The following is a 57,671-nucleotide window of genomic DNA, read 5'->3' as shown; positions in this document are numbered from 1 at the left end:
GGTCATCCGCGTGATGAGCGAGAAACACCTGGCCCGCTCCGGCCTCCCGGGCCACGGCGGCCAGAGCCTGGTAGCGCAGGCGGCGGGCGTTGGCCTCCACGCCTCGATTCTCCCCCTTCGGGGTCTGTCCGACCTGCACGCGGCGCACCCGGCACGCCACGCCCCAGTCGGCGCACGTGCGTTGCACCAGCTCCAGGTCCGCATCGGCCGCAGCTCGCAGCCCGTGATGGACGTGCACCGCCATCACCGGCCGGCCCACCTTGGCGGCCGCCCGGCGCAGCCCGTCAAGCAGCACCATCGAATCGACCCCGCCCGAGACGGCTGCCACCACCGGCCCTTGTCCATCCTCGAGCCAGCCGGCCAACTCCCGCTGCAGCCGTTCCCGATAGTTGCTGCCCATGCGTGATGACGCCTCCTGCCCGCCTTTCTTGCTGCATATCATACCAGAGCCGGTGCGGCAGACCAAAGCCCGGATGGGTCACGCCCATGGAAGGTAGGAGACCCAAGCCGCCGCGGTCACCGCGACGGCCAGTGTGATGGACCCCCACATCACCCGCTCGCTCCAGTCCAAGCGCCTGGCCGCCGGTCTCGTGGGCGTCCCACCTTGGCGGACGCTCCCCGGTTGAGCCGCCTGCCATGCGTTCGCGAAGCCGCGGGCGCTCGTCCATCCCCCGCGCACAGCCTCCGCCAGCACCCGACCTTTGGCCGAGCGCTGCATTTGCGCCAGCTCCTTCTCCAGGTACCGGCGGCGGGCGGCCGGCGGATGGGCCTGAATATTCGCCGGAGGACCGCCCGTCCAGGCAAACCAGACCAGCAACGCCAGCGCGAACAAATCATACCGGGCATCGGCTCGACGGTCGCCAAACCCCCAGAAGGCGCGGTCATAGGTGGGCGTGAATTGCCGGACGGATCGGCCAAAGGGTGTGACGCCGCCTACATCGACAAAACGCGCGGTCAGGGACAATTTGCGGTCAATCAGGATGTTTTGCGGCTTGACGTCGCAATACGCATGCCCGCCTTGGTGCAGACCGGCCAACCCGCGCAGCAGCTGCAGCACCAGCTCGTCCCAGTCGCTTCCGCCGAGTCGGCTGGCGCAGCGACTGAGAGGTTGGCCGGGAACCCACTCCATCACATAGAAGAAGCACGCAGGCACACCCGCGGCGTCATCAATAAAAAACCCGCGCGGGAAAGCGCCTCCGCGCATCTGTTCCAAAACCGCCCACTCCAGCGCGGTGTCTTGCGAGGAAGGGCAGACCTTCATCGCGGCCTGCCCCCTACCCTCAGTGCGCACCAGGTAGACGCGTCCGTTGGCGCCCTCTCCGAGCACCCTCTCGACGGCAATCCGGCGCCGCGTCCACCTGCCGACAACCGCCGTGCCCGGACTCAGTGTCAATCCGCGTCACGCTCCGGCCGCCGGTTCTCCCGGCCAGGCGCTGTCCCCCGGTTCTCTGCCGCCCCCTCGCCACGAGGCCAGGAGGTCCGTGGCGTAGGCGATGGCCGGCCCGGTCGGGGTACCCCCGCGCGCCACCAGCATCGTCTCCAGTTTGTCCGTGTCCACCCCGTTCGCAAACGGCTGCACCGTGCGCACCATCTCGGTGGCCGACCCGGGGAACATGGTCACCGCCACCTGGGACGGCCCTGTGCGCGCCTGCAGGGACAGACTGAGGTCCCGTATGGCCTCCTGGACGGTCGGCATCTTCTCGCGCATGCTCGCGCTGGTGTCCACCGCGACGACCAGCACCAGGCAGGATTCCTCCTCCATGGTCTCCATCACGCGCGCCACCTTGACCCGCTCGCTCGGCGGCAAATCCTCCACCGTCTTGCCGAGCGCCTGCATCAGCTCCTGGTTGACCACCTGCTGCAGCGTCATCTGCACCGTCTGGTGGGTGAGCATCTGCGCCGTGGCCGACAGCTCCTGCGGCTCGACAATGCGGCACAGGCCGCCACCGGCGTCGGCGATAGACATCGCCTCCTCACGCCCCTGACGGCCCATGTCCCCTTTATCCACGACACCGATGACGTTGATGGCAATCCCCTGCCGGCGCGCCCGTTCCGCCGCGGCCACCGGGTCTTCGCCGACGTTGGAACAGCCGTCGGTGATGACCAGGATCTGTTTGAGCGTCGCTTGCGTCTCTGCCAACTCTCGCACCCCCATACCTTTTCGTGCATGCTGACTCTAGCAGTATGGACGAACTTGGCGAGAGTCATTCCATGCCCGCGGCGGACCCTGCAACCGCAATCCGGTGCCCGCGGCGAATCTTGGCTAGGCCCCGCGCCGGCGCAGTTCGCCCAGGCCCACCACCCCCTGGGCCGGAATCGTCGCCCATTCCGGCTCGTGCGGCTCCAACACGGCCACCAGGACCGTCATGTCGTCGAGGATCTGCCCGTGGTTGATGCGTACAGCCGCCTCCAGCAGAGTGTCCGCGATGGCTTGCGGATCGTCCGTTTGCAGGTGCTCAATCTGCCTTTTCAACCAGTCCTCCTTATCGTAGAGATTCTGCGCGGCGTCATAGACGCCGTCGGAGACGAAGACCAGGATGTCCCCGGGGGACAGCTGTTCATCGACGGTCTGCACGTCGATATCCTGCAGAATGCCTATCGGCACGTTGGCCGCGGTGAGGGTCCGCACCTCGCCGCCCCGGCGCAGGAAGCTGGGCGCGGAGCCAATCTTCAAGAACTCGGCGTGCGCCGAGTAGAGGTCTATCAAGGCCATATCGAGCGTCGTGAACATCTCCTCGCGCGACCGCAAGAGCAAGGTCGAGTTGACCGTCTTGATGGCCATTTGCTCGTCGAACCCGGCCTTCAGCAGTTTTTTCAGCAGCTCGGTGGCATCGCGGGATTCCCGCCGCGCCCGCTCGCCGTTGCCCATGCCGTCGCTGACCACTATGGCGAAGCGGCCGTTGCCCAGGTCCAGCGCGCTGTAGGTGTCTCCCGAGACAAGCCGGCCGTCGCGGGCGGCGGCGGCGACCGCGGTGCGGACGTTGTACATGCGCGCGGAGGTGAACACGGCCGTGCACGGGCCAGGTCCATCTGATCTCACCTCACTCACGGAGATGTGTTCGCCCAGAATGCCCGATAACAGCGGCGCAATCATGCGCACCGAGTTTTCATAGGCGCCCTGGGAGGGCTGCGTGACCTCGATTTCCACCTTGCCCGATTCCAGGCTGACGATGTGCACGTGATTCACGTACAGACCCAGCTGCTCAAGCGCCGCCATGATGCGCTCCTCGCCTCCCAATGACGCCTCGTTCTCGGTCTCCATCCGATCCGCCACCTGGCGTACGACGGCGGCCACCCCGGCCATCTGGGCGGAGACCAGGCGCGACTGCTCGTGCAGCTTGGCCAGCCACTTGGCGTCGCGGTCAATCAGCTCCACGTTGTAGCGCAGCACCCCCATCATCGAGTCGAGGCGGATGCAGCGTTGGCGCAGCTCTTCCGGGGGGATGGTGCCGGGCCCGCGGGCCGCTTCAAGCTTGGCGACCGTGCGGACAATCGCCTGGTAGGTCTGATACCCCTCCTGCTCCCAACACTTGGCGCGGCGCGGGCAGCCGCTGCACACCGACTTGGCCGCCCGACCGACCGCTTCGTCGAGCAACTGGCGGGCCGAGACGTATTCGCCGCCGCCCGGATCGGCGAAGGTGACGGAAAGCTCGTCAAACACCTGGCCCACGGTGTTCATCTTTTCTGACAGCAGCGCGCGCACGCGGCGGACATGGGCCTGCTCCGACCTTTGGTGCTCGGTCGTGCCCGGCACGTAGCTGGCAATCCGCCCGCGCAGGCTGGCGGGCGAGAGCAGGTACAGCACAGCGGCCACGCCGGCGGCCGCCACAGTGGCCAGGAACGCGGACGGCCGGTCCGCGAAGGTGAGGCTGAGCAGGCTGACGCTGCCGACAAAAGCGACGGCGCCCCAGATGCGACCGGTGCTCCTCAAGGTGCCGGCCAGGAGTCCGGCAAAGGCGAGGACCGCGACCTGGGCCAGGGTCTGGGCGTGATCCAGCATGGCGAGCACGCCGACCACCACCGCTGTGGCGGGACCGAGCCCAATGCCGCCGGCCCCGGCGAGGGTGAGCACCACCCAATCGACGGCGACGCTGACCAGGCTGATGCCGCCCAGGCTGATGCCGCTCATGCCGGTGATGACAGAACCGACCAGTATCGCCAGGCTGACCACTTGGTCCTGGCGCAGTTTGTGGCTGCCCGAGCCCGCGTGGGACCAGAGGACAGGCAGCGACTGGAGAAAGATGAGGGAGAGGATGACCACCAGCGCCCCTTCGGCGAAGGCGAGGAACACGTCGTACCGGTTCCAGACGCCGCCGGTGGCGGCCAGGCGCACGGCGGTGTCGACGAAGCCGGCGATAAACGGGAGCCAATGCAGGTCGGGCTGGCGACGGGCGTACAGAGCCTTGCGCAGGAGACGGTAGACGAGGTAGGTGAGGAATACGAGCAGGGCGTTGTTGAGGCCTGCGCCCAGATAGGCTCCCGCTATCGCGGCGTAGGCCGGGAGGCTGCGCCGGGTGCCCAGGACCTCGCTGGCGACGACGTAAAGCGCCAGTCCGAACGGATACACGGCGTGGCCGATGGACGCCCGCCCCAGCAACAAGGCCAGGCCAGTGAGAAGGGTGGCTTCCGCCAACCGCAGGGATAGTGCCCGCCATCCATCCTTGGCCGGCCTGGCTGCCGGCCTTCCTGTTGCACTGACAGACTGGTGCGACATTCCGTACTCCTCCTCCGTGTGGCGGGGAACCCGGTGGCGCCCCCACCGCGCATTCGGTTGGTAGGGTCATTATACGGACGCGCAAGCGAGCAATTTGTCAAAGCAGCGGGGGTAGTTCATAAAAAATTGCGACACTTTTCTTCGGTTTCGACACCAGGTATGAAAAGCCGCACCGGCCGGCCTCGCTGTGGACGCCTGCGCCCGGGAAGAGGCCGAAACAGGGCAGGAGAGGGAAGTTTTCGCTACAATGGGTGCAGCACCGGGCGCGGCCGGCCGCCCGCGCAGACAGCGGGACCTTAGCACAGAGTCGGACGGATCGAAGCAGGGAGGAATTTTGATGACCCAGTCGAGCTTGCAATCGACACGTTTATCCTGGGACGAGTTTTTTATGTCGCAGAGCCGCGTGATGGCGATGCGCTCGACGTGCCCGCGGCTGGCCGTGGGATGCGTCATTGTCCGGGACAAACGCATCATCGCGAGTGGATACAACGGCTCCATCAGCGGCGATGTGCATTGCACCGACGTCGGCTGCAAAGTGGTGGACGGGCACTGCGTGCGGGCCATCCACGCTGAGCAGAACGCGATTTTGCAGTGCGCACGGTTTGGCATCGAGTGTGCGGGGGCCGATTTGTACGTGACCCATCGGCCGTGCCTGTCCTGCACCAAGAGCATCATCCAGGCCGGGATTGCGCGCGTGTTCTATGAGACGGAATACCGTCCCGACGAGTACGCGGCGCATCTGTTGGCGTACGCCAACATCCCGGTGCGCCAGATTCAGAGCCGGCTGGAGCGGCTCCTGTCACAAAGCCCGCTGGGCTGAAACGAGCAGCCCCGGCTCGCCCAGGCACCGCCCAGGTCTGGTGGCGCATAGGATACAAAAAGGCTCCATGACGGCGCGTCGACCGGGGGTGAAGGCGGTGCCCGAATGGCTGTGCAGCCAATTGCGTAGAGCGTTCAAGAATCGCGACGTGAAAGCCGTCCGTATGCTCAACCAGGCGTTTTTTCGATACCGGACCATGAAATCGTGAGAAGGGGCCCAACCGGGCCCCTTCTGACCCCGCGTGGGTGGAATCAGACCTTGAGGGTGGCGGCTATCCACGTGCTGTAGCCGAAGATGATAGTGGAAAGCATGAGCAGAAACGTGCCGAAGAAGCGGCGCTCCCGGAGCAGACGAATCATGCCGAGGAGCGACAGCAAAGCGAACAGGCACAAAAAAATCGCAATGAGCCATGGGTGCAGGTAGGTTCCATTATCCATGCACGCGCTCCCTCCTGTCGCATCACGACGTCACCGCACAGATTTTCCACACTGAAAGTAGCATAAGTCTGTCGATTCCGTCAAAGGGGCTCCACCGTCGCGCGACTGCTTGGCTGACGCTGCTGCCGAGCCACAGCCGGTCCGCACCGATTGATGCATGGAGCGGCAACGCGGTCATGCGTTGAGCATGCGGCCGTGAAACTTCCCGAGGATGCGCTGCAGCACCTCATCCGTGATCGGGCCCAATTGCACTTTGTACATGTCCAGCGAGATATGGCAACCGTCCCGGTCGTTGATGTTGGGAAACGCCAACATCACCCGCCGCCCGTCCGACAGCTCGTACTCCAGATACGCGGTCTCATCCCCCGCCTCTGGGGGCATTCGCTCCTGGTCTGACACGGTTCTCACCCTTTCCGGGGTGTTGTGGACGATACAAGTTGTATCATATCACAGCCCCGGTCCCCGGCGCGCATGCGTTGCAACCTCTCGCAGGTCAGGGAGTTTCGGGCGCCACACGCGAAAAGCGGTTGCTCGTCAAAGGAACCGGAACGGGGCCGACGGCAGTTGCCGTCGGCCCCGTTGTCCTTTATATGTCACGGTTTCCTCGAATGCTTCATCGGACGATACTCAGAATCAGCCCTTCTGATGGCTCTTGTCAATCCAGATCCACTCCAAAGGATCTGTGGTCGCCTTCGGAATGTAGAACCCATGCACCCACGGCTGCACAGCCGCTGTGAACACGTCATAGTAAATCGGCACCCAGGCGGCGTCCTCCATCACCTGGTCGGTCACCTTGGCGTACAGTTGGTTGCGCTCGTTCTGGTCATTGGAGTATTGCGCCTGATTCAGCCACTTGTCCACCTGCGGGTTGCTGTAGTTTGTGCTGTTATTGACTGGCGCCTGGTTGGAATTGAACAGGGTGTTCAGGAAGTCGGACGCGTCCGGGAAGTCCTGAATCCACGCCAGCCAGAACATTGGCGCCTTGCCCGCCTCCGCGACGTTCAGGAAGGTGCCCCAGCTGCTGGTGTGCAGCTTAACTTTGATGCCCACCTTGGCCAACTGGCCCTGGACGGCCTGGTCAAACTTCACCTGGTCCGGCGAGTTCTCCGAGTACATGTCAATCGTCAGCCCGTGCGGGTAACCGGCCTGCTTGAGCAGCTGCTTCGCCTTGTTCGGGTCATAGGTGTATTGGGCCTTCGGTGACAGGTTGTTGTCATAGCCCACGACGCCCGGCGGCAGCGGCTGATTCGCCACCTTGCCGCGGCCGTTGTTCAGCTTGATGATAGCCTGCTTGTCAATCGCGTACTCTATCGCCTGGCGCACCAGCTTGTTCTTGGTCGGCCCCAGCTTCGTGTTCAAGCCGACGTATTGAACCGAGTTTTGTACCGCGCTTACGGTGAGTTTTTTCAGGTTGGGGTTGCTCATAAACTGTGGATAGGCTGAACTGGGGATTCCATCACCGCCAAAGTTCCAGCCAATCCAAGCGGTCTGCCCCTGCTGGAAGTGCAGCGCGTCCACCTGGTCGTTGTTGTTGATGTTAAACGTGATTTTGCTCAGGTACGGCAGCTTCTGCCCGTAGCTGTCCGTCCGCCAGTAGTTCGGGTTCTTCTTCAGCACGATTTGGTTGGAGTTGATGGTCTGCAGCTCGAACGGACCGCTGCCCATTGCCTGCGTCGAGTCGAAGGTCGGGTTCTTCTTGTACACCTGGTGGTTGCCGACGCTCTCGATGAACTTCTTGTCCACCGCCGAGGCAAACGGCATCGCCAGCGTCTGCAGGAAGAAGGCTTCCGGCTTGGACAGCTTGATGACCAAGGTATAGGGGTTCGGCGCCGACAGACCGGAGATCTTGTCCGTCTTGCCGGCCGCGTACTGGTCGGCCCCTTGGATAATTTCATAGAAACCCTGTCCGTTCGATCCCATCTTCGGCGAGAGCACACGGTAGAACTCGTCGATGAAGGACTGGGCGGTGACCGGATCGCCATTCCAGAACTTCATGTTCTTGCGCAAGTGGAATGTGTAGGTCAGGCCATCCTTGGAGATGTCATACTTCTCCGCGGCCATGGGAACGAGTTTCGTAGTGTCCCCTTTCCAGGTCACCAGCTGGTCGTACAACTGGGTCACGACTTCATTCGACTGTGTGTCATAGGCAAAAGCCGGGTCGAGGTCGCGGATGTTTTGAATCATGTCAAGCGTGACACTGCCGCCCTCCACCGGTTTCTGCTGCGATGCCCCTCCTTGGCCTTGCCCGCTCCCGTTGGAGCCCTGGCTGCTGTTCCCGCTGGAACTTGCGCCGCACCCCGCCAGGACCAGCGCCAGGGTGCCGACGGAGGCCGCCACTGCGGCTCCCTTCTTCCAAAATACGCTCACACTCATGTCCCCCTTTATACCAAGTTCTGCGTCCCGAAGCGGCTCTCGGAGCCGCGAGCGAAGGTAGAATTGTCCGGGCGCAAACGACGCATCGGCATTGCACCGCCTTCGCCGCGGTGCCTGCATCCCCCCTCTCGGGCCAAGCAGGTCCAGGTGCTGCGGACACCCGTTCAGCTGTAGCGGATGCGCGGGTCGATGACGCTGTATAGGATGTCCACAATCAGGTTGAACAGCACCACGGCCACGGCGACGAGCAAGACGGTGCCCATGATCACCGGCACGTCCAGGTTCTGAATCGCAGTGTAGGCCAACGAACCAAAACCGTTCCAGTTGAACGTCGCCTCGACCAGCACAACGCCCGTCAACAGATAGCTGAAATCGATGCCGGCAAACGTGACTACCGGAATCAGGGCGTTGCGGACCACGTGCCGGAAGGTCACCCTGCTCTCCCCTGCGCCCTTGGCTCGGGCGGTGCGCACGTAATCCTGCTGCATGACCTCAAGCATCGACGACTTGAGCAGGCGCGTGTAGTAGGCAGCGCCGGTGATGCCGTAGGTCAGCGACGGCAGGATGAGATACCTCAGGCCGCCAAACCCGCCGAGCGGGAAAATCGGCACCTGGTACGCCAGCCAATAGAGAAGCAGCAGACCGAGCCAGAACAGCGGCAGCGAAATTCCAATCAACGCCAGGGCGCTGACGATGTAGTCGCCCAGCCGGCGGGCGTGGCGGGCGGTGTAGATACCGAGCGGGATGCCGATGATGAGTTCGGCCAGCCAGCAGCCGAGGGCGAGTTCGGCGGTCGGCCACAGCCGCTGCACAATCATCGTCGCCACCGGCAGGTTGTAAGTGTACGACGTGCCCAGGTCCCCGTGCAGCAGCCGCCAGACGTAGTGGATATATTGCAACGGCAACGGCTGGTCGAGCCCCAGTTGGTGGCGGATTGTCAGCACGACCGACTCCGGCGCCTTGGGACCCGCAATCATGCGGGCGGGATCGGCTGGAATCGCGTAGATCAAGAGGAAGGTCACAACAGAAATCCCAAACAGCACGATGACCGCGGAGAACAGCCGGCGAAGGATGTATGCGTACACGTCTGCACCTCCAATCGTTTAATGTTGGGTGTTGCGCGGATCGAGTATGTCGCGCAAACCGTCGCCGAGCAGGTTGAATCCGAGGACGGCGATGACCAGGGCCAATCCGGGGAACCACAGGGTCCACGGCGCGACCTGGTAGGTCTGCATGCCGGCCTCAATCATGTTGCCCCAACTCGGAGTCGGCGGTTGGATGCCGATGCCGAGGAAGCTGAGCCCCGCCTCGACGAGGATGTTCTGGCCGACGTTGAGTGTCGAAAGGACGATGACCGGGCCGATGATGTTGGGCAGAATCACCCTGAACATGATGCGCGTGTTGGAGGCGCCGAGCGCCCGCTCCGCCTGCACGTACTCAAACTCTTTGACGGCCAGCACCTGACCGCGCACGACGCGCGCCATGGTGCCCCACCCGAGCACGCCGATGGCAAACAGCACGTTCCAGAGGCTGGGCCCCAACACCGCCACCAGCGCCATCGCGAACAGCAGCAGCGGGAAAGCGAGGATGATGTCGGTGACGCGCATCAGGACGTTGTCCACCCATCCCCCGAAGTAGCCGGCCACGGTGCCTACCAGGACGCCCAGAACCAGGTTGATGACGGTTGAAATGACGCCGACCAGCAACGACACCTGGGCGCCGTACAGGACGCGGGAGAGAATGTCCCGCCCCAGGTTGTCCGCGCCGAGCGGAAACTTGGCGCTGGGGCCTACCGGTATGCCGCTCTCGGTGAGGCCGTCAGAAAACTGCGTAGTCGGATTGTGCGGCGAGATGACCGGCGCCAGCACGGCCGCGAGAATCAACAGGACGATGATGAGGGCGCCCAGATAGAGCATAGGGAAGTCGCGCACGCTCTTCCAGAATTTTTTTGTAAAAGGCTTCGCCGGTGGCGCCGCCGCCGCGGGTGCCGGCGGCGTTTCAAACTGCATGGCAGCCATCCATGTCTCTCCTCTCCACCTGCATCACGCGTAAGCGTGACAGGCGACGTAGTGCTTCGGCTTGATTTCCTTCCACTGCGGCGCACGCTCGCGGCACACAGGCTTGGCGACCGGGCAGCGCGTGTGGAACGGACAGCCGCTGGGAGGGTTGGCGGGACTCGGCAAGTCCCCCTGAAGGATGATGCGCTCCCGCTTGGCGTCCGGATCAGGCACCGGGACAGCGGAGAGCAGCGCCTGCGTGTAAGGGTGGAGCGGATCTGCAAACAGTTCTTCGGCTTCCACCAGCTCCATCATCCGGCCCAGATACAGCACCAGGATGCGGTCGCTGATGTGACGGACGACTGACAGGTCGTGAGCGATGAAGATGTAGGTCAGGCCCAGCTCCTCCTGCAGGTCTTCAAGCAGGTTGAGCACCTGCGACTGGACGGAAACGTCGAGCGCGGCGACCGGCTCGTCCAGGATGATGAGCTTCGGGTCCACGGCGAGCGCGCGGGCGATGCCGATGCGCTGGCGCTGGCCGCCGGAAAACTCGTGCGGGTAGCGCCGGGCGTAGTCGGCGTCCAGGCCCACGCGTTCGAGCAGGCGCCGCACCCGGTCCAACCGCTCTTCGCGCGATCCGTACAGGTTATGGATGATCATCGGCTCCATCAGCGTCTGCGCGATGCTAAAACGCGGGTTAAGCGACGCGTACGGGTCCTGGAACACCAGTTGCATCTGCCGCCGCATGGCCTGCATCTGCCCTTTTCTCAAACGGACGATGTTGCGGCCTTCAAAGTTGACGACGCCGCTGGTGGGTTCAATCAGGCGCAGGATGCTGCGGCCCATGGTCGACTTGCCGCACCCCGACTCGCCCACCACGCCCAGGGTTTCACCCTTTTGAACGGTGAAGGAAATGCCGTCCACCGCGCGCACGTGGCCGACGGTGCGCTGGAAGACGCCGCGGCGGATGGGAAAATACTTTTTCAGGTCCTCGACCTGGAGCAATGCTTCAGCCATTCGTGACCCTCCTTACTCAGCGTGCAGCCAGCAGCGGACGCGGTGCGCATCCTCCACCAAGTGGAAATCAGCGTCGCGCTGTCGGCAGACGTCCATCGCCCTCCGGCAGCGCGGCGCAAAACGGCAGCCCTGCGGCATGTTTTTGAGCGAGGGCACATTGCCCTCGATGGGCTGCAGGCGCGTGCGCGGCCCGTCGACCTTTGGCAGCGACGCGAGCAGGCCCTGCGTGTACGGGTGTTGCGGGTTGCGGAAAATCTGCCGCACCGGGCCCTCTTCGACGATGCGCCCGGCATACATGACGGCGACCCGGTCGCACATCTCGGCCACCACGCCCAAATCGTGCGTGATGAGCAGGATAGACGTGCGGTTCTCCCGCGCCACCTTGCGCATCAAATCGAGAATCTGCGCCTGGATGGTCACGTCGAGCGCCGTTGTAGGCTCGTCCGCAATCAACAGCTGTGGCTTGCAGGCCATCGCGATGGCAATCATCACACGCTGGCGCATGCCGCCGGAGAGCTGATGGGGGAACTCGTCCACAATCTGCTCAGGCCGCGGGATACCGACCGACTGCAAGAGGCGGATGGTCTCCTGGCGCGCCTGTTTGCCGGAAAGGTCCTTGTGCAGGATGAGGCTCTCGCTGATCTGCGTCCCAATCCTGTGCACCGGGTTGAGCGAGGTCATCGGCTCCTGGAAGATCATGCTGATCTCGTTGCCGCGAATCGACCGCATCTGCTTTTCCGGCAAATCCAGCAGATTCTTTCCCTTATAGCGAATTTGTCCAGAGATTTGCGTGGGAGGCTGCAACAGGCGCATGATAGAGAGTGAGGTGACACTCTTGCCGCATCCGGACTCTCCCACCAGCCCGAGCGTCTCTCCTTCGCGGATGGAAAAACTCACATCCTGAACTGCTGTATAGTATTTCTCATCCAACCTGAACTGGATGTTCAGGTTTTCTACCTCAAGGATGTTCCCCACCTATGTCCCTTCTTTCTCAGCGCCTTCTATGAGGCGGTCGCGATATAAGAAACCCCCTCCGTAGGCAGGCTATTTTTATTAAGCCAAGCTAAAGTATATCAAGATTTATCAAGAAATCGTAACCCCTTATTTATCCATTAAAGAAAAATTCCTTCATAACAGCGCCGCGGTGATGCACAGCTGCGATAAAGCACACCAGACGGCTGTAGGCCGGATCGCCATCTGGGCTGAGGGCGGCCTCGTTCCTGTGGGCACGCGGTATGCACAGTATAATGAGGACGGAGGTGAATGGGGTGGCACGATACGTCTACCGCGGGGAACTCCCGGCCATCTCGACGTTCTCCATCGTCGGGGTGGATACACAGGCGCAGGAGATTGGCGTGGCGGTACAGTCGAAGTTCTTAGCGGTCGGATCGGCCGTGCCGTGGGTGGCGGCCGATGCGGGGGCGGTGGCGACGCAATCGTGGGCCAACACCAGCTTCGGGCCGCGCGGGCTGGAGGCGCTGCGCCGGGGTGCGCATCCGGAGCAGGTGCTGACCGAGCTGCTGGCTGCAGACCCGCATCGGGAATCGCGCCAGGTCGGCATCGTGGATATGCAGGGCCGCAGCGCGACTTTCACCGGTCAGGAGTGTTTTGAATGGGCCGGCGGCACCTGCGGCCCCGGTTACGCCTGCCAGGGCAATATTCTGGCGGGCGCCGGCGTGGTGGAGGCGATGGAAACAGCCTTCCTGCAGACAGGCGGCCCGCTGGCCGACCGGCTGCTCGCCGCCCTCGCGGCTGGGCAATCGGCGGGTGGAGACCGGCGCGGCATGCAATCGGCCGCCTTGTACATCGCGAAACCAAACGGCGGCTATGGCGGATTCAACGACCGCTACATCGACCTGCGTGTGGATGACAGCAGCCAGCCCATCGCAGAGCTGCAGCGGCTGCTCGGTCTGCACCGCCTGTATTTCGAGCAGCCGCGGCCAGAGGATCTGCTCCCGTTGACCGGGGAGACGCTGCACGAGGTGCGGAATTTGCTGCGCCGCGCCGGGTATCAGCCCGGAACGGGCGCGGATGTCACCAGGGCGGACCAAGAAGCCCTGCGCGCGTACTACCAGACGGAGAACTTTGAAGAGCGATGGCGGGAGGATTTCGTCGTCGACCTGCAGGTTCTGCGTTACATGCGATCAACGCTCGCGCGTTGAGGAATGACCTCACAACAAGGGCAGCCAGCGGTCCCGGCTGCCCTTTGCCTTTGTTGTGAGGGATTATCTTTGTCTGGCCATGCGGCGAGGGAGGCCGTTTGTCAGCCGCGGCGACCGCCGCGACCGCCGCGCTTGGCCTCGCTGCGGCGCAGCGCCTGCAGGCGTTCCTCGCTGTCTTTGAGGAAGCGCGACATTTTATCTTCAAACGACTGTCTCGATCCGCCTCCATACGAGCGTCCCCGCCCCCGCGACGGACGCGGTTGCCAGTTTGGGTCTGCCTGACGGATGGACAGCCCTATCTTGCCATCCTTGTCCACGTTGATGACCTTCACCGTGACCTGATCGTTCACTTTCAGGTGTTCGTGAATGTCCGTTACATATTTATCCGAAATTTCGGAAATATGAACGAGTCCTGTCACGCCACCCGGCAGCAAAACAAACGCCCCAAAGTGGGTAATCCCGGTAACTTTGCCCTCCAATTTGCTGCCGACCTCAATGGACATACAGCACATTTGCCTCCTTAGGGTTTGAAAATGCCTTTATATAATATACGCACATGTCGCGAATCCGTCAATGTTCCACCGAAAACGGCACCTGACCGGGGCCGACGAGGTGAAACTGCGTTGCCTCGCGGGCGATGTAATCCTTGTCGTGCAGCTCCTGAATCTGTCGCTTCAAATCTGCTCGCTCCTGCTGCAATTGATGCAGGTGCGTCTGTAGTTGGGCCTGTTGGTCAGACAACGCGTCGAGCCGGGGCTTTTCCACGTACAGGTAGTCATACGCGCCCCACGCCACCACCAGGGCGAGTCCTACATAACGCAGCTTCAAAAAGCGCCAACGGCGCGGCCGCCCGGCCGTGCGCGGCAGGGAACCGACAGGCATGCGAGTCGAAGCGGGAAAAGGCACCCTCATGGCTCCTCTCACAAACGTTCCGAATGGTGGTCTCGTAAAATCCAATTCGACGCGCGCTCCCAGATTCCCTCCCAACGCGCGCGAATTTGCCCCCGCAGGACGGCGCTGCGCCGCCACGGGCCGCGCAGCGGCCAAGCGAGGATGGACAACCAAAAGCGCACCACCCAGAACAACCCGTCCTCCACTTTGCACAGCAGCCAGTACAGCCGCGTCAGCACCACCCACACGGCCAGCAGCAGAAAGCGCAGCGGGCGCAGCAAGAGCCAGTCCACCATCTTGGCAAAAAAAAGCGCGACGGCGCGCACCATCCGCATGATGGCGAAGGCGCTGCTGACCACTGTGTGGTGGAGTGTCACCCGGTAGACCAGCCAGCCTATCAGCAGCAGGGCAAACGTATAGACGCGAAAGCGGCCGAAATCGGTGACAAACGTCACATAGAAAATGACCGCCGCGGCGACCAGCCAGAACACCAAGTCCAGCACGGGACGCAGCCAACGCAGCCAGCGGGAAGAACCCAGCACCGTGTTGTAGATGTCAAACACCACGCCCATCAGGCCCCCGCACACCAGCAGCCACTCCATGTAGCCGACGGGATTCATGGCCGGCACCTAGCGGAACAGCTTGGCGACGCCAAGCTTTTTCTTGCCCTTTTCCGGGACGTACGCAAGCCCCTGCAGGGTGCCCTCTATCAACACGAGGCCCGCCTCCAGATCCAGGTGCTTCATGTGCAGGTTGGAGCCCTGAATATGCAGGGGACCGCCACTGGTTGTCAGCAGAAACTCTGTCACATCCACGCTCTCCACGCTGGATACGCCTGTGACCTCGATGAACTTGCGGCCTTTGATGGTGATGTCGTGCCCATCCACGCTCGCCAACGTTCTCCCCCCAAACCTGTCCCGATGTCAATGCCAGTGTATGCGAGCAGGACAGCGGGTAGAACAAAAGGGGGAGAGGTCATCCTCTCCCCCTGGCGCCGTTTCCGGCGTCCGCCGGGAATGCGGGCGTGCTCCCCGGAAGCTACTGGGTTTCACGCACACTCTCCCGTACGACTTCGTATAAGTCGCCGGCCGCGTCCTTCCTGGCCGTCTCCGACAGGCGCACCACCCGCACCTCGGTCGTCTTCTGCCCGTAGTGAATGGTCACCACGTCGCCGACGTTCACCTCGGACGCCGCCTTCGCCACGCGTCCGTTCAACTCAATCCGTCCCGCATCGCAGATCTCCTTGGCCACGGTGCGGCGCTTGATAAGACGCGAGACCTTGAGAAACTTGTCGAGCCGCAATTAGCGGATGACTTCCTTCAGCCGATTGCCCGGCTTGAAGGCCGGCACAACCGACGCCGGAATGGAAATCGTCTCCCCGGTCTGCGGGTTGCGGCCGGAACGAGCCGAACGCTCGCGCGTCTCGAAGGTGCCGAAACCGATGACCTGCACCTTGTCCCCGTCTTTAAGCGCCTCGGCAATGATATCGAAGACAGCGTTGACGGCTGCCTCGGCATCTTTTTTCTTCAACTCGGCGCGTTCCGCGACCTTGTTAATCAGCTCCATCTTGTTCAAGTCGATAGCCCCCTTTGTGGCGGTGTCCGTTGAGATATTCGTGTTTCCTTCCTGAATTCCTGCTAACCCCGCCGTAAATTACCGTCGATTCACCGGTTGGCCGGCTTGCTGCGATGCCGTCCGGCGTGCCCGGACGGCACACCGTCAGCCACCAGGGCTTTCGCCTCCATCCAATAGGCATCCAACGCGGCCAGGTCATGATGGTCCCAGCCGCCAGCCGCCAGCGCCCGTCGCTCGACATGCTGAAAACGGCGGTAGAACTTCCTGTTGGCCGCGGAGAGGGCCTCCTCCACATCCAAGTCTAACCACCTGGCGAGGTTTACAATCACAAACAGCACGTCCCCCATCTCCGCAAGCGTCAAGTCCCGGTTTGAAGCCTGCAGCTCCTGCCCGAGTTCCTCCACCTCTTCGCGCAGCTTGTCGAACACCTGGCCGATATCCGGCCACTCAAACCCGACCTTGGCCGCCCGTTCCTGGTAGGCGCGGGCGATGGCGTGAGCAGGCTGGCCCTGGCGCACGTCGTCCAGGAGCCCGGGCGTGTCCTTCGTTTCAGCCGCCTTGGCGTTCTGCCAGGACTGCTCCGCCTCCTCCGCCGAGCGGGCCGTGTCGCCGCCAAACACGTGCGGGTGCCGGCGCACCAGCTTGTCCGCCAGGGCCTGGTACACGTCGCGCACGGTGAAGTCGCCAAACTCGCTGGCGATCTGCGCGTGCAGCAGAATCTGCAGCAGCAGGTCTCCCAACTCCTGCGCGAGGACGTCCGGATCGCCCTGATCGATGGCGTGGGCGACCTCGTACGCCTCCTCGATGACATAAGGACGCAGGGTCCTGTGCGTCTGCTTCAGGTCCCAAGGGCAGCCGTCCTCCGGATGGCGCAGGCGGCGGACCAGCGCGGTGACGTGCCAAGGGTCCCGCCGCCGCAGCGGCTCCTCGTCCGCGCGGGGGACGAAGACACTGGTCAGGTGGTCGATAAAGTCGAGCCTGTCCAATTCGTGCAATGGCACCTGGACGATCCGCTCCTCTCCCGCCACCCCCGCGGCGCGGACGACGGTGACCGGATACTCGTCCGGGTACACCTCCATCAGCGTCAGCTTGACTTCCGACGCCACCGCGCGGTTGAACACCTGGGCAATCAGCAGATGCAGATCAGGACGGAGTTGATCTTCCTGGAGCAGGGTGCCGTCCAACAGGCACAGGCCGTCAATCGGGTCGATACCGAGCGCTGTGCACACCGGATCGAAGAAGCTCTGCCCGGACCCTATTTCCACGCGCAGGCCCGTGTCGCCGGCGCTCAGAGCCAAGAGTTCCTGCACCGATTGCTCCGCCATCAGCGGGTGGCCGGGAACGGCGTAGACGATGTCCCCCCGCTCCGCCGCCCACCGCTTCAGGCGCTGCGCCATTTCACGGTAAATCTGCGCGAAGCTTTCGCCGCTGTCGTACACCTCGTCAAAGGTCTCGTAAGCCACTCCCTCGGCGTCCAGGGCCCGGACCACCGGGTGGACACGCGTTCGCAGAACCACTGGCAATCCGCAAGTTAACCGCCGCCAGGTTCCCAGCGGCAATCCCGACGTGTCCCCGGGCCCCAATCCTTCGACAAAAATGGTTGCCATCCTCACACCCCCAGAGCGCCCCGCCAGGGCTCGGCCGCCGTCAGCGCAGGAGCCCGAGGCGGCTGCACCAGGCGGCCAGCAGCGGCCCCACCTTCGGGATGGAGGCCAGTTCCTGCTCCTCCAGGCTGCCCGTCAACAAGAGCGCCAATCCGTACACCACACCGCCGAGGAGAATCATCCCCGCCAGCGCGGCCGCTGTGGCCGTCCGCGTCCAGTCGAGCCCGTCCCAGGCCAGCCACTGTCGAGCGGCGGCATAGACCACCGCTCCCATAATAAACACCGCGACCGCTGGACGCAAAAACCAACGCCGCCAAGCGAGGCCCACCTGGAGACAGGAGGTGAGGGCGACGAAGTTGAGGACCGCGGCCGCCAGGTAGCTGACCACCGTCGCCAGGGCGGCGCCGCGGATGCCGTACAGCGGCACCAGCAACAGATTGGCTGCCAGTTTGACCACCGCCGCTCCCAACAGGTTGAGCACCGGCAGGTAGACATAGCCGCAGCCCTGCAAAACCGCCGCCACCGTCGTCTGCAGACTGGCAAAAACCGTGGCCGCGGCCATCACCTCAATCACACTGCTGCCGCTGGCGTCTTTGAACAACGTGATGTCGACCGGCGCCGCCAGCAGCGTCAGTCCGACCGCCGCCGGCAGCGCGAGGAGGATGGTCAAGCGGATGGCCATGTCCATCCGATCCCAAACCAGACGGCGGAAGCCGAGGGTAAACGCCTCCGAGACCGCAGGCATGACAGCGATGCCGATGCCCGCGGCCAACGTCGTCGGCAGCATCATCAACTTGAAGGCCCGGCCGGTCAGCAACCCGAACTGGGTGGTCGCGCCGGCTTGGCTGAAACCGCTGTGTTTGAGCAGGTTGACGACGGTGATGACATCGATGTTGTTCATCAGCGGCACCACCATCGCGCCCAGGCTGATGGGAAAGGCGTAATAGACAATCCGTTTGGACAGTCTGAAGGCGCTGGAACGCGGGGCATCGACCATCACCGGCACCTGCGGATGGCGGCGCCACCACGTGTACAAAAGCTGGAGGAACGCCGCCAGGGCGCCAGTGACCGCGCCGAACGCCGCCCCCGCCGCCGCCAACGGCTGGCCGTAGCCGGCGTGTGTCAGCCAGACCGACAGCAGGATGATGGTCACCACCCGCACCAACTGCTCCAACACCTGCGAGACGGCCGTCGGCTCCATCCACTGGAACCCTTGGAAATAGCCGCGCCAGGCGCTGAGCATCGGCACCAGCAGCAGCGCCGGGGAGATGGCCCGGATGGCCCAGGCCGCCTCCGCGTCTCCCGTCATTTCGGCCAGGGACCCGGCGCCCAAGAACAGGATGAGAAAACAGACAATGCCGGCCCCGTTCAGCATCGCCGCCGCGACCCGGAACACCGTGCGCGCTCCGTCGGCGTCCCCGACCGCCAGGCGCTCGGACACCAATTTGGAAATTGCCACCGGAAAGCCGGCCGTCGCGATGGCCAAGAGCGTCGCGTAGATGGGATAGGCCATCTGGAACAGCCCCATGCCGCGGTCGCCGATGATGTTCTGCAGCACAATGGTGTACACAGACCCGAGCAGTTTGGACAACGCGGCGGCGCCCGCCAGAAGCATGGCGCCGTGCACGAACCCGCGTGTTTGTGACAACCGATTCTCCCCCCACCTGCCAGGCTTGGGCGACTCCGGACAACCCTGTTACCCATGATTATGGACCAACAGGGCCGAATAGTCCTGCCGCCGGCAGGGAAGGGCGCACCAAAAAGCTGCCCGGTGGCTCCAGTCCACCGGGCAGCCCTGGCACAACCGCGAGGGAAATTATTGCTCCATCTGTTTGCCCAAGAATCCAGCCGCCGTCTCGGCAATCTTTTGCTCCAACTCGCCCATGCGCGTGTTTTCCTCGCGCGAGACCAGGATCACGGCGCCTATCGGATCGCCCGCGGCGATAATCGGGGCAATCACGCGCGAGGTGAACCGCTCGCTGCGGTCGCGCACAATAGCCGTCTCGACCGGATTGGAGTCGACGATGGTGCGGCGCTCCTCCATCGCCTGTTCCACGTCTTCACTGACGGGCTTGTCCAAAAACTCCTTTTTCGATCCGCCCGCCACAGCGATGATGACGTCCCTGTCCGCAATCATCGAAATATGCCCGGTGGACTCGGCGATAGACTCCGCGTATTCACGCGCGAAGTCACCCAGCTCACCGATAGGGGAGTACTTCTTGAGAATGACTTCGCCGTCCCTATCCACAAAGATTTCGAGCGGATCTCCCTCGCGAATCCGCAGCGTCCGTCGAATTTCCTTCGGAATGACAACACGACCGAGGTCATCAATTCTACGCACGATGCCCGTTGCTTTCACGTTTGACCCTCACCCTCATGTTTGATGGTAGGCACACCCTGTGACACCAAACACCCCACTTTGCTGTACATCCACCGACAGAGAGCCAACCTTTCGCCATGACGGCTGCTTGTGTAAAGACCCCGGGGGTACGCGCACCTATTATGTTACGGGGTGGATTCCTCTATGCACCAGGACAGGGCGCGGGGAGGCAAAAGAGCCGCGTGCCGGATGCGCGGCGCGCGGCCCCAGAGGTGAAGCGTCAGAGGTCGTTGTCTTTGACGAGGATTTTGATATGGGAATTTTTCATCGCATCCTGTTGGATTTGCTGTTGTTTTTGCTGCTGCAACTGCTGCGCCAGCTGCTGCTCAATCGTGGACTTCGCCTTGGCAAACGACAGCTGGGTCCGCTTGTCCACCTTGAGGATGTGGTAGCCGTATTCGCTCTTCACCGGGTCGCTGATCTGACCAATTGGCAACGTGCGACAGGCCTCGGCAAACGGCTGTACGAACTGGGAGACGAGTTGATTGGCCAAGTGGCCGTGGTTGTCCTTGACGGACGGGTCCTTGGAATACTTGTCCGCCAATTTCTTGAAGCTGGCCCCGGCCTTCAGCTGCTTCTCCACGCTCTGGGCGGTCGCCAGATTGTTCAGCAGGATGGTATCGACCGTCACCTGCACGTAATCAGACTTGTGCTGGTTGTAATAATCCTGCATCTGTTTGGTCGTCGGCTTGACCTTGCTCATCTCGTCTTGGAAATAGTTCTGCAGCCGCTCATACTTGGCGAAGTACAGGATTAAATCGTTTTTCGTCAGGCCCAGCTTCTTCATCTCGTTCAGGACCGCCTGCTTCGATTTGTATGGAGCGCCCTGCGCGCTGTAGAGCTGCGATATGGCCTCGTTGGCGTACTGCTGCGCCGTGCTCGCGCTCGGCGCCGCTTTTTTGTCCTGCAGGGCCTTGTTGTACAGATACTTGTAGTACATGATGTAATCGCTGGTAAACTGCTTTTTCGATTCATTGTTCTGCTGTTTGGGCAGCACTACCTGCAGGTTGTACTGCTCATCCAGCTCCTGTTTGGTCAATTTGCCGCCGTTGTAGGTGGCTACCACCGGGCCGCTGTATTTCGGCTCGGGCGGCAACTTCGCGGCCGCCTGGTTGGATGTGGAATTCGTCTGGTTGCCGGTTGTGCCCTGCGAACACCCGGCTGCCGCCGCCAACGCCACCGCGACCGCCGTGGCGGCCATGGCCCATTTTCTGTTACCTCGCAAATTCTTCTACCTCCTCGCCGGCCTTGACCACGTCCGCGAAATCCCGCAGAAACTGGAGCAGGCGGGCGCAAACATCTCTGTCCGGAAGCCCCTTGATGCGCAGAACCACCTGCAGGCTGCCGTTGCCACGCTTGCTGAATTGGCCGCTGTAGCGCTTGGACAACAAGAACAGCTTGCCGGCGTCGATGCTGGCCGTCGCGTCCGGACGCAGGCGCAGCGTGGCCTCACCCGACGCGGCCGTGATGGACTCCAGCCCATATCGGACAGCATAACTTTTCATGCGGGTGATGTCCAGCAAATTGCGCACCGGTTCCGGCAAATCACCAAACCGATCCTCCAGCTCCTCCTCCAAGTCGTCGGCGCCTGCCAGGGTCTGAACGTGCCGGAATTTCTTGTACATCGCAATCTTTTGCGTGGCGTCTGGGATAAACTCGTCCGGCAGGTAGGCCTCTACGGCCAGGTCGATGGTGGCCTCCGGCGCTGCGGGTTCGCGGTTGCCCATCAACTCCTTGATGGCTTCGGCGAGCATGTCGTTGTACAGGTCAAACCCGACCGAGTTGATGAATCCGTGCTGCTCCGCGCCGAGCAGATTGCCGGCGCCGCGGATGGCCAAATCGCGCATGGCAATCTTGAATCCACTGCCCAACTCGGTGAACTCCGAGATCGCCTGCAGCCGCTTCTCAGCCACTTCGCTCAACACCTTGTCCCGCTGGTAGGTGAAATAGGCGTAGGCAATCCGGTTGGAGCGCCCGACGCGGCCGCGCAGTTGGTACAGCTGGGCCAATCCCAGCTTGTCCGCGTCGTACACGATGAGCGTGTTCACATTGGGGATGTCAAGTCCTGTTTCGATGATGGTGGTGGTGACCAGGACGTCCAATTCGCCCTCTAAGAAGTCGAGCATCACCCGTTCCAGCTCGTCCTCAGCCATCTGTCCGTGTGCCACGCCAACGGCTGCCTCCGGCACCAGCTGCGCCACCCGGTCGGCCATCGTGCGGATCCCCTTGACGTGGTTGTACACCACGTACACCTGGCCCCCGCGCGACAACTCCCGGTGGATGGCCTCGCGGACAAGGGCCTCGTTGAACTCGACCACGTATGTCTGCACCGGGAAGCGGTTCTCCGGCGGTGTCTCAATCACTGACAGGTCACGCACGCCAAGCAGCGACATGTGCAGGGTGCGGGGAATCGGAGTTGCCGTCAAGGTCAGGCAATCGACGTTGGTGCGCAGCTGCTTGAGCCGTTCTTTGTGGGTCACGCCGAAGCGCTGCTCCTCGTCGACGATGAGCAGGCCCAGGTCCTTGAATCGGACCGACTTCTGCAGCAAGCGGTGGGTGCCGATGATGATGTCGATGCTGCCGTCGCGCAGCCCCTGCAAAACCTTCTGCGTCTCACTGCGCGTGCGGAATCGGTTGAGCACGTCAATCGTGATGGGGAAGCCTTCAAACCGCTCGCGAAACGTCTCCAGGTGCTGCTGCGCCAACACCGTCGTCGGCACCAGCACCGCCACCTGCTTGCCGTCCATCGCCGCCTTGAAGGCGGCGCGGATGGCGACCTCGGTCTTGCCGTACCCCACATCCCCGCACAGCAGTCTGTCCATCGGCCGCGGCTTCTCCATGTCGCGCTTGATCTCCGCTATGGCCCGCTCTTGATCCGGTGTCTCCTCGTAGGGAAAACGAGACTCGAAATCCTTCTGCCACGGCGTATCCGGCGAAAACCCGTGCCCCGGCGTCGCCTGCCGCGCCGCGTAGAGCTTGACCAAATCCTCGGCGATGTCCCGCACCGAGCGAGAGACCCGCTGCTTGACCCGGTTCCACTCGCCGCCGCCCAGGTGGTAGACCTTCGGTTCCCTATCCTCCGCCCCGATGTACCGCTGCACCTGGTCAATCTGCTCCACAGGCACGTACAGGCTGTCGTTGCCCGCGTACTGCAGGTGCAGGTAATCCTTGTGGCGGCCGTCGATGTCGAGCGTCTGGATGCCCAGATACTTGCCGATGCCGTGGTTCACGTGGACCACATAGTCACCCGGCTTCAGTTCCTGGTAGCTTCGGATCCGTTCCGCATCCGACATCTGCACGCGCGCACGGCGGCCTTTCTTGCGTTTGGCGAACACCTCTCCCTCGACGATGACCGCCAGGTGCGCAAGCGGCAGTTCAAACCCGGCCGACAGGTTGGCCACCAGGATCACCGGTTTGTCCGAACGGATGAACCGGTCGCTGCGCACCGTCTCAATCCGATAATCGGCGAGCACGCTCTGCAGCCTGTCGGCCCGCTCCTCGTCGCCTGCCAGCAGCACCACGTCGGTGTGGCTGCGCTGCCAACGCTGCACCTCGCTTTTCAACACGTGCATTTGGCCGTGGAAGTTTTGCATCGATTTGGCCGTCACGCTGGTGACCTGGGCGAAGCGGTGACCGGACGACGAGCGGGCGAACATGGAAAAGTGCAGCGCGGTGAAGCCGGTATGCTGCCAGAGCGCGTCAAAATTCGGAAGATCCAAGGTGTCCGACAACAATTCACCGCGCATCAGGGCCTCCGAAACCCATACCGAATACTCCTGGGTTAACGCCTTCTGGCGCTCCTGCAGCCGCGTCGGCTCGTCGATGCAGAGAACGGACCTGCGTGGAAAATAGTCGAGCAGGTTTCGCACATGCTCCTGGAACATGTGCGTGTAGCGGAGTTGGCGCGGGAACGGCAGGCCGGCGCGGAACCGCTCCATGTCGGCGGCCACGTGCGTCTTAAGGCGATCCCGCATGTCGATGTCGGTCACGGTCTTCAACCGGGCGGCCAGCCGTCGATCCAGTTCCTCCGCCACCCCTCGCATGACGGATGGGGGCAGCAACATATCCGTCGCGGGACCGATTTCGGCCGACAGCCGCTTCTCCAGGGAGCGCTGCGTGCTGACATCGAAGGTGCGGATCGAGTCCACATCCGTGTCGAACCACTCGATGCGCAGCGCGTGCTCGGAGGTCACCGGATAGACGTCCAGAATGCCTCCTCGCACCGAAACCTGCCCTTTGCCCTCCACCATGTCGACCCGCTCGTAACCGGCCGCCAGCAAGCGCTCCAACACCAGGCCGGGATTGATTGTATCGCCGACGGCGAGCCTCAGGATGGCCTCCTCATGGACGCGCCGCGGGGTGAGCGGCTGCACCGCCGCCGGCAGCGTCGTCACCACGATGCCGGCCCGCCCGGCCGCCAGGTGGTCAAGCGCCGATAGCCGGAGCGCGACGAGGTCGGGGCTAGCGGCTGTCACGTCCAGCTCCGCCCGCTCGCGCTCTGGCACCACAAACACCGGTTCGTCCGGCAGCAGCTCCCGCAGGTCGTCGGCGATGGCGTCCGCCTGTGCCGGCGTGTGCGTAACAATCAAAAAAGGGACTGCGTATCCCTTCTCTCGCTTGTGAAAATCGTACAAGGCCGCATAATAGGCGTGGCGGGCGCTGCCGCCCAGACCGGTGACCAACCGGTCCGTGCCATCCCCCTGGAGTCCCTCTGCCACGGCGCGGAACTCCTCATCGGCTGCCAGTCGGCGAACCAGTTCTATCACACTACCCCTCCTCGTCCTACGCCGAAAAGAGCCTTAGCGCATCCGCCAAGGCCTTGCATTGCCCGTATCCGGTTTATGCTCACTCCTGGCACGCTGCCCAGTCGGCTACTGCAGCAGCTTGCCTTCCACCAACAGCTCTGGGTGCGCTTCCAGCGCCCGTTGGCAGTCCTCGCATACCACTTGCACGTAAACGACACTGCAATCTTCATTATATGCGATATGCTCCCTGCGCTCCACCGCGTTCAGGGAGGAAAAACCACAGACCTGCTCCACATCGGAAACGTCCCACAACGGATTCTCCAGCTCACCGACTCGGTGGTGGCAGTGCCGGCACACATACTCCACGCGCATGGAACCCCTCCCCCATCCCGTGTTTCCAGGTTGAACCATCCCTTCTACCCAGTATGGGGGAGATGCGCCGTTCTCATACGCAGGGTTGTTGGCAACCGGCGAAGCGTGCTGCGTCGAGAGCGCGCCCACACGCTGAACGTCCGCTCAGAACACACAATAATGGCTCCTGTGCATGGCACATCATGCACAGGAGCCATTATCCCGGCGTATGCGCGAGCGGTTACGGTGAGTTCCATCACCGCTGCGAGCTTCCCTGTTCTCTTACAATATGCGAACATTATGCCATTATGCGCACATTATGCGGTTTGCGGTGCAGACTTGCAAATGTCTGCAACTAATCCGTTAGCGGGCCGCGTTGTAGCGGTTCATCGCCTGGGCAAACGAATGCTCCGCCGCATACTGCAGCGCCTCCGCGGCCAGACGGACAGCTTCCTGTACCTTGGCCTCATCCTCCGGCTGAAACCGACCCAAGACATAGGAGATAAGATCCCCTTTCGCGGGCCGGCCGATGCCCACGCGAATGCGCGGAAATTCGTCGGTGCCCACGTGCGCGATGATGGACTTGACCCCGTTGTGCCCGCCGGCGCTGCCTTTCTGGCGCAGCTTCAACTGCCCAGGCGCAAAATCCAGGTCGTCGTAGACCACAATCATGTCCGTGGTTGGCTGGAGTTCTGCGTAGAAGTCGAGAATCTGCCGCACCGCCTCGCCGCTGTTGTTCATATAGGTCTGAGGCTTGCAGAGTATGACTTTCTCGCCGCCCAGGCGGCACTCGTCAATCAACGCCCGCCATTTGGCATGGCGACAGTCCGCACCCACTGCCTGCGCCAGCTGGTCCACCACCCAGAACCCCACGTTGTGGCGGGTATGGGCGTACAGAGCCCCCGGATTGCCCAAGCCCACAATCAACTTCATCCTTGAATCCCCCAGACGGTGTGAAAAGACACATCGGTATGCCGAGGCACTCGCACAAAAGCCGCGCCCTCCGCAATCCGGAAAGCGCGGCCCACCAAGACGGACTTATTCGGTCGCCTCGCCGGCATCCGCGTCCGCATCCTCCGCCTGCTTACCCACCAGCACGGTCACCACGACCTCGGTCGGCTCCGACTTGAGCGTAACCCCGGCGGGCAGACGGACCTCCCCGACAGTCAGGTGCTCGCCCGGCTGCAAGCCGCTGATATCCACCGTGATGACCTCCGGCAGGTCCACCGGACGGGCTTCAATTTCAATCTCGCGCGTCTGGACCTGAACGACGCCACGGCGCTTTTCGACCTCTTGCACGCCAGTCACATGCAGCGGCACGCTGACGGTCACCGGTTTGTCCATCTCCACCCGGTAGAAGTCGATGTGCAGGATACGGCGCGTGACCGGATCGCGCTGAATCTGTTGCACAATGGCGTGCACTTTTTCCTCACCGCCCATGTGCAGCTCGACCAGCGATTTCGCCAGCGCCCCCCGCTGTTGAAACAGCTTTTCGGATACCGCGACGGCGACCGGCTCCTGATTCCGCCCATACACAATCGCCGGCACCTGGCCCTGGCGTCGCAGACTGCTGACCGTGCTGTGGTGGGACGTGTCGCGAGCTGTTGCTTCCAGCACAATCTGTTCCATGTCAAGCATCCCCTTTCCACTGCATGCAAAGCGGGTGGTTCCCGCCGCCACCGCTTGTCCACCGGGCGGGCCTGCGGCCGCCGGGGCACGCCCGCGGAGTCAGTCGAATAGTTCGCTGATGGAACGGCGCGTATGCACGCGCAGGATGGCCTCGGCTATTAACTCCGCGACAGACAATACTTTAATTTTATCAATTCGTTTCTCTGGAGGCAAAGCGATGGTATTTGTAACCACAACTTCCTCAATCTCCGAATCACGCAGGCGCTCCACACCGTTCCCGGAGAGCACTGGGTGGATGCAACAGGCGTACACCTGCTTGGCCCCTCGCTCCAGCAAGGCCTTAGCACCGGCAGTAATGGTGCCTGCGGTGTCAATCATGTCATCAATGAGGATTGCCGTCTTGCCCTCGATGTCGCCGATGATGTTCATCACCTCGGCCACGTTGACGTCCGGGCGGCGCTTGTCGATGATGGCCATGGGTGCCCCCAGCCGCTCCGCCAGCTGGCGGGCCCGTGTCACCCCGCCCATATCCGGGGAGACGACGACGGGGTTGTCCAACTGCTTCTTCAAGAAGTAATTGGCCAGTATCGGCAGGCCAATCAGGTGGTCCAGAGGGATGTCGAAGAAGCCTTGGATCTGCCCTGCGTGCAGGTCCATGCAGATGATCCGAGTGGCGCCCGCCTTTTCCAGCAGGTTGGCCACCAGTTTGGCGGTGATTGGATCACGCGCCCGCGCCTTGCGGTCCTGACGCGCGTAGCCATAATACGGAATCACCACGTTGATGCTGCGGGCCGAAGCGCGCTTGAGCGCATCCACCATGATCAAAAGCTCCATCAGGTGCTCGTTCACCGGCGCCGAGGTCGGCTGGACGACGAACACGTTCGAGTCGCGCACGCTCTCGCCGAGCCGGATGTGCACTTCCCCGTCCTTGAACCGCCCGACTCGGCAATCCCCCAAAACCACCCCGATGTGATCGGCAATCTCCTGCGCCAAGGCCGGATTCGCGTTCCCTGTAAACAGTTTTAAATCCCCGTCACGTGCCATCTACTCTGTTTCCTCCCGCCGCGATTTTCCGGCATGCCGCTCTTTCCATGCCCGTACGTAGTCCGGCTTGGTCACCTGGCGGGCGCGCGCAATCGCGAAGCCGTTGTCCGGCACGGCGTCGGTAATGGTCGATCCGGCCGCCACATACGCTCCCTCCCCCACGCTCACGGGCGCCACCAGGTTGACGTTGCAGCCGATGAAGCTGTCGTCCCCCACGTGCGTCTTGTGTTTCCTCTCGCCATCGTAGTTCACGGTCACCGCGCCGCAGCCAATGTTCACGCGCCGACCAATCTCCGCGTCGCCGATGTAAGTCAGATGGCTGACCTTGCTATCGTCGCCCACGACCGACTTTTTGATCTCGACAAAATCGCCAATCTTCACCCGCGCGCCGATTTCGCTGCCGGGACGAATGTAGGCGAACGGTCCCACGCTGGCGTCCGGTCCGATTTCACTCTCGAGCACGACCGACGATTCGACCCGCGCCCCGTCGCGCACCACCGCGTCGACCAGCCGGGTGTTGGGGCCAATCACGCAATCCTCGCCGATGATAGTATGGCCTTCGAGCACACTGCCCGGGTAGATGACCGTGTCGGGGCCGATGGTGACATCCGCGCCCACGTAGGTGCGGTCGGGATCGATAAAAGTGACCCCCTCCAGCATCCAGCGGCGGCAAATGCGCCGGCGCATAATCTGTTCCACCGCAGCCAATTGCGCCCGGTCGTTGACGCTGGCAATCTCCTCGACATCGTCCACGGCCAGCGGATACACGGCCCGCCCGCGTTCACGCAGGATGGCGGCCGCGTCGGTCAGGTAGTATTCACCCTGCTTGTTGTCGGGCGACAATTTGGCCAACACCTCGCCCAAATCCGCGGCCGCAAACGCGTACAAGCCGGTGTTCACCTGGCGAATCCGCCGCTGCTCGGGGGTCGCGTCCTTTTCTTCGACAATGCGCTCCACCGTCCCGTCTGCGGCCAGAATCACACGTCCCAGCCCGTCCGGATGCTCCAGCTCGGCAGTCAGCAACACCGCCGCCGCGCCTCGCCGCTCCCGCTCCTCGCACATTCCACGCAACGTTTCCGCTCGAACCAGCGGCCCGTCCCCGTAAAGGACAAGCACTGTGTCGGCGTCCGGGCGCAACCGCGGCCACGCGCACTGGACGGCATGCCCTGTGCCTTTCTGCTCCTCTTGGACCGCGAACTCCGCCCGACCGCCTACGACCTGCTTCACGGATTCCCTCGCCTGTCCAATCACGACGATGACTTGATCCAACGCGAGTTTCTCCAGCTCGTCGAGAATGTGCAGGATCATCGGTTTGCCACACACTTCATGCAACACTTTGTGTTTCTTCGACCTCATTCGGGTTCCCAGACCCGCGGCCAAGACAATGGCGGTTCGAGCCACAACATCGCCTCCATATTCGTGCAACCCCAGTGTATCCAAAGGCATGCAGGGGTTCAATCGGGTCTTGTCCGCCATCTGCGTCGGAATCTGGAACACTGAAATGGGGCATAAGAAGGGAAGGGCGAACGGACGAGAAAGCGCTTGCGGGAAGGGCGACAAAAAACCGCCGTCGTCCTCCCCGGACAGCTCCGCGAGGAACCACGGTCGCGGCAAGCAGTGAATCCATGTTTTTGTACCTTCCTGTCCCGCTGCCGAGCCGTCAAGCGGTCGGTTCCTGAAGCGTCTCGCTACGGTAATACTCACGCAGCACCGCATCCTGGATTTTCTGACGGGTCACGGAGGAAATGGGATGCGCGATATCGCGAAATTCTCCATCGGGCGTCTTCTTGCTCGGCATTGCCACAAACATCCCGTTGTTCCCGTCGATCACGCGGATATCGTGGACTACAAACTCGCTGTCAATCGTGATGGACGCTATCGCCTTCATGCGGCCTTCCGTGCTGACTTTACGCAGCCGGACATCCGTAATCTGCATCCTTCTCACCACCCTCTTGCGACCCGTGGAGAACTTACTTGGATATTCCACAGGTTCGGGAAAAATCCTGCTAGGTGTTTGGGAATTTTTCACGAATTCTTGGCGAACCCAGCAGGTGCCGCTGCAAACAGGCTGCAAGAAGGGAGCCCACGCCCCCCTCTCGACGCGGCCCCCGGGCGCTTTGCCATCCACTCCGTCCAGCGGCTGGTGAGTGTGGGTAATCCCCCAGTCCCGCGGGACGGCGACGAGCGGCTTGCCCGAGGCCCCTTGCCTCAGGCGCCCGCCGCCGCGGACTCCCCGCCCGTCCCGGCATCGGACGCGGCACCTCCGGCCGCCGTGCGGTTGGCGCTGGAGCCGGCGCCAGCCACCGGCGCTCCTTCCGCCTCGGCGCGCAGCGCTCGGCCGACGCCTTTGCAGGCCGCCAGGAGCAGCCGAATGGCCGCGCTGACGTCCGGATCGGCCAAGTAGGCCAGCAGCTTGAAAAAGCCAAGCGGCGTCTCCAGCGCTTTTCGGTCAGCCTTGGCCTCGTCGACGCTGGCTACGGCGCCTTGGGCCAAGCGGCCGAACGCCTCCAAATCGACGGCCCCCAGCGCCTGCGCGGCCGTCGCCAGGTTTTTCAGTCCGCGCACAGCGCCGGGTTGGTTGACAAAGTCCACCACAATGCGCAATACGTCGTCCGCCTGCTCCAGCAACGCGGCGGCCAGGGTGAGCAGCCCGCGATCATGCAGGGCCCGCGCCAACCGCAGCGCTTCGGCCAACGCGTCCACATCCGCCGCGGCCATCTGCTGCAGGCGCTCCATCGCCTTGGCCTGGGCCTCCGCCTCATCCGTCTGCGCTGGAACCACGGTGGTCACAGGTTTTGCCATGCTGCCGCCTCCCTCTCCGCCTCATCCGCCCGTAGCTTGCCGACGAGCGGGCGATAATCGGCGCGGGCCCACTTTTTCTCCACCTCAACCCCCGGCTTGGGATGCGGCTGGTGCCGTCTTGGGTTGTTGCGGCCAAGCGGCGAGGCGCCTTTGTCGCCGAGCACCTCCAGCCGCACCCGCACCTCTTTGTAAGCGGGCGTATGGGTGATGACGTCCGACTCGCTGCTGGTCAAGCGGTTGACCGCCTCCTCGTCCTTGGGCGAATTCATCGGCATGTACAATTCGCGGCCGGCGACTCTGTCGGTCACCACAGCGCGCACCTTGACGCTCCCGTACGGGGAGACCAGGCGCACCAGCGCGCCGTCCTCGATTCGGCGTTCCGCGGCCAGCTCGGGCGAGACCTCGACAAAGGTCATCGGCACCTTTTCCCGCAGCCCGCGGACGCGGTAGGTGAGGTTGCCCTCGTGGAAGTGCTCCAGCATGCGGCCGTTGTTTAGGTGCAGGTCGTAGGTTTCCTCATAGGCTACCGGCTCCTGCCAAGTGACCGGGCAGAACCGCGCCCGGCCGCCCGGCAGCGCGAACTGCTCGGTGTACAAAAGCGGCATGTCGCGCCCGTCCTCTGCAACCGGCCACTGCAAGCTGCGGTAGCCTTCCAGCCGCTCATAGGTCGCGCCCTTCATCAGCTCGGTGGTGCTGCAGGCCTCCTCAAAAATCTCGCGCGGCGACGTGTAATTCCAGTTGGCGCCCAGCCGGTTGGCGACCATTTGGATGATCTGCCAATCCGGCTTGGCGTCGCCGAGCGGCGGCAGCGCCTGGTAGAGACGCTGGATGCGGCGCTCGGTGTTGGTGAAGGTGCCTTCCTTCTCCAGGCTTGGGCAGGCCGGCAGGATGACGTCGGCGAATTGCGCCGTCTTGCTGAAAAACGCGTCCTGCACGACGAAGAAATCGAGTTTTTCAAACGCCGCCTCCACGTAGTTGGCGTTGGAGTCCACCACCGCCATGTCCTCGCCGACCAGGTACATCGCTCGCAGACGGCCGTCGTGCATGGCATCCACCATTTCGTGGTTGTCCAAGCCCTTGTTGGTCGGCAGCGTGACACCCCAGGCCGCCTCCCATTTGGCGCGCACCTGCGCGTCGTCCACCCGCTCGTAGCCAGGCAGAAAGGCCGGGGCACAGCCAAAATCGCCCGCCCCTTGGACGTTGTTGTGGCCGCGCAAAGGATAGGCGCCGGTGCCCGGCCGCCCGACCTGGCCGGTCAAAAGCAGCAGGTTACAGATAGCCGTGCTGGTCTCCGTGCCGCCGCGGTGCTGGGTGACGCCCATGGCCCAGCAGATGGACAGCCGCTTGGCGTTAGCAATCATGTCCGCCGTTTGCTGCAATTCTTGCGCGGATAAGCCGGTGACACGCTCGGCGTACTCGAGGGTGTACGGGGCCAGCGATTGGGCGTATTCGTCAAACCCCTCCACCCGCTCACGCACAAACGCCTCGTCATAACGTCCAGAGTCAAGCAGCAGCTTGGCCACCGCGTTCAACCAGACCAAATCTGTTCCCGGCTTTGGGTGCAGGTGCAGATTCGCGCGGCTGGCCAAGTCGTTCTTGCGCAGGTCGGCGACAATCAGCTTCTGCCCGTGCTTCTTCTGGGCGCGGCGCAGGCGCGTGGCGAGCACCGGGTGCGACTCGGCCGTATTGGCGCCCACGACAATGACCAGGTCGGCCAAGGCCAAATCCGAGATCGATCCGGTGTCTCCCCCGAGCCCCATCGTCCGCCGCAGCGCCTCCGTCGCCGGCGCCTGGCAGTAACGCGAACAATTGTCGATGTTGTTCGTGTGCATGACCGCCCGCGCCAGCTTCTGCATCAAGTAATTTTCCTCGTTGGTGCACTTGGAAGAAGAGATGAAGGCGATGGAGTCGTCGCCGTGCTGGCGGCGGATGTCGGTGAGGCGCTGGCCGATGTACTCTATGGCCTCCTCCCAGGAGGCTTCGTAAAACGCGTCGCCGCGGCGGATGAGCGGCTTGGTCAGGCGCTCCGGGCTGTTGACAAAGTCCCAGCCAAACTTGCCCTTGACGCAAGTGGAAATCTGGTTGGCCGGCGCCTCCATCTGCGGCTCGACCTTGAGGATCTTGCGGTCCTTGGTCCAGATGTCGAAGCTGCAACCGACGCCGCAGTAGGTGCAGACCGTCTTGGTGCGCCGAATGCGCGCCTCACGCAGCTTGGCCTCCACTTCCGAGACCGCGAAAATCGGCCGGTAGCCCGGTTCCACCTGCTTGGTCAGGTCAATCAGGCCGCGCAGGGTGGTCTTTTCCACGCCGGTCAGGTAACCGGCTTCACCCAGCATCGATTTCTCCTGCAGCGCGTTGCACGGGCACACGGTGACGCAGTGGCCGCAGGACACACAGGAAGACTCGTTGATAGGCACATCGTCATCCCAAATCACACGCGGCCGATCCCGCTCCCAATCGATGGAGAGCACCTCGCTGACCTGCAGGTTCTGACACGCCTCCACGCAGCGGCCGCAGAGAATGCACTGGTCCGGATCGTACCGGTAAAAAGGATGGCTGTCATCGACAGCGTACGGTTTGGGCGTAAACGGCTCCGCTTGCTCGTTGAGGCCCATCGCCATGGCCGTGTTGTGGATGACACAGTTGCCGTTGTTGTTGTCACAGACTGTGCAATAAAGTTCATGGTTGACCAGCAGCCTGTCCATCGCCTGTTTGCGCGCCAAGCGGGCCGCCGGCGCCTGGGTCCGCACCATCATCCCCGCTTGCACGGGGGTTGAACAGGCGCGCAGCAGTTCATCCCCCACCTGAACCAGGCAGGTGTCGCATGTCTCAATCGGCCCCAGTGCCGGATGATAGCAAATGTGAGGAAAGTCAGGCTGATCCTTCAGGAGAACGTCGAGCAGGCGGGCGCCCGCGGGCGCCTCGACCGGATTGCCATCCACGTACAGACGCACCCGGGTGGCGTCCTGTGCGGACGCCTCCCATTTTGGCTGCACATCCATCTCCATTCGGTACTCCCCTCCACTTCCGAGTCTCAGTGGGACACCCGTCCTGTGGCGAATGCCCGGGCACCCCAGCCGGCGGTGCGCGAGGCGGCAGCCGCAACCACCATCCCCCGCGACGGCAGGCACCGCACCTTCACGACGACTGGTTGCCCACGTCCTCACTCACCATGCCGCGCGGCGCCGCGTGGACCGAGTCGCTCGGTGCGGTGCGGCCCTTGAGAAACGCGTACCAATAAGCCGTGGCCACAAACAACCAGCCGCCGATGGCGTTGCCGATAAAAGCGCCAATCCACTCCACGATGATTTGCCCCCACGTGATGGGCGCGCCGACGAAGTAACCGGCGGGCAAGAAGAACATGTTGGCCACCACGTGCTGGAACCCAATGGCCACGAACCCCATGATGGGGAACCAGATGCCGAAAATCTTGCCCACGATGTCCTTCGCCCCAAGCGCCATCCAGACGGCCAGGCAGACCAGCCAGTTGCAGCCGATGGCCGAGAGGACGGTCGGGCCAAACGGCAGCGTCGCCTTGGACACCGCGACGGCTATCGTCGCCTTGTCGTACGGAGGCTGGTCGAGCATGTGGGCGCCGACGCCGAACACCCAGGCGACAAACAAGGAGCCGATGAGATTGCCAATCAATACCCACCACCAATTGTAGATCAAACCCAGCCACGATGCCCGCTTGGCATGCACCGCGAGGGGCACCGTCATCATGTTGCCGGTCAACAGTTCCCCGCCACAGATGACGACTAACATCAGGCCAATCGGGAATACAGCTCCGCCCACAAGCGCTTTCAAGGTGCCGCTGGAATCGGGCATACCGGCAGTCACACGCAGATCAAACAGGGCGCCAAGCGCGATGAACGCGCCAGCCAGAAAACCGAGCACCAACAGCTTGCCGACCGGTGTGCGAGCCTTCTCTTCGCCCGCCTTGACCGCAGCGGCCGCAATCTCGGCCGGTGTCAAGAAGTTGCTCATGAAAATCACACTCCTTTGTGCCGCGATGGTATGGAGAGTAGATAGATTGGCCGCAACCGAGCCTGCGCATCATCTGCACACAGTCTGCCCACAAGCTGCCCAGGACGGGTCCGCTTCGGCGGCACCGCCTGCGCGGCCGACACCGACACGCCCAGGCAAGCCCGCGCCGGCGGGGAGTGCCGGCCTGGGCTTGCCTGTTTCGGTCGCCCGCCAGGCTGCGGCCTAGGTGGTCGGCCGGACCGCGACCAGCTCAATCTCCACCTTGGCGCCTTTGGGCAAGGCGGCCACCTGAACGCACGAGCGAGCCGGGCGATGATCGCCGAAAAAGGCGCCGTACGCCTCGTTGACCGTGTCAAAGTCGGCCAAATCTGTGAGGAAGATTGTCGCCTTGACGACATTCGTGCGGCCCACCCCGGCCGCGGACAGCACGGCGTCCAGGTTGGCCAGCACCTGCTTGACCTGTTCCTCTACGTCTCCCTGCACCAGTGTCCCATCCGGCCGCAGCGGAATCTGGCCGGAGGTGTAAACCACCCCGCCGACCTCAACCGCCTGCGAGTACGGCCCAATCGCCGCTGGCGCCTTGTCTGTCGCGATGATTCGCATGGCTCACGACCCCTTTGTACAGCTTCTGTATGGCGACGGCTCCAAGCGGAGCCGACTCACCTGCCATCCATCTGGTCCAACACGGGTGCCGAGGGGCGTACCTTGACCCCCTCGCCTTCCTGCAAGTCTTCCAGCGTGAACAACGAGAAGTACTCTTCCACCAGCTTTTTCGCCGGTTCCCGCGTGGTCATGAAGACTGCTGTCCCGACCACTTCGGCGCGAAACTCGCCGAGCAGCGTCGAGACCGCCTTGACCGTCGCGCCCGCGCGCATGAAATCGTCGACGATGAGCGCCCGCGCTTGTTCCGGCATGGCCCGGCGCGAGATGGACATGGTCTGGATGCGCCGCTCCGATCCGGACACGTAATGCAGGCTCACGGCGGGCCCATCGGTCAAGCGGTGCTCACGGCGCGCAATCACCACCGGCACATGCAAGTAGCGGGCCGCAGCCACCGCCAACGGAATGCCCTTGGTCTCCACCGTCACGACCACGCTGACGCGCTTATCCTGGTAGACCGAGGCAAACCAGCGCCCGACCAAGTCCAGCACGTCCGCGTCCCCCAACACATCGGACATGTAGAGAAACCCGCCAGCCAGGATGCGCGAGGCGTCCGACAGCTTGTCAGACATCTCGGCCACGAACGCGCGCTGCCAGGCCGCCGGCACCTGGGCGCGGAACACCACCCCGCCGGCCGCCCCCGGGTGCGTCTCCACCCGGCCGCTGCCATCCTCCTCAACGACCTGGCGCAATAGGGTCACGTCTTCGCTCAACGAAGACTTGGCCGCGTCCCACGCCTGCGCCCAGTAGGACAGCGAGCACACCTGGTTTGGGTGCTCGACGAGTGCCTGTGTCACACGAATCAACCGCTCCGCCCGCCGCGATCCCGTCACCCCCTTGCCCTTCGTGTGCCGCCGCCCTGGGCATCAGGCGATGCGGCTCAGGTAAACCTCGCGGACAAAACCGCGCAGGGCGTTGTACAAGCGCTGCGCCGCCGTCTGCGTCCCCATCAGACAGTACAGGGTGGGTCCGCTGCCGGACATATGTACGGGCACCCGCGCCAACGCCTCCATCCGCCGCTTCAAGTCGGCCAATCCAGGATACAGGCGCATCGTCACCGGCTCCAAATCGTTGCTGATGCGCCGACGGACGGCCTCCACATCCCCCGTCGCCAACGCCTCCAGCATCGCCCGACTGCTCGGCTCGCTGCGCACCGTGTAGCCGTCCATCGCCTGATACACAGCGGCCGTCGAAACATGCACAGGAGGACGGATGAGGACGACAAAGGCGCGCAGGCTGTGCGCCACCGGTTGCAGCCGCTCGCCCCGCCCCGTCGCCACCGCACAGCCTCCATGCACGCAAAACGGCACGTCCGATCCCACTTCGGCGCCTATCTCCGCCAGTTCCGCCAACGACAGGCCGGTACCAAACAGTCGGTTGAGTCCGCGCAGCACCGCCGCCGCGTCGGACGATCCGCCCGCCAAGCCGGCGGCGACGGGGATCTGCTTGTCAATCTTGATGCGCAGCCCGCCGCGCCGGTTGGTGTGGCGAAAGAACGCGGACGCCGCCTGATGCGCCAGGTTGCGCTCGTCCAGCGGCACCTGACTGGCGTTACAATCCAATTCTATTCCATCTGCGTCGCTCCGTTCCAAGAGCACAGAATCCGACAGGTCAATGGCCTGCATGACCATATCGACGTCGTGATACCCGTCCGGCCGGCGGCCGATGACGTCCAGTGTCAGATTGATCTTGGCGTACGCCCGTTCCACCAACAAGTCTCCCACCTCGACCCTTTTAGCATGGTCGAGAATGGGCGGCTCGTCAAGTTATGCCGGCCACGGCGCGCCCGCTCGGCTCGGACACCGGGGAAGGCACCAGCACCCCGCCCATGCCCTCAATCAGGGTGGACAGCCGCGGCAATCGCTCGTAGAACATCGCGACCACCTCGTCGGGCTTCATTTCGGCAATCGCCTGGCGCAGCGCCTCCTCTTCGGAGAGCACCACCCGGCACGGTTTCTCCGGGTGCAGCCGGCGAATTTCCGCGGCCATGAGTTCGGCCACCTCGCCCTCGCGACGGCCGCGTTTGTCCTCGTCCTCCTTGACCAGGAAGGCGTCAAACCAGCCGGATAGTTCCGCGGCCGCCTCGCGGATGACCACGTCCGATCGATCTCCCGGCACCCCGACCACGCCGATGCGACGCTTGCTGCCCAGTCGCGCCAGCCATTCTCCGACGCGGCGGAAGCCGTCCGGATTGTGGCCGTAGTCCAGCACCACGTAACCGCCGCCCGGCATGCGGTAGGTCGTCAGGCGGCCTGGGTTGTCCCTGTCCGGCCGAAACGACAAAAGCGCATCGGCCACCTGCCGCCGTGTCAGCCCGATGGAGCGCAGCGCCGCAGCGGCGGCCAGGCAGTTCTCAATCTGAAACCGCGCGGTGCCCTCCAGGGTCACCGGGATCTGGCGGGCGAAGGCAATCTCCCAGGACAAGTTCCCCCGCCCTTCGGTCAGCCAGCCCCGCTGCAAGAAAAAGCCGACTCCCCCGCTGGCCAGGTGCCGGCGCAACACCGGATTGTCGGGGCCGGCCGCGAAAAACACCACCTTCGCCCGCAGACGCCGCGACAGCTCGACCAGGTGCTTGTCCTCCGCGTTAAGCACCACCGTGCCGTCCTCGAACACACACTCGGCCACCAGGGACTTGATGTGCACCAAATCCTCAATCGACTCCACGCAGTCCTGGCCGATGTGGTCCAGCGTGATGTTGGTCAAAACCGCCACGTTCGCCTTGTCGTAGGCGAGCCCGCCCCGCACGATGCCGCCGCGCGCCGTCTCCAGCACCGCCGCCTCAACGGATGTGTCGGCCAAGATCATGCGCGCGCTGTCTGGGCCCGTGGTGTCCCCCTCGACCACCTTCTTGCCGCCGATGAACACACCCCCTGTGGTGGTCATGCCGACCGTGCGCCCGGTGCTGGCGAGTCCATGGCCAATCAGGCGGGTGGTGGTCGTCTTGCCGTTGGTGCCGGTGACCGCGATGAGCGGGATGCGGCCGTCGTCGCCATCGGGAAACAGCGAATCCACAATCGCCCCCCCGGCCTCCCGCGCCGACCCGTAAGACGGGTGCTGGTGCATGCGGATGCCGGGCGCGGCGTTCACCTCGACCACGGCGCACGCCTCGCCGTCGCACGGCGGGCGGTCCACCGCCGGGACAATCATGTCGATGCCGCAGACGTCCAGGCCAATCAGGCGCGCCGCCCGCTCAGCGATAAGCCGGTACGACTCGGCCAATCGCCCCGTGATGTCCACCGCCTCGCCGCCGGTGGAGAGGTTGGCGCTGTCGCGCAAAAACACAGCGCGGCCCGCCTCCGGCACGTCGTCCAGGGAGAGACCCTGGCGGGCGAGCACCTGGCGGGCGATTTCATCCACGACGATGCGGGTGAGTGGCTTCTCATGGTCCGTCCCCCTGTCGGGGTGGGCGTTGACCGCCTCAATCAATTGCCGCACCGTGTGCACCCCGTCCCCCTGAACATGCGCAGGGATGCGCTCGCTGGCGGCAATCAAGCGGCCACCGACGACGAGCAGACGGACGTTCCTGCCCTCCACGTACCGCTCCACCATCACGCGCTGGCTGTAGCGGCTGGCGAACTGGTAAGCGCGCCGCACCTCCTCTTCGCTGGCCAGGTTGAGACTGACGCCGCGGCCCTGATTGCCGTTGTACGGCTTCACGACCACCGGTGCGCCGAGGCGGTGAAACTCGGCCACCGCCTGCTCCTCGTCCGCCGCCACCCCCCCGTACGGCACAGGGATGCCGGCGGCGCCGAGGATGTCCTTGGCCAACGGTTTGTCGGACGCGATGTCCACCGCCACGGCGGAGGTCCGATCGGTCATGGTGGCCTGCACCAGCTTCCGCTTGCAACCATAACCCAATTGCACAAGGCTTCTTTCGTTCAACCGCCGCACCGGGATGCCTCTCCGGTTGGCGGCGTCGACGATGGCCTGCGTGCTCGGCCCAAGGGCCGTCTCACACAGGATGGCGGCCGCCTCCGCCAACACCTGTTGCAGAGGATACGCGCGACCGGCGAGCATGCACTCGACAATCTCCATCGCCGCCTGCAACAAGAAGCGCTGACAGCGGAACGCCTTGCACTCCATGACCATTTCGTACCGGCCAGGCCGACCGGCGTACAGCGTCTTGCCGTAGTGCACGTCGATGCCGACGCAGCAGGCCAACTCAATCGCCAAGTGCTCGACAATGTGCCCGAAATACGTGCCTTCCTCGAGACGGTCGACAAACCCTCCTGGCTCTCCCTTGGCGCAGTGGTGTTCGCGCAGCCCCGGGAAATCCGCCAACAACCGCCCGTTGAAGCCTGGAAACTCGCGGCTTTCGCGTTCGGTCAGGTCTTCCAGGTCCACATCGGCAACCAGAATCGGTCGATAGAGATACAGATTGGGCCCGTCTATGTGGCGCACCGAACAAATCCTCATGGATTCAGCTCCTTGCAGCCTCGGACCGGTATGCTGCCCAGTCCGTTATCGGTCTCCTGTCGCGCAGGTGGAACCCGTACCCCTGCGGCAGGATGTGCAGTTGAATGCCGCACAGGCACAGCGCCTCATCGGATTCCACCACGTCCAGGTTGGAATACTTCACCCCGCCGGCGTCCACCACGCTGACAGCGCCGCGGCCGAGCACGCGGAAGGCGCCGTTTTCGACAATCACGGCCGTGTCCTCGTCGATTCCGAGGCCCAGGTGGTGCGGGTACTGGGCGACGGCAGAAACCAGCCGTCCCAGGCGGCCGCGTTGGGCAAAGTGCTGGTCAATGACCACGCCGTCGAGAAACTCCATGCCCGGAGCCATATCGACAACCGCGATGCGGGGATTGGTCTCGGCTTCCCCATCGACAATCATGGTGCTCGACATCATCGATGCTCCGGCGCTGGTCCCCCCCAGCGGCACTCCGCGCGCCAGCGCGTTGTGCAGCGCCGCGTCGACGCGGGTGCCCCCGAGCAGCTTGGTGATGCGCAGCTGATCCCCGCCTGTGAAAAAAATGCAGGTGGCGTCTTGAATGAACTGGACTGCGCTGTCGGTGTCGGCCGCAGCGCGGTGGGAGACGTCCAAGGTGCGCACATCGGCGGCGCCCAGGCGCCGAAACACCTCGACATACTCCATACCGACCTCGACCGGCGTTTCGCTGGCCACCGTCATGACCAGCACCTGTGCATGCTTGTCTCCACCGAGCCGCATGAATTCGCGCAGGATTCTGCACTCCCCCTGCTTATCCTCGGCTCCGCCGATGATGACCAATGGGCCAGTCTTGTGCGACATGGGGTCCCTCCTCACCGCTGGAACACACACGCGCTAGTCTGTCCGCGCGAAAAATCCGGTATGCAGAAAAACCGGGGGCAGAGAACGCCCCCGGTGGCCGTCGGTGCCGTGGATGTCACGGGCCTTGCCTAGCGCTTGTGCTCGGACAAAGACTGTTCCGCAATCTCGATGGCGCGCTTGACCATGTTGCCGGCGTCCCGAGTGGTGATGGCGCCCCACCCCTCACGCTGAACCGTGTCGTAGAAACCGAGTTCCTTCGCCAGTTCCAGCTTCAGCTCATCCGACATGGTGCCTCTGCGTCGCCCCATCGTTCAACACCCTCCTCATCGCAGCCGAGCCTGGCCCAAACTGCGTGATCTGACGGCCAATCCTAGTGTCCGCCTGCGCCACACTCGACAAACACGCAAATCTTGACAAAAAAAGACGGCCTCGCGGCCGTCCTCATCCCGCCCGTGTATGCGGGACCCGATTTATTGTGACTGTGTATACGTGATTTTCACGTTATCCCCGTTCTTACACACCATCAACTCAACAGTCTCCGTCAGCAAATCCGCATAACTGTAGGAGACCCGTTCAAACGAACCATCGGATGGTTCCAGGCGAACCACAAACACAGACGGATACGTTTCTTCCAACACTCCGCTGCGTTCGATGGTCTTGCGTCGACCGCCGTTCGCCCGCAGCAAAACCTTCTCCCCGACAAGTTCATCGAGGCTGCTCTTAATGTCGTGGAGCGCATTCCTGGCCAACACACACCACCTCTTTCCATCGGCCATTATACCATGGAAGAGGATATACGTCAACCAGGCTAATCATTATAGCAAGGGTCGATTTTCGTTGTCAATGGGTCAATACAGAGATTTCGGCAGCCCCAAACGGTATTTTCCACGAGATTCCAGCCCACCGATGCCGTCGGTACCGGTGTACGTGGATTGCACCACATCGTACACGTTCACAGTCTGGTTGATCGGCGTGTAGGCCACCTTTTCCGCGATGAACACCGGATCGAGCGCGTGAATCATGATGCGCTGCGGCGAGCTGGCAAAGTTGGCGCCCGCGTCGAGCAACGATTCGAAGTGGGACTGGCAGGCCCCGGCGATGATGACCAAATCGTCCATGCTGCGCGAGTGGCGTCTGGCGTTCTGCACGGTGCGGACAAAGTTCATGGAGTTGCGGTAGTTGCGGATGTCGGACAGGTCCTTGCCTTTGCGGATGACGCCGTCGTGGCCGGTGATGATAAGGATGTCGGGCTCATACTGTTCCAGTAGGGCGCGCACCGCCTCGGGCATGCGGGACTCCACCATATGTTCACCAAACGCCCGGATGCCGAGTTCCCTATACATGGCCAGACACTTTTGCAGGTAGGTGCCGTCGCCGTCAAGGTGGAGAACCCGTCCGGGCCGTTCAAAAAAATCGGGCCGGGAATCGAATCGCGCCTCCTTGCGCAGGGACAACTTTTCGGACTCCTTCTCTCGCCGCGAGCGAATCAGGCGCACGCACTCAGATTCCAGGTGGTGGCGGTAGGCTTCGAATTCTTGCCGTTCCTCGTCGCTCACAACCTCCAGGTCGGAGAGCGGAGCGTCGGCCATCAACCGCACGTCGATGCCCTTGAGGATGGCGGTCTGGGTTTCTTCGTCAATCTCCACAATGACGAAACACAAGTCCTTTCCGTACGATTTGCGCGCCACGTAATCTCCCGTCTTGGCCACGCGAATCCCCTCCCGTAGTCTCGGGGCCGTGTCTGGTTTCAGGATATGACAGGCGGGATACGCGTGACACGGGGCAAGGAGGCTTAAGCTTGGCACCTTCGCCGCATGAACCCATCTACGCGCTCATACCGGCGCGAAACGAAGCGGCGCGCATCGGCCCGGTGCTGGCGCAGCTGGCGCGCGCAGGCGCGGCGGGCTGCCTGGTGGTCGCCAACGGCTGCCAGGACGAGACGGCCGCCGCGGCCAGGCGGTTTGCCGCCCGCTGGCCGCAAGGTGCGCGCCGTGTCCGGGTGATTGAGGTAGAGGCGGCGCTGGGGCCGGACGTCGGCCGCGCCTACGCGGCCTACCTGGGTCTGCGCTGGGCCCGGCAGGCGAAGGGGTTCGTGTTCGTCGACGGGGACTGGGCCGGCGGCTTCGGACCCAGCCTGGCTGCGTTTCTCGACCGGGCTGGGAGGGCCCCAGCGCTGGTGGCATACGCGCAGGCGCGGCCCGATGCCAGCCGGCTGGATCTGGCCCTCTACCAGGCCGCCTCAGCCCGCCTGGCCCCTCATCTGTCCCAGGCGGCCGTGTCCGAAACGCCGCTGTATGTACAAAAAGACGCGTTCGACCGCGTCTCGCCCTGGTGGCTGCACCAGCCCGGACTGTGGTTTGCCCGCTGCCTGCTGGCAGGGATGAGGATGGTGGTGATCCCCCGCACGGTGTTCGATCCGCTCGTCCGCGGCGACCGCACGCGCTCAGCGCGGCAACAGCGGGCGATGCGGGAGACGCTCATCGGCGACGCCGCCGAGGCGGCACGCCTGCTCTTGGGCCGCAAGCCCGGGCGAAGCTGGCGCGGCCGCCACTACCCCGGGCTGGCCGGGCAGCGGCGAACGGACCTGCTGGCCGCGTTGGCACAGACCATCCAGCTCCCGCCGTGAAGGAGCGCGGAGCACAGCCGGCGAACGCGGCCCCACCGAGCGGCCTATCATACCTTCGTGTACCGGTCGGCGACCTTGGACGCCCCGTAGGAGTCGGGCTTGATACGCGCTTCGTAGCCGCTGGCCGTAATCCACGCGACAATCTCACGGATAAGCTGTTTGGTCGCACCCTTTTCACCGATGTCCAGATGAACCTCAATCTGCCAATCGCAGCCATGAGCCTTCAGTTGCTCCGACAGCTGCGCCCCCAATTGCAGGGAATACCCCGCCTCGCTGAACATCCGCTGCCGGAGCGAACGCATGAACGGCAACCTCTCGCGGTGGACGAAGTAACGCGCCCCTTTGCCCAAGCGGTGAAAGATCACTGCGGACACAAAGGTCACAGACTGGTCGTGGGGCTTGGGCTGCGAATCGGTGCCAATGATAATGCGGAACGCGTCGTGCGGATGGCTCTTCGCTTCCTGAACCAACTCATCGACAACCTCGTCGATGTCCATCGTGCCGCGCGTCGGGTTGAAGAACCTCCACACTGCGCGCACCTCCCTGCCAACCTCGTCAGATCGCAAATCTCCGGGTTGTGAACAGTCGGGCAATTGTCCCGCCTACAGTATATGCCAAGCAGGCCCCTGGAAGAAAGGCTGAACTCCTGGCTCTGTAGCCAAAAACGACCATTGGCCGGGGTCACCCCCGGCCGGCCCGTTCGCTGTATGCATCGGCAACCCGCACAAATTCTTGCAGGGACAAGGTCTCCCCCCGCCTGTCCGGGTCTATCCCGGCCCCCATCAGCAGGCGCCGCGTCTCATCCCGGTCCCAGCCCAACCCGCCAGCCAGCGCATTGGCCAGCGTCTTGCGGCGGGTGGCGAAGGCGGCACGCACCACCCGCCGCAGGTCCGGAAGGTGGCGCACAGGATGGCGGGGTGGGCGGCAGGACAGACGGACAACCACCGACTCGACCCCAGGCGGCGGCAAGAACGAGGACGGCGGCACGGACACGATGCGCTCCACCTCGGCCCTGTACTGGACCATCACCGACAGCGCCCCGTACTCCTTCCTGCCGGGAGCGGCCGCCAATCTGTCAGCCACTTCCTTCTGTACCATGACCAGGATGTTATTCACCGGCACGGCCGCCTCGAGGATGTGGAACAAGATGGGGGTCGTCACATAGTAGGGGAGATTGGCCACCACGTGCACGCGCGGGCAGCCAGCAAACCGCGCCCAAAGTTCCTGCAGGTCCACATCCAGCACATCCGCGTAGACCACCTCGACGCGCGCAAACGCCCGCAGCGACTCGGCCAGCAGGGGCTGCAGGGCGGCATCCTTCTCCACTGCCACCACTTTGCCTGCCCGCGCCGCCAGACGCTGCGTCAGTACCCCGGCCCCCGGGCCAATCTCCAGCACCCCGTCACGCTCGCTGATGCCGGACGCCTCGACAATCTTGTCCAGCACCCGTTCGTCAATCAAAAAGTTCTGACCGAGCCCTTTTTTGAGCACGAACCCGTGGCGGGCCAAGAACCGCTTCAGTTCCCCAGGCCTCGCCAGGTGGACGGCCTCAGCCACCGGCGCCATCTCCCCTCGTGCCGATCGACGGCGAGGTGCCCCGGGCTCCGGCTGGTGCCCCATCCGCGGACAGGCGGGCCAGGGCCGCCTCCCACTCGGCGCGCGTGACACCGAGCAGGTTCAGCTTGCGGACAAACGCCTTCGCGTTCGCCAATCCGATGCCCAACCACTCCCCCACCTGCCGCCGCCGCTCGGCCGCCCCCGCGCAGCCAGCCAAGCCGACGGCGATGAGATCGGCAATGGAGAACTCGGGAGAATGCCCGGTCGGGCTGGCGACAGGCGCGGCGGACCCGCGGGTGTGCAGCAACGCTTCGACAATCGCCTCAGCGCTCGCCAGCTCCACTCCGACGCGGCGCCCGTCCGTTGCCGCCGCCCGCGGGATGAACGCGTGCCTGCAGCCCGGCACCTCTTCGTCGATGCGGCGGCGAATGCGCTCGCCTGGCCCGTCCGGATCGGTCAAAATGATGATGCCACGGGTGCGCCGGATTCGCTGCAGCTGCTGCAGCAGGCGGCGGCTCATCCTGTCCCCGCCGACGACGAACACGTCCGCTTCCACCGCGCTCTCGACCTTGTGCCGGTCATGTAGGCCCTCGACCACAATGACGTCCTCCAGGCGCGGCCTGCCAGCCCGCGCTGCCGCGTCAGATGCGCACATCGGGGCCATCCTCCCGTGCCTTCGCGCCACCTTCAATGCGGAACAGGCGCCTGGCGTTGTCTGTGGTGAGACGAGCCACCTCGTCCACGGTCTGGCCGCGCAGCTCGGCCAGCTTCTCGGCCACCAACCGGACACGCTCCGGCTCGTTGCGCTTGCCGCGCAGCGGGTGCGGTGACAAGTAGGGGCTGTCGGTTTCCACCAACAGCCGGTCATCCGGGACGCGCGCGGCCACCTCTTGCAGCACCTTGTTGCTCTTGAAGGTGACCGGCCCGCCGAAGGAGATGTAAAACCCGATGGCCAGGCAGCGCTCGGCCGCCGGCCAATCCGCACTGAAACAGTGCATGACGCCGGTGAGTTCGGGCGCTGCCTCTTCCTCAAGCAGGCGAACGACATCCAGGGTGGCGTCGCGGTTGTGAATGATGACCGGCAGGCGCCGCTCCTTGGCCAAGCGCAGCTGTGCCCGGAGGACCTCTTGCTGCACCTCGCGCGGGGCGGTGTCCCAGTAATAGTCGAGGCCAATCTCGCCAACGGCGACCACCCGTTCATCTTGTGTCAGCGCGGCGATTGCAGGCACATCGGCGAGCGACGCCTCGGCCAGCGACTCGGGGTGCAATCCCACCGCTGCGTAGATGTCGCCGTGCTGGCGCGCCAGGGCCAGCGCCTGCTCCCCGGTGGCCAGGTCCACGCCCGGGACCACGAACCCAATCACGCCAGCTTGCCGCGCCCGCTCCAAGACCGCGTCCAGGTCATCGCGGAAGCGGTCGTCAAACAGGTGGCAGTGGCTGTCAAACAGCATCACTTGACCACCGCGCCGTTGGGGATCGAATCGGGTACCGATACCAGTTTCAGCTGGTTGCCCTCGGACGCGCACAGGATCATGCCGTTGGACTGGACACCGCGCAGCTTGACCGGCTTGAGATTGGTGACCACGACGGCTTTTTGCCCGACCAGCTCCTCCGGCTGATAATACTGGGCGATGCCCGAAACCACCTGGCGCACCTCGCTGCCCAGGTCAACCTCCAGACGCAACAGTTTGTCCGCGCCCTCAATCCGCTCGGCCACGCGGATTTGACCGACAGTCAGTTCCACCTGGTCAAACACGTCGATGCCAATCTGCGGCTTGACCTGAACCTGTGTTTCACTCATGGGGGATCCACCATCCTTGTCCACATGGGATTGTCCGCTCTCGGCCCGCGCCATCGTCCGGCCGCTGACCTGAGCGTGCCCGGCCGTGGCCGCAACGGCCCCGGCTTCGGAGACGGCTGCCGAGGCTGCGGCCCCTCCCGCCTGTACGCCGGCGCCCTGGGTGGCCTGTGTCGCGGCGGCCAGCGCCTCCACCTCGGCCGCCACATCCAGGCGCGGGAACAACGGCTCCCCCGCTTCCACCCGCTTGCCGGCGGCCAAGGCGCCAAAACGGCGCGTGCTCTCCCAGCTGGTCTCGTCCGGAGACAGCTGGAAGCGCGCGTGGATAGTCGCCGCAGCCCGTGGCAGGAACGGCTGCACCAAAATCGACGCGACACGGATGGCCTCGCACATCGTGTACAGCACCGTGCCCAGGCGCTCCCGCTCACCCGCTTTGTTCAGCGCCCACGGCGCGCTCTCGTCGATGTACTTGTTGGCGGCGCGCACCAAGCGCCAGATGTGCTCCAGGGCGACCGAGAACTGGAGGCTGTCCATCGCGTCCTCGACCTGGGGAATCGTCTCGGCCGCCAGCTTCACCAGGTCCTCCTCCAAGCGTTGGCGCAGCCCCGGCTGTGGGATGACGCCGCCGTTGAAGCGGCCGAGCATCGCCGCCGTCCGGTGCACCAAATTGCCAAAGTCATTGGCCAGGTCAAAGTTGAGCCGCTGCAGCAGCGATTCGGGCGTGAACACCCCGTCTTGGCCGAACGGAATCTCGCGCAACAGGTAATAGCGGATGGCGTCGCTGCCGTAGCGCTCAATCAGGAGCTTGGGATCAATCACGTTGCCCTTGGACTTGCTCATCTTGCCGTCTTTCATCATGAAAAAGCCGTGCCCGTATACCTGCCTGGGCAAAGGCAGGCCGAGCGCCATCAGGATGATGGGCCAGTAGATGACATGGAAACGGACGATGTCCTTGCCGACAAAGTGCACGTCGGCCGGCCAATAGCGATGGAACCGGTCGCGCTTGTCGGCATCCTCCGAGAGATAGCCGAGTGCGGTGATGTAGTTGGTCAGGGCGTCCAGCCAAACATACACCACGTGCTTCGGGTTGCGCCGCACATGGATGCCCCAGTCGAACGATGTGCGCGAGACGCACAAATCCTGCAGCCCCGGCTTGATGAAGTTGTTGATCATCTCGTTCTTGCGCGACTCGGGTTGGATGAACTCCGGGTGCTCCTCGTAGTAGGCGAGCAACCTGTCCACATACTTGCTCATGCGGAAGAAATAGCTCTCTTCCTGGACATATTGCACTTCGCGCCCGCAGTCCGGACACTTGCCGTCGACCAGCTCGCGCTCGGACCAAAAGGATTCGCAGGGTGTGCAATACCAGCCTTCATACTGGCCGAGGTAGATGTCTCCCTGGTCAATCAACCGTTCGAAAATCTCCTCAACCACCCGGGTATGGCGCGGCTCCGTGGTGCGGATGAAGTCATCATAGGAAATGTCAAGCCTGTCCCACAGGTCGCGAATCCACGCGATGATGTCATCCAGGTAGGCCAACGGCTCCTGGCCCGCCTTCTCGGCCCGTTGCTGGATCTTCAAGCCGTGCTCGTCCGTGCCCGTCAGGTACATCACATCGTAACCGCGCAGACGCTTGTAGCGCGCCAGCGCGTCCGCCGCGACCGTGGTATAGGCGTGGCCGATGTGCAGCTTATCGTTTGGGTAATAGATGGGCGTCGTGATGTAAAACGTTGGTTTCCCCATATCAAGACCTCCCTGATTGCGTCTTCGCACCCTGGTGGTGGGGAGCCACGCGCCAGCGCGACCATCCACAAAAGGCCCGCCCCGAATTGGGGCGAGCCTTGAACCCGCGGTACCACCCAAATTTGTGCACGGGCGGCAAACCGGAAGCGCCCATGCACCTTCCTTTCGATAACGGGACCCCCCGCGAATGGGGACCTCCGCGCGCGCCTACCTCAGCCGGTCAGGCTGTATCGACGCGCGAGTCTCCAGAACCATACCACCCCGGGACCGCACATCGGCTCCCACCCTCCCGACTCGCTGGCCTGCGGCACCCCCGAAGCTCTATTCCTTCACAGACGATCCTATGCGGTTGGAATGCCTGAAATATAGCAAGAAGTCTGCGGAGTGTCAAACCCAAGCGGCCGCCATCAACCGGACACAAAATCGACAAAGTTTGTATTGACTGGTATCGTAAATCAAGAGTATCGTAGAAATGAGCCGACGAGATTACAGTTATTCCTGTAACATCCATAAGACGTGGAAAGAGAAAGCGACGCTCGGTATTCCACTGCGACTATCAGAGATTTCGTGACAATTATGGGGGTGTTTTCACGTCCAGAACGGCCGAAATAACGGGAGGCCTGGAATTTTTCACGACTTCACCACAAGTAGATCTATGCAAATATCTTGCTATCATGTATAGTTACAGTAATTCAGTACGTCATTTGGACGGACCTGGACGATGAAAACGACAGATCAAGCCCCGTATTTGTACCGTTCTTGCCTGTCCATTTGGCAAATCAGTGAGTGATTCACCGGTAATCCGAAAAGTTGGTGTTGAATTCATTCTTTGGGAACTAAAAAAGGAGTGATTACCCCATGAAGTCGACCGGCATCGTCCGCAAGGTGGATGAACTTGGGCGAGTGGTGATTCCGATTGAGTTGCGACGGACGCTCGGCATTGCGGAGAAGGACGCCTTGGAGATCTACGTGGACGGGGACCGCATCATCCTCAAGAAGTATGAGCCGGCGTGCATCTTCTGCGGACAGGCGGATGAGATCATCCACTTTAAGGGCAAGAACATCTGTCCGTCTTGTATCGCGGAAATGAGTTCCTGAATCTCTCCCCATCCCGGGCCGTTGGTGGCCGTAGCGCCCCCATCGGCCCGCTTTCACGTGAGCACCAAGCCTCTCGCGGACGACTCTGAGCCCGCGGGCGCCCATCCCGTCACCCCGACATCCAACGTGCGATGTCCAAAAAGAGAGAAAGGATGCCTAGCAGGTGTCGTTCAAGCCCCGCCCCGCGGCAGGGTCGCTTGGTACAACGGCCGCCGCGGGACACCATGCGCCCGCGCCGCCTCGCGAACCGCCTGGGCGTGCGTCGCTCCGGCCGCCATGCGCGCCTGGACATCGGCGATGGCGGCAGCCAGCCCGCCGCTGCCGTCGCCCATGGCCGCCGTGTCGGTCCCGCCGGCGCCGGATGGGGAGGGGGGCTCGGTGCCCGCGCGGCTGTCCGGGACCGGGCGCAATGCGCCGAGCTGCCGCGTCGCCTCGAGGATGAGCACGTACTCGCCCCGCACCCCCTGTTCTTGCACGAAGGCCAATACTTCCTCCACCGTCCCGCGGACAAACTGTTCATGGCGTTTGGTCAATTCGCGGGCGATGACCACCCGGCGCCCCGGAAACCAGGCGGCCAGCTTGCGCAGCGTCGCCTCTAGGCGGTGCGGCGCCTCATAACAGACCACACTGCCCGGAAGTTGCGCGATGTCGGCCAACGTCGCCTCCAAATCACGCTCCCGCCGCGGCAAAAACCCCACGAAGGTGAACGGCACCACTGATTCGCCGCTGGCCGCCAGCGCCGCCAGAAACGCGCTCGGGCCGGGCACCGGGATGACCGGAACCGCCCGCGTCAGCGCCAACGACACCGCGTCCTCGCCCGGATCGGAGAGAAGCGGAGTGCCCGCGTCCGACACCAGCGCCACCCGCTTTCCCTCCGCCCACCAACGCAGCAAGTCTTCGCGGCGCGCGATCTCGTTGTGCTGGTGGTAGCTGACCAGCGTTTTGCCATGGATCTCGTAGCGCGCCAGGAGCTTGCGCGTCTGTCGGGTGTCTTCCGCGCAGATGATGTCCGCCGCGCGCAGCACGTCCAACAGCCGCAGGGTCACGTCATCCAGGTTGCCAATTGGCGTGCTGCACACCCACAGACACGGCCTTTCCGATGCAAAGCTGTCCTGTACAAAAACCATCGACGCCCTCCCATACCCCTGCCCGCCCCAGGGACCGGCAGGGCGCCCGAACAGATAAGGGGCGGCGCGCGGCCGCCCCTTCACGGGCTCAGCTTTTGTCCAAAAACCCGAGGCAGAACAGGCACTCCCCCTCGGTGCGGAGGCTGCCATACTTCACATTGCAGATGTGAAAGCCTTCCTTATAAATTCGGTACAGGTTATCCAGTCCGGATACGGTCTCCAGCTCTTCGCCGGTCGCCAATCGCTTCCAGCGTTCCTTTTCCTGCTCCAGCTGCTGGTTTTCCTCAATCAGGGTCTGGATTTTCTGTTTGAGCGATCCCAGCTCCACATACAGCTCGCCGATCCGTTCTTCCAGGTTCGCGACCTGCACAAACAGCGACTGTTTGTCCATGGCGGTTAGATCAACGTCCCCTGTTCCTGGTAGACATCGTTCTCGAACTTCAGACAACACATCAGCCGGCCGCATAGGCCCGAAATCTTCGTCGGGTTGAGCGAAAGGCCTTGGTCCTTCGCCATCCGAATGGAAACGGGATCAAACTCGCCCATCCAGGTGCTGCAGCATAACAGCCGCCCGCAGGGCCCGATGCCACCGAGCATCTTGGCTTCGTCGCGGACGCCAATCTGGCGCAGCTCTATACGCACCCGGAAGACGGACGCCAGGTCCTTCACCAGTTCGCGAAAATCCACACGCCCGTCGGCGGTGAAATAGAAGATGAGTTTGGCGCGGTCAAACGTGTACTCCGCGTCCACCGATTTCATCTGCAGGCGATGCGCCGCAATTTTCTGCTTGAAGACCGCAATGGCCTCCTTCGCCCGCCGCTGATTCTCCACCACCTGCTCGGCGTCCGCCGCGGTGGCCACGCGACCGACCTTTTTCAGCGGCAACACCACATCGTCTGCGCTGACCTGCTGCGGCCCCACCACCACTTCTCCGTACTCGACGCCGCGCGCCGTCTCGACGATGACGTGATCATGCTTCGCGACCTGATAATCCCCGGGGTCAAAATAATAAATCTTTCCGGCCGATTTAAACCGAACGCCGACAACGGTGTACACTCCATTCGCCCCCCGGTGCCGTCACCCGGCCGCGGGCCACCCTGGTTTTGGGAGATCACGGCCGCAGGCGCCGCAATCGGATGCACAGCTGCTCCGCATTGAGCGCGGCGGCCACGTGCGACCGCAGCCGCGTTTGGGCGTCCAACAACAACTGGATGCCTTCCGTCAACTCCCCGATATCCGCGGATTCCGCCTGTCGCGTGAGCGCGCCGGGATGGTCCGCAAACCGGATGGGGCCTTGGCCGACCTTGGTGTGCAGGAGGTCCTGCCACCAGGCCGAAAGAATCCATAAAACGTGCGACCATGCATCCTCGCCGGGCACATCGGCCGCCATGTTCTGTAAGCGTTCTGCCAACAGCAAGGCCGGCTCCTCGCCGTCCAGCCAAGCTTGCGTCCATTGTATCACTGGCGGCAAAAGCGTGGCAAACCCCTTTTCCGCCGCACTGTGGGCGGTGCGCCCCAGCTCCTCCGGGCCACCCGCCTCCGCACCATCTTCCTCCGGCGCCCGGGCGCCACTGGCACCCGCGTCCACCGCCGGAGGCTCCCCGACCCCCACCGCCAGCGCCCGCGGCCACGGGTCCTGGCCCGCCTCCGCGCCCGCCACTGGGAAGGCAAAGCAGCGAGACCGAATCGTCGTCAGAACCCGCTCTGGATAGGCGGTGGTGAGAATGGCGACAACCGGGGCCGCCGGTTCCTCCAGGGTCTTCAGCAGCCGGTTGGCCGCTATCGGCGTCGCCAGGTCCACCTCGCGCAGCACGTACACCACCCGCCGCCCGTGCCCGCGCACCATCAACTGCTGCTGCAGCGCCTCTACATGACCGGTGCGGATGCCCTCCTGGGCGCCGTCCAGCAGAGCGTAGTCCGGGTGGCTGCCAGCCGCGAACTGCTGGCAGGAGTCGCAGACTCCGCAGGGAGCCGGTTCGCCCGAGCACAGGAGAGTATTTGCCAAAAATTCCGATAACTGTGCCGTGGCCTCCCTCCAGCCGGTCAAGAGAATGGCGTGCGGCATCCGCCCGTCTACCATCCGCTCGTACAAGCTCGCCAGCCCCTCGTTCTGGAAGGGCCAAGCCGAAAACGGCGCAAGCACTCCCATCGCCCACTCCCCATTCGTCTGCCGGTGGTCCCGGACCGCACGGTTTAGAACTGCTCAAAGCGCTCCACGTCGAGAACAAACACCGTCGCCCCACCGACCTGGACCGAGACCGGGTATGGAACGTACGACTCCAACTGGCTGCCCAGCGTCGCCATCGGCGTAACCACCTGGTCGCGCGAGCGGCAGCTGTGCCGAATCACGTCGAGCACATCCTGCACCTGTTCGTCCTCCACGCCGATGAGAAAGGTGGTGTTGCCCGCGTGCAAAAAGCCCCCGGTGCTGGCCAATTTGGTGGCCCGAAAATCATGTTTGACCAGGTTCTGAGCCAGTTTGGGACTATCCTTGTCCTGCACGACCGCGATGACCATCTTCATCGCCGTTGTCCCCCCTGTCCGATGCGCCCGGATGCGCGGCCGCCGGCTCCCGCGCGCCCGCTTGGGGCGCATGGCTCAGGGTGCTTGGCATCCAGGCCTGTGCCGAGATTCGGCATATTCAGCTATACAAACCAATTCGCGATATGGTTCCATATTTCCTGCTCTATCGCGTCTTCGGGCAAAGTGGCATCGACCACCTGCACACGGCGGCTGTCCGCGCCGGCGATGTCGAGCAGCGCCTGGCGCACCCGCTCAAAGTACGCCTCATCGCGCTGTTCTATGCGGTCCCGCGGCTGTCCAGACGCGACCAGCCGCGCCCGGCCGACGGCAACCGGCAGGTCGAGCAAGATGGTTACGTCGGGCAGCAGCCCGCCGGTAGCCATCTGATTGACGGCGCGCACCGCCTCCACTCCGAGGCCCAGTCCCGCCCCCTGGTAGGCGAGGCTCGCGTCGACAAACCGGTCGCACAGAACGACGCGCCCCTCCGCCAGGGCCGGCCGAATCACCTGCTGCACCAACTGGGCGCGGGAGGCGGCATACAGGAGCGCCTCGGTCGCCGCGGCGGGCGCCTCGTCGACGTCCAACAGCAACGCGCGAATCCGTTCCCCAAGCTGCGTCCCGCCCGGTTCTCTGACCCGCGTGAGCGGCTTCCCGAGCGATTGAAGCCTCGCCGCCAAACGGTCGCACTGAGTCGTCTTGCCCGCCCCGTCGATACCTTCAAAGCTGATGAACACCGGGCGTCCGCCTCCTCCATCGTCAACAGATGACTGCAATCTCCCCGTCGTCCGTCACTCCCTGTACATCGTACCCGCTTCTCCAGACCGCCGCCAGCAGGTCACAATGTTCAGGCTCAATCCGCTGCCCGGGCAGGATGAGCGGCACACCGGGCGGGTACGGGATGACCATGCGCTGGGCAAGGCGACCGACCGCGGCGGCGATGGAGACCCATTCGCAGCCAGCCGCCTCCGCTTCCGCCGGCGCCACATCCAGCACCGGATGCGCCCGCGCCAAAGCTTGCCACAGGCCGCTTTCGGGCGTGTCGGAACGGGGCCGAAACTCGGCCCGCCAGCGCGCCACCGCGTCCCGGTAGCGGGCCAGGGTGCGTTCGGCCACCCCCAGCCCAAACACCGACAGCACCCCCTGGCCATCGGCGTATTCGGGGAACAGCCCGCGCGCAGCCAATTCCTCCGCCAGGCGCAGGCTGGCCGCCCGGTCACCCGTCGGCAGCCATTGGCGCAGCGGATCGATCCGGAAGTCGCCACCCCCCTCTGCCGGCAGCAGGTCGAAAGCGGCGAGCCGCGCCAGGGTCTGGCGCGCGCTGTCGGGTCCTTCCGCCTCCCGCCAGGCCCGCGCCGCATCCAGGGAGGCGAGGAGCAAATAGGAAGGGCTGGTGGAGTGCAGGAACAGGAGCGCCGCCCGCAGCCGTTCGCTGTCCACGCGCGGCCCTTGCACGTGCACCCAGGCGGTCTGCGTCAGACCGGGCAACGTCTTGTGCACACTGTGGATGACCACGTCCGCCCCCGCCGCCACGCTGTGCTGGGGAAGCTCGGGGACAAGACCGAAGTGGGCGCCATGGGCTTCATCGACAATCAACGGCAGCCCGCGCGCGTGCACCACCCGGGCGATGGCCGCCACGTCCGCCGCCAACCCCTGATAGACGGGCGAGGTCAGGAACACCGCCTGCACGGCTTCGCCGGCGTCCAGCCAGGCCGCCACCTCGTCGGCGGTGGGCGGAAGCGCCAATTGGCAATCAGCGGAATAGCCGGTCCGCCCCAGACACGCCCGCGCTCCGGACCAGACGAGCCCGCGCCAGGCGCTTTGGTGGAACGGGCCGGCCAGGAGCACGGCGCCGCCGGGACGGACCACCGCCTTTACCGCCGCCATGACGCAGGCGGTGGAACCGTTGACGCTGTACAGACACGCGTCAGATCCGTACGCCACAGCCGCCAACCGCTGCGAGCGGGCGATGCATCCCCTGGCGTTGTGAAAGTCGTCGAGCCCGGGCAGCTCGGTCAGGTCGAGCAGGAGGCCACGATCGAGAAAGGAGAGAAACGCCTCCCAGCCCACGCGGCCCTGCTGGTGGCCAGGGATGTGCAGACTGGCGTACTCCCGTTGAATGTGCTGCACCAATGCGTCCAAAATCGGCGTCTGCGCGATGCCAATCTACCCCCAATCCCAAAACCGCGTATCCCAACCGCTTGAAATCCGCGGAATCCGACAATCCTCGTCTGCTGTTATGATACAATGGTGACCACAACCTTCGAAAACGGGAAGCGAGGTATGGGCATGTCCATCCAGCAGAATGCGGGTTTGAGCCTCATCCTGCGGCTGAAGATCCACACCAGCTCTGGCTTTAGCCAGGTGGCGGCGGCGATTGGCGAAGCCGGCGGCGACATCATCGCCGTGGACGTGATTCATGTTGGAAAAGAATACGTCATTCGTGACGTGACGGTCAACGTCCACAACGAGGCTCATCGGGAGCGGGTCATTCGCGCGTTGTCGGCGCAGGACGGCATCTCCATCATCAACGTGTCCGACCGCACGTTCCTGTTGCACTTGGGCGGCAAGATTGAGGTGCACGCCAAAGTGCCGGTGAAAAACCGCGACGACCTCTCGCGTGTGTACACCCCGGATGTAGCCCGCGTCTGCACCGCCATCCATGAAGACCCGGCCAAAGCGTTTCAACTGACTATCAAGCGCAACACGGTGGCTGTCGTCAGCGACGGCACAGCCGTGCTGGGACTCGGCGACATCGGCCCGGAGGCGGCGATGCCGGTGATGGAAGGCAAGGCCATGCTGTTTAAGCAGTTTGCCAACGTGGACGCCTTCCCGGTCTGCCTGAACACGAAAGACCCGGAGGAGATCATCCGCGTCGTGAAGGCGATTGCACCGAGCTTTGGGGGCATCAACCTGGAGGACATCTCCTCGCCGCGCTGCTTTGAAATCGAGTCGCGGCTGCGCGAGGAACTGGACATCCCGGTGTTCCACGATGATCAGCACGGCACAGCGGTCGTGCTGTTGGCCGCGTTGCTCAACGCGGTCAAGCTGGTCGGCAAGAAGCTGGAGGACCTGCGGGTGGTTGTGGTCGGCATCGGGGCGGCCGGCATTGCCTGCACGAAGATGATTCAAGCGGCCGGCGTGAGCAACATCGTCGGCGTGGACAGGGCCGGAATCATTGAATACGGACGTCGCTACGACAACCCGATGTGGAACTGGTACGCCGAAAACACAAACCCAGAGCGGCGGACGGGGGACCTGGGCGATGCGATTGCCGGCGCGGACGTGTTCATCGGGGTCTCGGGCCCGGGCGTGCTCAAGGTGGAACACCTCCAGCGCATGGCCAAGGACCCGATAGTGTTCGCCATGGCCAACCCGGTGCCGGAGATTGCCCCGGAGGAGGCGGAACCCTACGTGCGCATCCTGGCCACCGGGCGCTCGGACTACCCCAACCAGATCAACAACGTCCTGTGCTTCCCGGGCATCTTCCGCGGGGCGCTGGACGCGCGCGCCAGCGACATCAACGAAGCGATGAAGCTGGCGGCGGCCAAGGCGATTGCCAGCTGCGTGCGGGATGATCAATTGAACGAGCAGTACATCATCCCCAGCGTCTTCAATCGCCATGTCGTCAAGGCTGTCAGCCGCGCCGTGGCCGAGGCGGCCTACAAATCGGGCGTCGCTCGCCGGGAGTCGCCGCTGGCGCTGCAGGGCGCCGAATAAGCCGTTCACAGATAGGTGCGCTGCGCCTGGGAGAGCGAATCATCCGCGTTGCCTGGGCGCAGCCGCTTCAACCGTTGCACGTAGTATTGATAGCGCAGTTCAGAGGTGTCCGTGGAGACGATCTCCTGCTCGCATTCGGCACAGATAAACTGCCCCCACACCACAATGCCGATTTCACGCGGCCGGTCGCAGATGATGCAGCGCCGTCCCGCCGGCTTCTTTTGTTTTGCCACCGTCTCTCACCCACCTCGCACTGTGCCCTGGATGGTAGCGGGAGGGCCCGCTGCAGCAGGTGCAGAGCCAATGCGACTCTCCCCCTACTGCTCCTACCATTATGGCAAGCCGCGGTCCGCCCTATACCCTACCAAATCTGATGAATCCCGACCGCCAGCAACAAGATGCCGGCCAGATACGCCGCGTGGTTGCCTACGTAGGGTGCAGCAAACCGGCGGCCAACCCAAGTAGAGACGGCCAGGAGGAGAAACCCGACGGCGGCGACGGCGACGGCGGTGGTGTACACACCGATGTTGGAGATGCCTGCATCAAACCCGCCGGCTATCGCGTTGAGCCCGAGCGCGACGCCGAGAATCGCCGCCTCGCGCAGGCTGATGGTCTGAGACCGGTCCATGTCTGCCTTGACCGGATCGCGCAGGATCTGCGTGACCATGGTGTGGCCGCCGTTGCGCACGCGGCTGCTGCGAATGGGCTCCACCAACACCCACAGCCCGACCAGGATGATGATGCTGCCGCCCAAGGCCGCGGCGGCGCGCACAGAAAGGTGGCGACTGAACGCGTGCCCCAGGCTCCCGGCCGCCAACGTCATCACGCCGGACATCAGGGAGATGACCAGGTTCGCCAGCCATGAGATGCGAATCCCGCGCACGCCGTATGCGATGCCGACCCCCGCGTTGTCGAGGTTGGACGCCACGGCAATCATGGCCACGGTGGCAAGATGCAAATTCAATCGGGCGACACCTCCGGTCTGTGATACACCTTATGACGCCCTGCTTGTCGTTGTTTCTGCCCAAGCGCGGTTTGCT

58 protein-coding genes, 1 pseudogene and 1 riboswitch (1 of these 60 only partly in view) are annotated in these 57,671 nt (G+C 63.6%); of the genes and pseudogenes, 6 read left to right on the top strand and 53 right to left on the bottom strand.

Annotated elements, in window-relative coordinates:
- The 4 genes from tilS to spoIIE all read right to left on the bottom strand — a co-directional run.
- Positions 1–400, bottom strand: partial view of a tRNA lysidine(34) synthetase TilS gene (tilS, locus tag AK2_RS09120; RefSeq protein WP_067933514.1) — the 5' portion only. Its footprint begins 1,067 nt before the window's first position; only the first 400 of its 1,467 coding nucleotides appear in the window; its start codon is at positions 398–400; its stop codon lies beyond the left edge, outside the window.
- 78 nt (positions 401–478) lie between these two features.
- Positions 479–1,393 (bottom strand): protein kinase domain-containing protein, encoded by a 915-nt coding sequence (locus tag AK2_RS09115; RefSeq protein WP_067933513.1) that lies wholly within the window; start codon positions 1,391–1,393, stop codon positions 479–481.
- Between the two features lie 6 nt (positions 1,394–1,399).
- The gene (locus tag AK2_RS09110; RefSeq protein WP_245632841.1) at positions 1,400–2,140 is read right to left on the bottom strand and encodes a VWA domain-containing protein; all 741 of its coding nucleotides are present in this window, start codon (positions 2,138–2,140) and stop codon (positions 1,400–1,402) included.
- A 123-nt stretch (positions 2,141–2,263) separates the two neighbouring features.
- Positions 2,264–4,714: a stage II sporulation protein E gene (spoIIE, locus tag AK2_RS09105; protein WP_083521021.1), complete on the bottom strand. Its 2,451-nt coding sequence runs from the start codon at positions 4,712–4,714 to the stop codon at positions 2,264–2,266.
- Positions 4,715–5,051: 337 nt separating this feature from the next.
- Here spoIIE and AK2_RS09100 point away from each other — a divergent pair, with 337 nt between their 5' ends.
- Both AK2_RS09100 and cmpA read left to right on the top strand, forming a co-directional pair.
- Positions 5,052–5,534 carry a ComE operon protein 2 gene (locus AK2_RS09100; RefSeq protein ID WP_067933511.1) on the top strand — a complete coding sequence of 161 codons (483 nt, stop codon included), beginning with the start codon at positions 5,052–5,054 and terminating at the stop codon, positions 5,532–5,534.
- 67 nt (positions 5,535–5,601) lie between these two features.
- Positions 5,602–5,742 carry a cortex morphogenetic protein CmpA gene (gene cmpA / locus AK2_RS16870; protein ID WP_369406132.1) on the top strand — a complete coding sequence of 47 codons (141 nt, stop codon included), beginning with the start codon at positions 5,602–5,604 and terminating at the stop codon, positions 5,740–5,742.
- A 43-nt stretch (positions 5,743–5,785) separates the two neighbouring features.
- Here cmpA and AK2_RS09095 read toward each other — a convergent pair whose 3' ends face one another.
- The 7 genes from AK2_RS09095 to AK2_RS09065 form a co-directional block, all read right to left on the bottom strand.
- A complete protein-coding gene (locus AK2_RS09095; protein ID WP_067926435.1) occupies positions 5,786–5,971 on the bottom strand; it encodes a DUF2759 family protein in 186 nt (61 codons plus the stop codon).
- 174 nt (positions 5,972–6,145) lie between these two features.
- Positions 6,146–6,370 carry a hypothetical protein gene (locus AK2_RS09090; RefSeq protein WP_245632840.1) on the bottom strand — a complete coding sequence of 75 codons (225 nt, stop codon included), beginning with the start codon at positions 6,368–6,370 and terminating at the stop codon, positions 6,146–6,148.
- Between the two features lie 234 nt (positions 6,371–6,604).
- On the bottom strand, positions 6,605–8,338 hold the full coding sequence (locus AK2_RS09085) for an ABC transporter substrate-binding protein (protein WP_067933510.1): 1,734 nt from the start codon (positions 8,336–8,338) through the stop codon (positions 6,605–6,607).
- 170 nt (positions 8,339–8,508) lie between these two features.
- Complete coding sequence (locus AK2_RS09080; protein WP_067926429.1) at positions 8,509–9,429, bottom strand: ABC transporter permease; 921 nt, start codon at positions 9,427–9,429, stop codon at positions 8,509–8,511.
- A gap of 18 nt (positions 9,430–9,447) precedes the next feature.
- Positions 9,448–10,362 carry an ABC transporter permease gene (locus tag AK2_RS09075; protein WP_083521019.1) on the bottom strand — a complete coding sequence of 305 codons (915 nt, stop codon included), beginning with the start codon at positions 10,360–10,362 and terminating at the stop codon, positions 9,448–9,450.
- Positions 10,363–10,386: 24 nt separating this feature from the next.
- Positions 10,387–11,358, bottom strand: coding sequence for an ABC transporter ATP-binding protein (locus tag AK2_RS09070; RefSeq protein WP_067926428.1), 972 nt, complete (start codon positions 11,356–11,358; stop codon positions 10,387–10,389).
- A 12-nt stretch (positions 11,359–11,370) separates the two neighbouring features.
- Positions 11,371–12,333, bottom strand: coding sequence for an ABC transporter ATP-binding protein (locus tag AK2_RS09065; protein ID WP_067933509.1), 963 nt, complete (start codon positions 12,331–12,333; stop codon positions 11,371–11,373).
- 293 nt (positions 12,334–12,626) lie between these two features.
- Between AK2_RS09065 and AK2_RS09060 the strand changes: the two genes are divergently transcribed.
- Positions 12,627–13,520, top strand: a complete 894-nt coding sequence (locus AK2_RS09060) for a DUF1028 domain-containing protein (RefSeq protein ID WP_245632839.1) — start codon at positions 12,627–12,629, stop codon at positions 13,518–13,520.
- Between the two features lie 101 nt (positions 13,521–13,621).
- Here AK2_RS09060 and AK2_RS09055 read toward each other — a convergent pair whose 3' ends face one another.
- The 28 genes from AK2_RS09055 to yabG all read right to left on the bottom strand — a co-directional run bounded on the left by AK2_RS09055 (position 13,622) and on the right by yabG (position 42,151).
- Complete coding sequence (locus tag AK2_RS09055; RefSeq protein WP_067933508.1) at positions 13,622–14,023, bottom strand: S1 domain-containing RNA-binding protein; 402 nt, start codon at positions 14,021–14,023, stop codon at positions 13,622–13,624.
- Between the two features lie 67 nt (positions 14,024–14,090).
- Positions 14,091–14,426 carry an FtsB family cell division protein gene (locus AK2_RS09050; RefSeq protein WP_169794760.1) on the bottom strand — a complete coding sequence of 112 codons (336 nt, stop codon included), beginning with the start codon at positions 14,424–14,426 and terminating at the stop codon, positions 14,091–14,093.
- A 14-nt stretch (positions 14,427–14,440) separates the two neighbouring features.
- Entirely contained in the window at positions 14,441–15,031 is a 591-nt protein-coding gene (yabQ, locus tag AK2_RS09045; protein WP_067933506.1) for a spore cortex biosynthesis protein YabQ, read from the bottom strand.
- A 9-nt stretch (positions 15,032–15,040) separates the two neighbouring features.
- Complete coding sequence (locus AK2_RS09040) at positions 15,041–15,298, bottom strand: YabP/YqfC family sporulation protein (protein WP_245628994.1); 258 nt, start codon at positions 15,296–15,298, stop codon at positions 15,041–15,043.
- A 151-nt stretch (positions 15,299–15,449) separates the two neighbouring features.
- Positions 15,450–15,713, bottom strand: coding sequence for an RNA-binding S4 domain-containing protein (locus AK2_RS09035; RefSeq protein WP_067933505.1), 264 nt, complete (start codon positions 15,711–15,713; stop codon positions 15,450–15,452).
- A complete protein-coding gene (gene hbs, locus AK2_RS09030) occupies positions 15,714–16,022 on the bottom strand; it encodes a non-specific DNA-binding protein Hbs (RefSeq protein ID WP_439645090.1) in 309 nt (102 codons plus the stop codon). It abuts the gene before it with no gap.
- Between the two features lie 53 nt (positions 16,023–16,075).
- Complete coding sequence (gene yabN / locus AK2_RS09025; protein WP_083521017.1) at positions 16,076–17,593, bottom strand: bifunctional methyltransferase/pyrophosphohydrolase YabN; 1,518 nt, start codon at positions 17,591–17,593, stop codon at positions 16,076–16,078.
- 40 nt (positions 17,594–17,633) lie between these two features.
- On the bottom strand, positions 17,634–19,238 hold the full coding sequence (locus AK2_RS09020) for a putative polysaccharide biosynthesis protein (RefSeq protein ID WP_067933504.1): 1,605 nt from the start codon (positions 19,236–19,238) through the stop codon (positions 17,634–17,636).
- A gap of 168 nt (positions 19,239–19,406) precedes the next feature.
- Positions 19,407–19,949, bottom strand: a complete 543-nt coding sequence (gene spoVT / locus AK2_RS09015) for a stage V sporulation protein T (RefSeq protein ID WP_067933503.1) — start codon at positions 19,947–19,949, stop codon at positions 19,407–19,409.
- 241 nt (positions 19,950–20,190) lie between these two features.
- The gene (locus AK2_RS09010) at positions 20,191–21,195 is read right to left on the bottom strand and encodes a peptidylprolyl isomerase (protein ID WP_157076283.1); all 1,005 of its coding nucleotides are present in this window, start codon (positions 21,193–21,195) and stop codon (positions 20,191–20,193) included.
- Positions 21,185–24,736, bottom strand: coding sequence for a transcription-repair coupling factor (gene mfd / locus AK2_RS09005; protein WP_067933501.1), 3,552 nt, complete (start codon positions 24,734–24,736; stop codon positions 21,185–21,187). Before mfd ends, AK2_RS09010 begins: the two co-directional genes overlap by 11 nt.
- A gap of 105 nt (positions 24,737–24,841) precedes the next feature.
- Positions 24,842–25,087 (bottom strand): anti-sigma-F factor Fin, encoded by a 246-nt coding sequence (locus AK2_RS09000; protein WP_067933499.1) that lies wholly within the window; start codon positions 25,085–25,087, stop codon positions 24,842–24,844.
- A 180-nt stretch (positions 25,088–25,267) separates the two neighbouring features.
- Positions 25,268–25,336: riboswitch (Fluoride riboswitch) on the bottom strand.
- Positions 25,337–25,429: 93 nt separating this feature from the next.
- The gene (gene pth / locus AK2_RS08995) at positions 25,430–25,999 is read right to left on the bottom strand and encodes an aminoacyl-tRNA hydrolase (RefSeq protein WP_067933497.1); all 570 of its coding nucleotides are present in this window, start codon (positions 25,997–25,999) and stop codon (positions 25,430–25,432) included.
- Between the two features lie 105 nt (positions 26,000–26,104).
- Positions 26,105–26,695: a 50S ribosomal protein L25 gene (locus AK2_RS08990; protein ID WP_067933496.1), complete on the bottom strand. Its 591-nt coding sequence runs from the start codon at positions 26,693–26,695 to the stop codon at positions 26,105–26,107.
- Positions 26,696–26,794: 99 nt separating this feature from the next.
- Positions 26,795–27,739 (bottom strand): ribose-phosphate diphosphokinase, encoded by a 945-nt coding sequence (locus AK2_RS08985; RefSeq protein WP_067933495.1) that lies wholly within the window; start codon positions 27,737–27,739, stop codon positions 26,795–26,797.
- Positions 27,740–29,140, bottom strand: coding sequence for a bifunctional UDP-N-acetylglucosamine diphosphorylase/glucosamine-1-phosphate N-acetyltransferase GlmU (gene glmU, locus AK2_RS08980; RefSeq protein WP_067933534.1), 1,401 nt, complete (start codon positions 29,138–29,140; stop codon positions 27,740–27,742).
- Between the two features lie 259 nt (positions 29,141–29,399).
- Positions 29,400–29,675, bottom strand: coding sequence for a septation regulator SpoVG (spoVG, locus tag AK2_RS08975; protein ID WP_067926378.1), 276 nt, complete (start codon positions 29,673–29,675; stop codon positions 29,400–29,402).
- 272 nt (positions 29,676–29,947) lie between these two features.
- Positions 29,948–30,541: a helical membrane plugin domain-containing protein gene (locus AK2_RS17640; protein WP_067933494.1), complete on the bottom strand. Its 594-nt coding sequence runs from the start codon at positions 30,539–30,541 to the stop codon at positions 29,948–29,950.
- A complete protein-coding gene (gene fdhF, locus AK2_RS08965; RefSeq protein ID WP_067933532.1) occupies positions 30,526–33,543 on the bottom strand; it encodes a formate dehydrogenase subunit alpha in 3,018 nt (1,005 codons plus the stop codon). Before fdhF ends, AK2_RS17640 begins: the two co-directional genes overlap by 16 nt.
- A gap of 136 nt (positions 33,544–33,679) precedes the next feature.
- Complete coding sequence (locus AK2_RS08960) at positions 33,680–34,528, bottom strand: formate/nitrite transporter family protein (protein WP_083521015.1); 849 nt, start codon at positions 34,526–34,528, stop codon at positions 33,680–33,682.
- A gap of 222 nt (positions 34,529–34,750) precedes the next feature.
- A complete protein-coding gene (locus AK2_RS08955; protein WP_067933492.1) occupies positions 34,751–35,131 on the bottom strand; it encodes a RidA family protein in 381 nt (126 codons plus the stop codon).
- A 56-nt stretch (positions 35,132–35,187) separates the two neighbouring features.
- Positions 35,188–36,021: a pur operon repressor gene (gene purR / locus AK2_RS08950; RefSeq protein WP_067933490.1), complete on the bottom strand. Its 834-nt coding sequence runs from the start codon at positions 36,019–36,021 to the stop codon at positions 35,188–35,190.
- A 33-nt stretch (positions 36,022–36,054) separates the two neighbouring features.
- Positions 36,055–36,897: a 4-(cytidine 5'-diphospho)-2-C-methyl-D-erythritol kinase gene (ispE, locus tag AK2_RS08945; protein WP_369406130.1), complete on the bottom strand. Its 843-nt coding sequence runs from the start codon at positions 36,895–36,897 to the stop codon at positions 36,055–36,057.
- Between the two features lie 52 nt (positions 36,898–36,949).
- A complete protein-coding gene (gene cphA / locus AK2_RS08940; protein ID WP_067933484.1) occupies positions 36,950–39,604 on the bottom strand; it encodes a cyanophycin synthetase in 2,655 nt (884 codons plus the stop codon).
- 4 nt (positions 39,605–39,608) lie between these two features.
- Entirely contained in the window at positions 39,609–40,442 is an 834-nt protein-coding gene (locus tag AK2_RS08935) for a cyanophycinase (protein ID WP_067933482.1), read from the bottom strand.
- A gap of 128 nt (positions 40,443–40,570) precedes the next feature.
- The gene (locus AK2_RS08930) at positions 40,571–40,750 is read right to left on the bottom strand and encodes a small, acid-soluble spore protein, alpha/beta type (protein ID WP_067926358.1); all 180 of its coding nucleotides are present in this window, start codon (positions 40,748–40,750) and stop codon (positions 40,571–40,573) included.
- 162 nt (positions 40,751–40,912) lie between these two features.
- The gene (gene veg / locus AK2_RS08925) at positions 40,913–41,191 is read right to left on the bottom strand and encodes a biofilm formation stimulator Veg (protein WP_067933528.1); all 279 of its coding nucleotides are present in this window, start codon (positions 41,189–41,191) and stop codon (positions 40,913–40,915) included.
- A 99-nt stretch (positions 41,192–41,290) separates the two neighbouring features.
- A complete protein-coding gene (gene yabG, locus AK2_RS08920; RefSeq protein ID WP_067933481.1) occupies positions 41,291–42,151 on the bottom strand; it encodes a sporulation peptidase YabG in 861 nt (286 codons plus the stop codon).
- An 89-nt stretch (positions 42,152–42,240) separates the two neighbouring features.
- Between yabG and AK2_RS08915 the strand changes: the two genes are divergently transcribed.
- Positions 42,241–43,068 carry a glycosyltransferase family 2 protein gene (locus AK2_RS08915; RefSeq protein ID WP_067933480.1) on the top strand — a complete coding sequence of 276 codons (828 nt, stop codon included), beginning with the start codon at positions 42,241–42,243 and terminating at the stop codon, positions 43,066–43,068.
- A 47-nt stretch (positions 43,069–43,115) separates the two neighbouring features.
- On the opposite strand, the gene AK2_RS08910 is transcribed toward AK2_RS08915, so the two are convergent.
- The 5 genes from AK2_RS08910 to metG all read right to left on the bottom strand — a co-directional run bounded on the left by AK2_RS08910 (position 43,116) and on the right by metG (position 48,166).
- Complete coding sequence (locus AK2_RS08910; RefSeq protein WP_245632838.1) at positions 43,116–43,598, bottom strand: ribonuclease H-like YkuK family protein; 483 nt, start codon at positions 43,596–43,598, stop codon at positions 43,116–43,118.
- A gap of 151 nt (positions 43,599–43,749) precedes the next feature.
- The gene (gene rsmA / locus AK2_RS08905; RefSeq protein ID WP_245632837.1) at positions 43,750–44,625 is read right to left on the bottom strand and encodes a 16S rRNA (adenine(1518)-N(6)/adenine(1519)-N(6))-dimethyltransferase RsmA; all 876 of its coding nucleotides are present in this window, start codon (positions 44,623–44,625) and stop codon (positions 43,750–43,752) included.
- A complete protein-coding gene (gene rnmV, locus AK2_RS08900) occupies positions 44,618–45,280 on the bottom strand; it encodes a ribonuclease M5 (RefSeq protein ID WP_083521014.1) in 663 nt (220 codons plus the stop codon). The genes rsmA and rnmV overlap by 8 nt, the downstream gene beginning before the upstream one ends.
- Positions 45,267–46,076 carry a TatD family hydrolase gene (locus AK2_RS08895; RefSeq protein WP_067933472.1) on the bottom strand — a complete coding sequence of 270 codons (810 nt, stop codon included), beginning with the start codon at positions 46,074–46,076 and terminating at the stop codon, positions 45,267–45,269. The genes rnmV and AK2_RS08895 overlap by 14 nt, the downstream gene beginning before the upstream one ends.
- On the bottom strand, positions 46,076–48,166 hold the full coding sequence (metG, locus tag AK2_RS08890) for a methionine--tRNA ligase (RefSeq protein WP_067933470.1): 2,091 nt from the start codon (positions 48,164–48,166) through the stop codon (positions 46,076–46,078). The genes AK2_RS08895 and metG overlap by 1 nt, the downstream gene beginning before the upstream one ends.
- Positions 48,167–49,024: 858 nt before the next feature.
- On the opposite strand from metG, the gene AK2_RS08885 reads away from it, so the two are divergent.
- Positions 49,025–49,264 (top strand): AbrB/MazE/SpoVT family DNA-binding domain-containing protein, encoded by a 240-nt coding sequence (locus AK2_RS08885; RefSeq protein WP_026962249.1) that lies wholly within the window; start codon positions 49,025–49,027, stop codon positions 49,262–49,264.
- 170 nt (positions 49,265–49,434) lie between these two features.
- Here AK2_RS08885 and rsmI read toward each other — a convergent pair whose 3' ends face one another.
- From rsmI to AK2_RS08850, 7 genes and pseudogenes are all read right to left on the bottom strand, one after another.
- Entirely contained in the window at positions 49,435–50,391 is a 957-nt protein-coding gene (gene rsmI, locus AK2_RS08880; RefSeq protein WP_067933468.1) for a 16S rRNA (cytidine(1402)-2'-O)-methyltransferase, read from the bottom strand.
- 88 nt (positions 50,392–50,479) lie between these two features.
- Positions 50,480–50,782, bottom strand: a complete 303-nt coding sequence (locus AK2_RS08875; protein WP_067926335.1) for an initiation-control protein YabA — start codon at positions 50,780–50,782, stop codon at positions 50,480–50,482.
- A 26-nt stretch (positions 50,783–50,808) separates the two neighbouring features.
- Positions 50,809–51,447 (bottom strand): annotated as a pseudogene (locus AK2_RS08870) (PSP1 domain-containing protein); the annotation flags it as partial.
- Positions 51,448–51,502: 55 nt separating this feature from the next.
- On the bottom strand, positions 51,503–52,540 hold the full coding sequence (locus AK2_RS08865; protein ID WP_067933466.1) for a DNA polymerase III subunit: 1,038 nt from the start codon (positions 52,538–52,540) through the stop codon (positions 51,503–51,505).
- Between the two features lie 44 nt (positions 52,541–52,584).
- A complete protein-coding gene (gene darA, locus AK2_RS08860; protein WP_067926325.1) occupies positions 52,585–52,914 on the bottom strand; it encodes a cyclic di-AMP receptor DarA in 330 nt (109 codons plus the stop codon).
- A 122-nt stretch (positions 52,915–53,036) separates the two neighbouring features.
- On the bottom strand, positions 53,037–53,648 hold the full coding sequence (gene tmk, locus AK2_RS08855) for a dTMP kinase (protein ID WP_217994684.1): 612 nt from the start codon (positions 53,646–53,648) through the stop codon (positions 53,037–53,039).
- 22 nt (positions 53,649–53,670) lie between these two features.
- On the bottom strand, positions 53,671–55,053 hold the full coding sequence (locus tag AK2_RS08850; RefSeq protein ID WP_067933462.1) for an aminotransferase class I/II-fold pyridoxal phosphate-dependent enzyme: 1,383 nt from the start codon (positions 55,051–55,053) through the stop codon (positions 53,671–53,673).
- A 147-nt stretch (positions 55,054–55,200) separates the two neighbouring features.
- Here AK2_RS08850 and AK2_RS08845 point away from each other — a divergent pair, with 147 nt between their 5' ends.
- Positions 55,201–56,631, top strand: a complete 1,431-nt coding sequence (locus AK2_RS08845; RefSeq protein WP_067933526.1) for an NAD-dependent malic enzyme — start codon at positions 55,201–55,203, stop codon at positions 56,629–56,631.
- Positions 56,632–56,636: 5 nt separating this feature from the next.
- Here AK2_RS08845 and AK2_RS08840 read toward each other — a convergent pair whose 3' ends face one another.
- Positions 56,637–56,864 (bottom strand): sigma factor G inhibitor Gin, encoded by a 228-nt coding sequence (locus AK2_RS08840; protein WP_067933460.1) that lies wholly within the window; start codon positions 56,862–56,864, stop codon positions 56,637–56,639.
- Positions 56,865–56,992: 128 nt separating this feature from the next.
- Positions 56,993–57,595: a manganese efflux pump gene (locus AK2_RS08835; RefSeq protein ID WP_245632836.1), complete on the bottom strand. Its 603-nt coding sequence runs from the start codon at positions 57,593–57,595 to the stop codon at positions 56,993–56,995.
- Positions 57,596–57,671: the final 76 nt, after the last annotated feature.

The sequence above is a fragment of the Alicyclobacillus kakegawensis NBRC 103104 genome, assembly GCF_001552655.1.
GTDB lineage: Bacteria > Bacillota > Bacilli > Alicyclobacillales > Alicyclobacillaceae > Alicyclobacillus_G > Alicyclobacillus_G kakegawensis.
The sequence above is the reverse complement of the archived record's forward strand: the minus strand, read 5'-3'. Positions and strand labels throughout refer to the sequence as shown.

Excerpts from the sequence above, each read along its gene's own strand:
- AK2_RS08960 (WP_083521015.1), bottom strand. The coding sequence starts at position 34,528 with ATGAGCAACTTCTTGACACCGGCCGAGATTGCGGCCGCTGCGGTCAAG.
- fdhF (WP_067933532.1), bottom strand. The coding sequence starts at position 33,543 with ATGGATGTGCAGCCAAAATGGGAGGCGTCCGCACAGGACGCCACCCGG.
- AK2_RS09000 (WP_067933499.1), bottom strand. The coding sequence starts at position 25,087 with ATGCGCGTGGAGTATGTGTGCCGGCACTGCCACCACCGAGTCGGTGAG.
- AK2_RS08990 (WP_067933496.1), bottom strand. The coding sequence starts at position 26,695 with ATGGAACAGATTGTGCTGGAAGCAACAGCTCGCGACACGTCCCACCAC.
- AK2_RS08930 (WP_067926358.1), bottom strand. The coding sequence starts at position 40,750 with ATGGGGCGACGCAGAGGCACCATGTCGGATGAGCTGAAGCTGGAACTG.
- AK2_RS17640 (WP_067933494.1), bottom strand. The coding sequence starts at position 30,541 with ATGGCAAAACCTGTGACCACCGTGGTTCCAGCGCAGACGGATGAGGCG.
- yabQ (WP_067933506.1), bottom strand. The coding sequence starts at position 15,031 with ATGAATCCCGTCGGCTACATGGAGTGGCTGCTGGTGTGCGGGGGCCTG.
- AK2_RS08845 (WP_067933526.1), top strand. The coding sequence starts at position 55,201 with ATGTCCATCCAGCAGAATGCGGGTTTGAGCCTCATCCTGCGGCTGAAG.
- AK2_RS09075 (WP_083521019.1), bottom strand. The coding sequence starts at position 10,362 with ATGGCTGCCATGCAGTTTGAAACGCCGCCGGCACCCGCGGCGGCGGCG.
- metG (WP_067933470.1), bottom strand. The coding sequence starts at position 48,166 with ATGGGGAAACCAACGTTTTACATCACGACGCCCATCTATTACCCAAAC.
- rsmI (WP_067933468.1), bottom strand. The coding sequence starts at position 50,391 with ATGGTTTTTGTACAGGACAGCTTTGCATCGGAAAGGCCGTGTCTGTGG.
- cphA (WP_067933484.1), bottom strand. The coding sequence starts at position 39,604 with ATGAGGATTTGTTCGGTGCGCCACATAGACGGGCCCAATCTGTATCTC.
- AK2_RS09070 (WP_067926428.1), bottom strand. The coding sequence starts at position 11,358 with ATGGCTGAAGCATTGCTCCAGGTCGAGGACCTGAAAAAGTATTTTCCC.
- darA (WP_067926325.1), bottom strand. The coding sequence starts at position 52,914 with ATGAAGATGGTCATCGCGGTCGTGCAGGACAAGGATAGTCCCAAACTG.
- AK2_RS09100 (WP_067933511.1), top strand. The coding sequence starts at position 5,052 with ATGACCCAGTCGAGCTTGCAATCGACACGTTTATCCTGGGACGAGTTT.
- AK2_RS08885 (WP_026962249.1), top strand. The coding sequence starts at position 49,025 with ATGAAGTCGACCGGCATCGTCCGCAAGGTGGATGAACTTGGGCGAGTG.
- cmpA (WP_369406132.1), top strand. The coding sequence starts at position 5,602 with ATGACGGCGCGTCGACCGGGGGTGAAGGCGGTGCCCGAATGGCTGTGC.
- AK2_RS08895 (WP_067933472.1), bottom strand. The coding sequence starts at position 46,076 with ATGCTGTTTGACAGCCACTGCCACCTGTTTGACGACCGCTTCCGCGAT.
- AK2_RS08985 (WP_067933495.1), bottom strand. The coding sequence starts at position 27,739 with ATGGCACGTGACGGGGATTTAAAACTGTTTACAGGGAACGCGAATCCG.
- yabN (WP_083521017.1), bottom strand. The coding sequence starts at position 17,593 with ATGGCAACCATTTTTGTCGAAGGATTGGGGCCCGGGGACACGTCGGGA.
- AK2_RS08875 (WP_067926335.1), bottom strand. The coding sequence starts at position 50,782 with ATGGACAAACAGTCGCTGTTTGTGCAGGTCGCGAACCTGGAAGAACGG.
- spoIIE (WP_083521021.1), bottom strand. The coding sequence starts at position 4,714 with ATGTCGCACCAGTCTGTCAGTGCAACAGGAAGGCCGGCAGCCAGGCCG.
- AK2_RS08865 (WP_067933466.1), bottom strand. The coding sequence starts at position 52,540 with ATGGGAGTGCTTGCGCCGTTTTCGGCTTGGCCCTTCCAGAACGAGGGG.
- AK2_RS08935 (WP_067933482.1), bottom strand. The coding sequence starts at position 40,442 with ATGTCGCACAAGACTGGCCCATTGGTCATCATCGGCGGAGCCGAGGAT.
- pth (WP_067933497.1), bottom strand. The coding sequence starts at position 25,999 with ATGAAGTTGATTGTGGGCTTGGGCAATCCGGGGGCTCTGTACGCCCAT.
- AK2_RS09095 (WP_067926435.1), bottom strand. The coding sequence starts at position 5,971 with ATGGATAATGGAACCTACCTGCACCCATGGCTCATTGCGATTTTTTTG.
- rnmV (WP_083521014.1), bottom strand. The coding sequence starts at position 45,280 with ATGTGCGCATCTGACGCGGCAGCGCGGGCTGGCAGGCCGCGCCTGGAG.
- AK2_RS09055 (WP_067933508.1), bottom strand. The coding sequence starts at position 14,023 with ATGTCCATTGAGGTCGGCAGCAAATTGGAGGGCAAAGTTACCGGGATT.
- AK2_RS08955 (WP_067933492.1), bottom strand. The coding sequence starts at position 35,131 with ATGCGAATCATCGCGACAGACAAGGCGCCAGCGGCGATTGGGCCGTAC.
- spoVG (WP_067926378.1), bottom strand. The coding sequence starts at position 29,675 with ATGCAGATTACGGATGTCCGGCTGCGTAAAGTCAGCACGGAAGGCCGC.